This is a genomic window from Brachybacterium sp. GCM10030252 (genome assembly GCF_042666535.1).
Classification (GTDB): Bacteria; Actinomycetota; Actinomycetes; order Actinomycetales; family Dermabacteraceae; genus Brachybacterium.
This window is the reverse complement of sequence record NZ_JBHTDM010000004.1, coordinates 225,429-280,996: the sequence shown is the minus strand read 5'-3', so window position 1 is coordinate 280,996 and position 55,568 is coordinate 225,429. Positions and strand designations below refer to the sequence as shown.

Below are 55,568 nucleotides of genomic sequence, written 5' to 3'. Positions count from 1 at the left end.
GACGAGGCGCGCACCTTCGGCATGGACTCGCTGTTCCCGACGGCGAAGATCTACAACCCCGACGGGCAGAACTACCTCTCGGTCGATCGTGACCTGCTGCTGGCCTACAAGGAGTCCACCTCCGGCCAGATCAAGCACATGGGCATCAACGAGATCAGCTCCACGGCAGCCTTCACCGCCGCGGGCACCTCGTACGCCACGCACGACTTCCCGATGATCCCGCTGTACATCTTCTACTCGATGTTCGGGTTCCAGCGCACCGGCGACTTCTTCTGGGCCGCCGGGGACCAGATGGCCAAGGGCTTCGTCATCGGCGCGACGGCCGGCAAGACCACACTGGCCGGCGAGGGCCTCCAGCACATGGACGGCCACTCGCCGATCCTGGCCGCCACCAACCCCGGCGCGGTGATCTACGACCCGGCGTACGGGTACGAGCTCGGCCACATCATCCGCGACGGTCTGCAGCGCATGTACGGCGAGGACGACCGCCTGCAGGAGGTCTTCTACTACATCACCGTCTACAACGAGCCGATCGTCCAGCCCGCGGAGCCGGAGAATCTGGACGTCGAAGGCCTGCTCAAGGGCATGTACGTCGTCGAGGGCCTGCCCGAGGGCGACGGGCCCGAGGCACAGCTGCTGGCCTCCGGCGTCGGCGTGCCGTGGGCCCGCCACGCCCGCGAGCTGCTGGCCGAGGACTGGGGCGTACGCGCCAACGTCTGGTCGGTGACCTCCTGGACGGAGCTGCGCAAGGAGGCCCTGGAGGCGGAGAAGCACAACCTGCTCAGCCCCGAGGATCAGCGCATCCCGTGGATCTCGCAGCGCCTCGAGGGCGTCAGCGGCCCGTTCGTGGCGACCTCCGACTACGACTTCATGGTCCCGGACATGATCCGCGAATGGGTCCCGGGGCAGTACGGCGTGCTCGGGGCCGACGGATGGGGCTTCTCCGACACCCGCCCGGCGGCTCGCCGCCACCTGAAGATCGACGCGCACTCCATGGTCGTCAAGACCCTGCAGCTGCTGGCCCGCGAGGGCAAGATCGACGCCGCGGTGGTCCGCCAGGCCATCGACAAGTACGACCTGCTGAACGTCAACGCCGGCCAGTCCGGCTCGTTCGGCGGCGAGTCCTGATCACCGCCGGGTCATCCCTCGTGCGCGATGGATGACCCGGCGTCCGCTTCCCCTCACGGCGCCGCACCCCCGAGCGCCGCTCCCCGCATCCCCCCGTCCTGGAGGTCCTCGTGCTCGCGATCGTCTGCCCCGGCCAAGGGGCCCAGAAGCCCGGATTCCTGAGCCCGTGGCGTGAGCTGCCCGGCGTCGAGGCGATGCTCGCCTCACTGTCCGAGGCCGCCGGCGTGGACCTCCTGCGTCACGGCACCGAGTCCGACGCCGACACCATCCGCGACACGGCCATCGCTCAGCCGCTGCTGGTCGCGGCGGGCATCATCGCCGGCACCCAGCTCGGTCCCCAGGACGACGGCCCCGATCTGCCGCCGGCCGACGTCATCGCGGGCCACAGCGTCGGCGAGCTGACCGCCGCCGCCCTGGCCCACGTCCTCAGCGATGAGGATGCGATGCGTCTGGTGGCCGTCCGCTCCCAGGCGATGGCGAAGGCCGCCGCCGCGGAGCCCACGGGGATGGCCGCAGTCGTCGGCGGGGCCCGCGACGAGGTCCTGGCCGCGATCGAGCGCCACGGACTGCACGCCGCGAACATCAACTCCGCCGCGCAGGTGGTCGCCGCCGGCTCGACCGACGCTCTCGCCGCCCTGGCCGAGGATGCGCCGTCGCGGGCGCGGGTGATCCCGCTCCCGGTTGCCGGCGCGTTCCATACGCCGTACATGGCCGGAGCCCGCGATGAACTCGCCGGCTTCGTTCCCACGCTTTCCGTCGCGGACCCGTCCTCGCCGCTGATCTCCAACGCCGGCGGCGAATCGGTCTCCACCGGGTCCCGCTACCTCGAGCTGATCGTCACCCAGGTCGCCTCCCCCGTCGACTGGGAGGCGTGCATGGGCGCGCTGCGCGAGCGCGGCGTGACGGGGATGGTCGAGCTCTCGCCGGCCGGCACCCTGACAGGCCTGGCCAAGCGCGACGTCAAGGGCGTCGCGACGGTCAACCTCAACACGCCCGACGATCTCGAGGCCGCCCGCGACCTGGTGCACGAGCACGCCGGTGTCGCCGCGTCCGAAGGCCAGGAGCACTGACATGGCAGCGCGAGTCTCCCTCCAGCACCGCCCCACCGTCCCGGGATCCCAGGTCCTTGCCTACGGTGCCGCCCGCGGCGATCTCGTCGTGCCTAACGATGACCTGGTCGGCCCGATCGACTCCTCGGACGAGTGGATCCGTCAGCGCACTGGGATCATCACCCGCACCCGAGCCAGCAAGGACGTCGGCGTCAAGGACCTGTCGCTGACCGCGGCGAAGGAGGCGATCGAGAGTTCCGGGATCGACCTCGAGACGCTGGATGCGATCATCGTCTCGACCATCTCCTTCCCGTATCCCACGCCGTCGCTGGCGACGCTGCTGGCGGGCGAGCTGGGCCGCCCCGATGTCATCGCCTACGACATCTCCGCGGCCTGCGCCGGGTTCGCGTACGGCATCGGCCAGGCCGACGCCCTGATCCGCACCGGAGCGGCACGCCACGTGCTGGTCATCGGCGCCGAGAAGCTCTCCGACTTCGTCTCCCCCACCGACCGTTCGATCTCCTTCCTACTGGGCGACGGCGCCGGCGCGGCGATCGTCGGCCCCAGCGACGAGCCGAAGATCGGCCCCACCGTTTGGGGCAGCGACGGAGACAGCTGGGACACGATCCGCATGACGGGCTCGATGATCGACTTCCGCGACGGCACGGGCGACTGGCCCACGCTCGAGCAGGACGGTCGCACGGTGTTCCGCTGGGCCGTGTGGCACACCGCCCAGAAGGTCCGCGAGATGCTCGACGCCTCCGGGCTGAGTGTCGAGGACGTCGACGTGTTCGTCCCCCACCAGGCCAACATGCGCATCGTCGACGAGCTCGCCAAGCAGCTGCAGCTGCGCGAGGACGTCGTCATCGGCCGGGACATCGCGGAGACCGGGAACACCTCGGCCGCCTCGATCCCCCTGGCCACCCACCGCCTGATCCAGGAGGGAGCCGTCCGCAGCGGCGACGTCCTGGTCCAGTTCGGCTTCGGCGCGGGCCTGGCCTACGCCGGCCAGGTGCTCGTCCTCCCCTGACCGTTGCGGACACGTCGCGCCGGGGTGCTTGTCACCCGCGTCACGCCCGTGCCACTATCACGCCTCGGCTGCCGGATCCCCGGCCGCGACGCGGGTAGTCTTTGACCGCCAACATTCCATAGACCTAAGGAGAACCCATGGCACACACCGAGAACGAGATCCTCGAGGGCCTCGCCGAGATCGTCAACGAGGAGACGGGTGTCGCCACCGAGGACGTCAAGCTCGAGAAGTCCTTCACCGACGACCTCGACATCGACTCGATCTCGATGATGACCATCGTGGTCAACGCCGAGGAGAAGTTCGACGTGCGCATCCCCGACGAAGAGGTCAAGAACCTCGCCACCGTCGGCGACGCCGTCAAGTACATCGAGGGCGCGCAGTCCTGATCCCCGCTTGACGCCCGGGACGTTCCCGTCCCGGGCGTCGCCGCCTTCTCGCCCACCCGACCTGGAGGTCCGCATGTCCGCTTCCCGCTCCCGTGTCGCCGTCACCGGTCTCGGCACCGTCAACCCGCTCGGCGGTGACGTCGCCTCCACCTGGAACGCCGCGCTGGCCGGTACCTCCACCGCCCGTACGCTCGAGAACGACTGGAAGGAGCGCTACGGCCTGGCCGTGGACTTCGCCTGCCAGATCGCCATCGACCCGTTCGAGCACCTCGCCCGACCCGAGGCGAAGAAGCTGGACCCCTCGGGCCAGTACTCGATGATCGCCGCCCGCGAGGCCTGGGCCGATGCGGGAACGCCCGACGTCGATCCCACCCGGTTGGGCGTGGTCGTCGGCACCGGCATCGGCGGAGTGTGGACGATCCTGGACCAGTGGGACGTGGTGCGCGAGCGCGGCGCCCGCCGGGTCAACCCCTTCACCGTCCCGATGCTGATGGCGAACTCCTCCAGTGCGCACATCGAGATCGAGCTCGGGGCCCGCGCCGGCGCCCACACGCCGGTCTCGGCCTGCGCCTCCGGCGCCGAGGCGGTCGCCGGCGGGATGGACATGATCCGCTCGGGCCGCGCGGATGTCGTGGTCGTCGGCGGCACCGAGGCCTGCGTGCATCCCCTGCCGCTGGCCGGCTTCGCCAACATCCGCGCCCTCTCCCCCCGCGTCGACGATCCCGAGCACGCCTCCCGGCCCTACGACGTGGACCGTGACGGCTTCGTCCTCGGCGAGGGCGCAGCCATCCTCGTGCTCGAGAGCGAGGACCACGCCGCCGCCCGCGGTGCCCGCGTGTACGCCTACGCCTCGGGACGCGGCATGGCCTCGGACGCGTACCACATCTCGGCCCCCTCGCTCGAGGGGCAGTCCCGCGCGGTGCGCGAGGCGGTCACCGACGGCGACCTCGCGCCGGCCGACGTGGTCCACGTCAACGCCCACGGCACCTCGACGCCGCTCGGCGACATCAGCGAGCTCAACGCCGTCTCCGATGCGCTGGACGGGATCACCGATCAGCTGGTGGTCACCTCGACCAAGTCGATGACCGGCCACCTGCTCGGCGGCGCGGGCGCGCTGGAATCCGTCTTCTCGGTCCTCGCTTCCCACCACCGCGTCTCCCCGCCCACGATCAACATCGAAAACCTCGATCCCGAGGTCTCGCTGAACGTGGCTCAGAACAAGCCGGTGGACCTCCCCGGTGGTGACATCGCCGTGCTCAACAATGCCTTCGGCTTCGGCGGGCACGACGTCGCCGTGCTCTTCACCAGCGCCTGAGCGCCGGGTCGCGCAGCGACCACAGGATTCTCACCGCGACCACGCAGGATCTCGCCGCGACTACGCAGGATCTCGCCGCGACCACGCAGGATACAGAGAGCGCCGCATCTCCTGGCCAGATGCGGCGCTCTCGCGTCGGGCGCGGTGCCCGACCTGCCGGTGGCCCGACGAGGGCGAGGCGGGAATCAGCCGACGCGGTGCAGCCAGCGCATGGGCACGCCGTCGCCGGCGTGCCGGTAGATCTCGAGGTCCTCGTCCCAGGGCTCCCCGAGCGCGATGCCCAGCTCGCGGCGCAGCGCCGAGGGATCATCCCCCGCACGCTCCATGCATCCGCGCACGCGGTCCTCGGTGAGCACCGTGTTGCCGGCGTGGTCGGTCGCGGCGTGGTGGATGCCGAGCTCCGGGGTGCAGCTCCAGCGCGCCCCGTCCGTGGACGCGGTCGCCTCCTGCGTCACCTCGAAGCGCACCTCGTGCATGCCGCGCAGTGCGCTGACGAGCCGCGCGCCGGTGTCCTCGCGGCCCCGCCACGTCATCTCGGCGCGCACCAGGCCGCGGCCGACATGCTGCTCGTCCCAATGGATGCGCGAGGGCATGCCGAGGACTCCGCTGGCGGCCCATTCGATATGCGGTGCGAGGGCTCGCGGAGCGGAGTGCACATACAGAACGCCCTGAGTCATCTCGTTCCTTCCGGTTTCCGATGCGTCTTCCCCAACGAATCGGTACCGTCCGGACGGAAATGAGATGCAAGACCGGGTCTGTGTCCTGGCCTTACTTTAGAGGGTCTCTCTGATCTGGCGCAATGCCTTCTTCTTGACGGACCTCTCGAGCCCGTCGATGTAGAGCTCGCCATCGAGGTGTGCGACCTCGTGCTGGATCAGCCGGGCGACGATTCCTTCTCCGGCCAGCTCGATGTCATTGCCGTCGACGTCCGTGCCCACACACCGCGCATAGGCGCTGCGGGTGCGCGGGAAGAACAGACCGGGAATCGACAGGCAGCCCTCGTCGTCGTCCTGGGTCTCCTCGGAGAGCTCGACGATGGCCGGATTGAGAATGTGCCCGACGCCGTGGTCCTCGAGATTCCAGGAGAACGCGCGCAGGCTTACCCCGATCTGATTGGCCGCGACGCCGGCGCGGCCCTCGTCGTCGACGGTGTCCATGAGGTCCCGGGCAAGGTTGCGGGTGGCGTCGGTGACCGTCCTGATCGGGTCGCACGGGGTGCGCAGAACCGGGTCGCCGACGATGCGGATGGGCCGGATGGTCATCGCTCGACCTGCCCCGTCGCCTCGGCGTCCTCGCCCGTGGCAGGGAGGGAGCTCTCCGCGGATCCGTGCGCGGTCTCCGCCTCCGGGGCGGCCCCGGCTCCGCCGAGCACCTCGTGGGTGACCTCGACGCCGGGGACGATGGTGCGCTCGACCGTGCATCCGGCGGCGACGGCGCGCCCGAAGACCTTCGTGATCTCAGCGGTCTCGGCCTCGGTGAGCTGCTCCACGGGGAGCTGCACCTGCTCGGCGATCGAGTGGTACCGGTTGTCGGAGTCCTCCGAGAGACCGTGCGCCCACAGCCGCATGTCGAAGTCCTCGCCCAGACGGCGCGAGAGGTTGACGTCACTGCTCATACCGGCGCAGCCGATCACGGCGAGCTTCAGGAGCTCGCCGGGGCTGATCTCGCCCTCGCCCAGTCCGATCGGGATCTCGACGCCGCGCTGGTTGCGGCCGACGAGGGTGCGGTGGCCGGAGCGGTCGGCCCAGACGCTTCCCGGGCCGAAGTCCTCGGGGAGCTCGAAGCGATCATCGGGGACAGAGGACATCGTCCTGCTCCTTCACGAGAACCTGGTGAACGAAGAACAGCCCCGGAGTGACCCCGGGGCTGTTCTCCTCCTGTGGCTCCCGCAGTTGGACTTGAACCAACAACCCTTCGATTAACAGTCGAATGCTCTGCCGATTGAGCTATGCGGGATCGACCTGGAAGACTCTAGCAGGAGCAGCACCTGGGCGCACCTCCGAGCGGGCGTCCCGCCGGGCACTATGACGCATCTAACCACACCACCGTGGACCCGTGCCGGGGCGCGGCACGTCCTGGCTCCGGGTCGGCGCTCAACGGCCGTCGTACCGCGTGCACGCGTCACATCGCGCCAGGTCATGGGCTCGGCCCGTGGTAAGTTCGACGACGCCCTGCCCAGGGCGCACGGGCCAGTAGCTCAGCCGGTCAGAGCAGCGGACTCATAATCCGTCGGTCGCGGGTTCAAGCCCCGCCTGGCCTACCCCGACGCCGTCCGGCCGGTGCCGGTCGCAGAAGGACGTTCTCGTGGCCCGGCCGGATGAGCAGCGATGCTCGAGGGGACGAAGGAGACGATCGGTGAGTGCTGAGGACCCCCTGGCCCGCTACGTCCGGGAGCATGCCCAGCGAGCTCTGAGCGGGCTCGAGTCGATCGCGCGGGACGCCGACGTGGAGTCGGTCCACCACACGCGAACCTCCCTGCGCCGGTTGCGGGCGACGGTGCGCACCTTCGCCCGCTCCTTCCCGGAGCCCGGCGCCCTCGATGAGGATCTGCGGTTCGTCGCCCTGGCGCTCGGCCGGATCCGCGACGCCGATGTCCTCGCCGGCAGCCTGCTGCCCGAACTGGACGCGCTTCCTGAGGACCTGGTGCTCGGCCCGGCGCGCCGCGATCTCGCCGAGGCGCTCTCAGCGCGTCGGCGAGAAGGACTCGACGCACTGTCGGCGGCCTCCGAGGACCCGCGATGGGGACGTGCGACGGAACAGCTCACCGCCTGGTGCAGCGACCCGCCGGCCCTGACGGGACAGGACGTCACCAAGACCCTCAAGAAGTCCCGGCGTCGGGTCCGTCGCCGCATCCGCAGCTCCGAGGGGCACCCCGTCGCACTGCACTCGGCGCGCAAGGCCGCCAAGCGGTGGCGGTACGCAGCCGAACTGCTGGCCGACGCCGAGCCCGCGGCGGCCACGCACCTCGAGCAGGCCACCACGGCGCAGCAGGTGCTGGGAGACCTGCAGGACGCGGTCGTCGCGTGCGAGTTCCTGCGAGAGCACGCCGCGCAGGGTGCCCGCAGCGGCCACAACGCCTTCACCACCGGGCTGCTGTACGCCTCGGCGCGCGGACGGGTCGAGGATGCCACTGCCCGAGCGCTCGATCTCGTCTGAACGCGCCCGGACGCCGGTCCGCGGGGCGACGGCCGACCCGGTGCCGGTCCACCAGGAGCCGGTCCACCAGGAGCTGGGCCAGCCGTACCGCTCGACCGGGAGGAGGCGCGATGGTGGACGGCGACGGGTCTACCGGTCGTCGAGGTAGCGCAGCACGGCTTGGACACGGCGGCTGGTCTGTTCGTCGCCGGCCAGCTCGAGTTTGTCGAAGATAGCGCTGATCGCCTTCTCCACCGTGCTCAGCGAGACGAACATGCGCTCGGCGATTCCGCGGTTCGAGAGACCCTCCGCCATCGCCTCGAGCACCTCGATCTCCCGCGGCGTCAGGCGGCTGACCGCCTTCTGCTGCTCCGGCGCGCGCAGCAGGGCACGGACCACGGCCGGGTCGATCACGGTGCCTCCGTCGGCGACCCGGTGGACGGCGTCGAGGAAGCTGTCGATCTCGGTGACGCGGTCCTTGAGCAGGTACCCGATCCCGGGGGTCTCGGTGCCCAGCAGCTCGCTGGCGTACTCGCGCGCCACGTACTGGGAGAGCATCAGCACCCCGACGTCCGGGTGGTCGCGCTTGATCCGCACCGCGGCCAGAAGCCCTTCGTTGGTGTGGGTGGGCGGCATGCGCACGTCGACGATCGCCAGGCGCGGATGATGCGCGGCGACCGCGCTCAGCAGGGCGTCTCCGTCCCCCACGGAGGCGAGGACGTCGATGCCCTCGTCGACCAGCAGGCTGCGGACACCCTCACGAAGCAGCACCGCATCGTCGGCGAGGACCACGCTGAGCGGCGCGCGGGGACCCTCCCCGTCGGGCTGTTCGGGGGTCGACGGGATGTGGGGCTCAGTCACAGGGCATCTCCGCGGTGATGACGGTGGGGCCGCCGGGCGGGCTGTTCACGCTCACGCTACCGTCCAGCGCTGCGACCCGCCTGGCCAGGCCCTGCAGTCCGCCGCCTTCGGGATCGGCACCGCCGGTGCCGTCGTCGTGGACCGCCAGCCGCAGGACGCGCCGGTCGGGCTCGCCCTCAGTGGCCACGGTGATCCGGATGGTGCGGGCACCGGCATGCTTGACCACGTTGGTCACCGCTTCCCGCGCCACGAAGTAGGCGGCCGATTCGACCGCCGGAGGCAGCTCGGCCTCGATGCTGTGGTCCACGTGGACCGGCACCGGGCTGGTCGCGGCGACACCGTCCAGGGCGGCGGCCAGTCCGTGCTCGTCGAGTGTGGTCGGGTAGATCCGCCAGGCCACCTGGCGGACCTCCTCGATCAGAGCCTGGGACTGGCCGTGAGCCTGCTCCAGCAGCTGGGCGGAACGGTGGGGATCCGTGGCGCGCCGGGCCCGGGCCAGCGTCACCGACAGCGAGACCACGTTCTGCTGGACCCCGTCGTGCAGATCGCGCTCGATACGGCGGCGTTCGTCGTCGATCGCCACGACCACGCCGCGGCGCGTGGTCAGCAGGCGGCTGATGCGGGTCTCCAGCGCATCCTGGCGCGTGATCGCGGTCCAGCGGCCCAGGAGCTTCGCCTGCAACCAGACCGCGAACTCGGCGTAGAGGGCCGTGGCCAGCAGGCTGGAGGTCCCGAAGATCACCAGCACCGGCAGCGCAGGACGACTGATGGTCCACACGGCGAACTCGAGCACCACGGGACCGGCCGCCAGCAGCTGGGTGAAACTGCCCAGGACGACCGCGGCGACCAGCAGCAGCAGATCGCACATCACGTACCCGAGCACCGCCGACAACGGCCCGTGCAGCAGCGCTCGGCGTCCGCCGAGGAAGGCACCGTCCCCCGCCCCGACCTGCAGTTGGTAGAAGCGGCGCAGGCGGTACAGCTCCCAGCGGCGCACCCGACGGAAGGGGGCCCGCAGGCGCATCAACTGCAGCGGGGCTGCGAGCACGAGCAGCGGTCCGATCAGGAGTCCGAGCACGGTTCCCACGACGTGACGCACCGCGCGCCGCGCGAGCCGCGCGTACTCGCGCGGGAGCTGGTACCTCGAGAGGTCGGGCAGTCGCATGGGGGCAGCTCCGGGTGGCTGCGAGGGATCGCCTCGGCAGCATAGGGCGTGGAACGGGGCACGCCGGTCGGCGCGCTCGGGGAACGCTACCAACGCGGCGACATCGGCCTCAGGGGGCAGGCCCTAGACCGGCTTCCGGTTTTCCGGACAGAACGTGGCTCCACGGCGCGACGGCGCAGCGACCCCGTGGCTCCATGGCTCCGTGATGGCTCCACGGCTCACGGCGTTCACGGCTCCGTCCCTGCATGGCCCCGTACCCGGTGGCGTCAGCACCTCCGGATGACGCTCACTCGACGCTCTGGCGCAGTGCCCGGCGCTTCTCCTGCACCTGCGCGAGGCGGCCCAGGATCTCCTGGTATCGCTCCCCGTCCGACGGATCGGTGCGCTGGAGACGCTGCTTGAGCACGGAGTACTCCCGGGTGATCGACAGCTCGCTGAGACGAGCCAGCAGCGAGTTGGCCAGTCGCTGGAGCCCCTCCTCGTCGCGGGCGGGCAGGTCGAGATTCGCGATCTCCACGATCAGGGGACGCACGGTCTCCCCCGCGATCTCGAGGACCTGTTCGAGGTAGCGGGCGGGGTGGAGTGTCCCCTCCGTCGCATCCAGCAGTGTTCCGGCGGCCAGCATCACGTCCCACACGCTCTGCAGAGCCGGCACGTGGAAGGCGTCGTCCGGCAGGGCTGCCACCGTCTCGGTGTCCAGCAGGTGCGGGGTCTGCATCATCACCGCGAGGGACTGGGTCTCGACCTGTCCGACGGGGTCGCGGGGACCGACCGCGTCGGCGAGACGAGCGACGGGGACCGCGGGCTGCTCCCCCGCGCTCGCCGCCGGGGTACCGGGGCGTTCCGTGCTCAGCGGCTCGTCAGCATGCCTGCCGGTGCGGTCTTCGCTGCGGGAGGCGTCATGGACGGCCCGCAGCACGGTGCGCTCATCCATGCCCAGCCATCCCGACAGGCGTCGGGCATATTCGGGGCGCATCGCCCGGTCGCGGATGCGCGCGACCACGGGGGCGGCCATCCGCAGCGCACTGACCTGGCCCTCGACCGTGTCGAGGTCGACCTGGGAGATCGCCGAGCGGATGGCGAACTCGAACATGGGCTTGCGGGCCTCGATCAGGTCCACGACCGCCTGGTCCCCTCGAGCGATGCGCAGCTCGCACGGGTCCATGCCCTCGGGCTCGACGGCGACGTAGGTCTGGGCGACGAACTTCTGGTCCTCCTCGAAGGCGCGCAGCGCGGCCTTCTGTCCGGCGGCGTCGCCGTCGAAGGTGAAGACGACCTCCCCGGAGAGCCCACGGCCGTCGGCGTTCAGCTGCAGCCCCGAGGACGGGTTCGAATCCCCCATCACGCGCCGGACGATCTTGACGTGGTCTGCGCCGAACGCGGTGCCGCAGGAGGCCACGGCAGTGGTGACGCCGGCCAGGTGCGCGGCCATCACATCGGTGTACCCCTCGACCACCACTACGCGGCGCTGTCTCGAGATCTCCTTGCGCGCCAGGTCCAGGCCGTAGAGCACGTTGGATTTGTGGTAGATCGGGCTCTCGGGCGTATTGAGGTACTTCGGGCCCTTGTCCGATTCCAGCAGCCGGCGCGCCCCGAAGCCGATGGTGTTGCCGGTGATGTCGCGGATCGGCCACACCAGCCGCCCGCGGAACCTGTCGTAGACGCCCCGCTGACCCTGGGAGACGAGCCCGCTGGCCACCAGCTCCTGCTCGGTGAAGCCGCGACCGCGCAGGACGGAGGTCAGGGAGTCCCAGCCCTCCGGGGCGAAGCCGACGCCGAAGCGTTCGGCGGCCTCCCGGTCGAAGCCGCGTTCGGTCAGGAACCGGCGGCCCACCTCGGCGGCCGGACCGGCCAGCTGCTCGCAGTAGTACTCCTCGGCGATGGCGTGAGCATCCAGCAGGCGGCGACGGGTCCCGAAGTCGGGACGGTCGCCGCGCCCGCCGCCCGAGCTCGACTCCTCGTAGCGCAGCTGGATCCCGTAGCGGCCCGCCAGGAGCTCGACGGCCTCGACGAAGCTGAGGTGATTGATCTTCTGGACGAAGGAGATGACATCGCCGCCCTCGCCGCACCCGAAGCAGTGCCATTGGCCCAGCTGCGGCCGGATGTTGAACGACGGAGTCTTCTCGTCGTGGAAGGGGCACAGGCCCTTCATCGAGCCGATTCCGGCGGTGCGCAGGGTGACGTGCTCGGCGACGACCTCGTCCAGGCGCGAGCGTTCGCGCACCAGGTTGATGTCGTCGCGATTGATCAGTCCCTGGGCCACCCGATCACAGCTCCGATCCGAGCCCGGGCAGCGGGGTGTCCGCTGCGGTGACATGCGTGAGCTCCCGGTCGAACAGCACCTCGTGCAGGCGCCGGGCCGTGACGTCCGTGTAGGAGGCGATCTGATCGACGACCACGCGTCGACGGGAGTCGTCGTCGCCGGCAGCCTCCCACAGCTCGGCGAACAGCGGGCTGAGATACACCGTGCCGGTGTTCCACAGCCGCGAGTACAGGTCGCGGATGATCTCCTCCTGCGCCTCGTAGACCGGCTGCTGGGTGGCCGAGGACATCACGTAGGCAGCGGCCAGCCCCTTGAGCACGGCGATCTCGAGGTGCGTCTGCTCGGGCACCACGGCTTCCCCGCTGTAGCGGGCGATGGGCTCCTCGCCGTGGGCGGTGCGGGTGGCGGTGACCACCGAGCGGGTGAAACGCCCGATGAGCTGGCTGGTCATGTTCTTCAGGGCGGCCGCCGAGCGCATCGTGCCCGTGAACGACGGCGTCCAGTACGGCTCGGCCTCGAGGCGCTGCAGGGCGGCGTCGAGCGCGTCGATGGATTCATCGGGCATGTACCAGTCCTGGACCACGTACAGGGCCGCGGAGCGCTCCATCGGCTCCTGCAGCTTCGCGAGGTCGAGGGTGAGTCCGGTGACGGCGTCCTCGATGTCGTGGACGCAATAAGCGATGTCGTCGGCCAGATCCATGACCTGCGCCTCGAAGCACTTGCGGCCCGGGACGGCGCCCCGGCGGGCCCATTCGTAGACGTCGAGGTCGTCGGCGTACGCGCCGAACTTGGGCGAGTCCGGGTCCGGTCCCTGTCCGCGGGCCCACGGGTACTTGATCGCGGCGTCCACGCTCGCCCGGGTGAGGTTGAGCCCGTAGGGGCGCTCCTCCCCGATGACTTTCGGCTCCAGGCGGGTCAGCAGGCGCAGGGTCTGGGCGTTGCCCTCGAAACCTCCGAAATCGGCGGCGAGGTCGGCCAGCACCTTCTCGCCGTTGTGGCCGAAGGGGGGATGGCCGAGGTCGTGGGAGAGGCAGGCGGCGTCGACCACGTCGGGGTCGCAGCCCAGCTCGAGACCGATGTCCCGGCCCACCTGCGCGACCTCGAGGGAATGCGTCAGGCGCGTGCGCACGAAGTCGTTGGCGCCGGCGCCGAGGACCTGCGTCTTCGCCCCGAGCCGCCGCAGCGCCGAGGAGTGCAGCACCCGGGCGCGGTCACGCTGGAACGGCGTGCGCGCCTGGGACTTGGCGGACTCGTTCACCCAGCGTTCGAGGTCGGCCTCGGTGTATCCCGCGGGCGGGGCCGAACCGGTGGAGGTGCGTGAGGGGCCCTGCCGGGAGCGTCCGCTGCCGGGCAGGGGCGCGGCGGCGCCCGCCGGGGCGTCGTGGGGCGGCGTGGTCATCCCCTCAGCCCCCCGAGGTGTCGAGCTCGGCCTCGTGCAGCCGCTCGGCGTGGTCGGTGGTCATCGCGCGGGACTCCATCCACCCCTGGGGCACGACGGCGCGCTTGGGGCTGCCGGCCCGGCCGCGCGGGCCTTCCACGGCCTCTCCGGGGTAGGGGGAGTCCAGATCGAGCTCGGCGAGCTTCGCGTCGAGGTCGGCCAGCGACTCCATGGTGGCCAGGCGGTGGCGCATCTCGCCGCCGACGGGGTACCCCTTGAAGTACCAGGCCACGTGCTTGCGCAGGTCGCGCAGGGCGCGGCCTTCGTCCTCGAAGAACTCGACCAGCAGTTCCGCGTGCCGGCGCAGGATCCTCGCGATGTCCCCCATCGAGGGGCGGATGCGGTCCGGTCGGCCGGCGAAGGCCGCGGCGAGGTCGGCGAACAGCCAGGGCCGTCCCTGGCAGCCGCGGCCGACGACGACGCCGTCGCAGCCGGTCTGCTCCATCATCGTCAGTGCGTCCTCGGCGGACCAGATGTCGCCGTTGCCGAGCACCGGGATGCCGGTCACCAGCTCCTTGAGATCGGAGATCGCGTCCCAGCGGGCGGTCCCGGAGTAATGCTGGACGACGGTGCGGCCGTGCAGGGCGATCGCGGCCGCCCCGACCTCCTGGGCGATGAGCCCGGCGTCGCGGTACGTGACGTGCTCGTCGTCGATGCCGATGCGGGTCTTCACGGTCACGGGCACGTCGGGCCCGGCGGCCTCGACGGCGCCGCGGACGATCTGGGTGAACAGCTCCGTCTTCCACGGCAGCACGCCTCCCCCGCCGCGCCGGGTCACCTTGGGCACCGGGCAGCCGAAGTTGAGGTCGATGTGGTCGACGAGGTCGCGCTCGCGCAGCATCTCGACCGCCCGGCGGACCGTGGCGGGGTCCACGCCGTACAGCTGCACCGAGCGCGGCGTCTCCCGCTCGCCCATGGTCACCAGGCGCCACGACTCCGGGTGATCCTCCACCAGGGCGCGGGTGGTGACCATCTCCGAGACGTACAGTCCCCCGTCGTGCTCGCTGTGCAGGGCCCCGAACTCGCGGCACAGCAGGCGGAAGGCCATGTTGGTGATCCCGGCCATCGGCGCGAGCACCACCGGGGTGTCGATCGTGTGCGGTCCGATCGTCAGGGCGCGACGGGTCGGGCCATCGGCAGGCACGGTCGATGGCGTCGCAGCGGGCACGGTCACGGCATGCCCGCTCCCGGAATGCAAAGCGTCGAGGGTGGTCATCGGACTGATTGTCCCACCTGGCCGTGCCGGCGGGGAGGGCGGATGGGGGTGATGTGCATCGAACCGGGCTGGGGAGGGTCCGGGATGCGGGGGCGGCGAGGACAGTGGCGGAGGCCGACGGCAGGGGCCGCAGAGCTCCGGTTTCTGCTCTCAGCAGAGGACGCGGCGCCGAGGAGGAGTCCGGCGTAGCCTCGGGCCATGGACGGGCATCTGGAACCTCTGCTGCGCGAGCTGGTCGGCGCCGCGCTCCGCGAGGAGCGCACGCGTCAGGGCCGCACGCTCGCGCAGGTGGCCGATGCCGCCGGCATCAGCATGCAGCACCTGTCCGACGTGGAGCGGGGGCGCAAGGACCCCTCCTCCGAGATGCTCGCCGCGATCACCGGCGCCCTTGCCCTCACGGTTCCCGATCTGCTGCTGCGGGTGGCCGACGGCGCCGCGGTCACGGGCCTCGCCGCGGCGGAGCCGGTGCGGCTCGAGCTCTCCTCGCTCTCCGGTCCGGGGCGCCGGCAGATCCGGTTCGACGGCGACGGCCGGGCCGCCGGCGCCGGCCTCACCCTGCTGTCGGCCGCCTGATCAGCACCTCGTCGGCCAGTCCGTAGGCGACGGTCGCCTCCGCGTCGAGCACCTGCTCTCGTTCCAGATCCCGGCGCACCTGGTCCAGGGAGCGCCCGGAATGCTCGGCGATCAGCGCTTCGAGCGCGCGGCGTATCCGTTCGACCTCCTCGGTCGCCAGGATCAGGTCCGGCACGGCGCCGCGCCCCTGCGCCTCCAGCGGGTGCAGCACGACCCGCGTGTGCGGTAGCACCCAGCGCAGCCCCGGCGTCCCGGCGGCCAGCAGCACCACCGGCGCCGCGACCACCTGGCCGACGCAGGTCACCGCCACCCGGCTGCGCACGTAGGTCAGGGTGTCGTAGATGGCCAGCACCGCCTGCGCCTCACCGCCGCTGGAGTTGAGATAGAGGTGGATCGGTGCGTCGGCCGAGTCGTTCTCCAGATGGAGAATCTGGGCGATGACCGTGTTGGCGACGCCGTCGTCGATGGGGGTGCCCACGTAGATGATCCGGTCCGAGAGCAGGCGCGAGTACACATCGGCGCTGCGCTCGACGCCGGCACCGGTGCGCTCGACGACGCTGGGGATGGTGTAGCTGCTCATCGCGCGCCTCCTTGGGCCGGACCCTGATACGTGGAGGGGACGGCGCTGGTCAGGCCGAGCGACGGGGCGGTGCGGGCCGGGACCCCCAGCGGCAGCACGTCCTCGAGGGAGGTGACGATGCGGTCGCAGAACCCGTAGTCGACGGCGCCGGCGGCATCCCACATGCGGTCCCGCTCGGAGTCCGCCGCGATGGTCTCCTTGCTCTGTCCGGTGCGCTCCGCCGTGATGGCGATCAGCAGATCGCGGCCGCGCCGCAGATCCTCGGCCTGCAGTTCGATGTCCGCCGCGCTGCCGGCGAACCCGGCGGACCCCTGGTGCATGAGCACCCTGCCGTGGGGCAGGATCAGCCGTTTGCCCGGGGTGCCGTGGGTCAGGAGGTACTGCCCGGCGCTGTAGGCCATCCCCAGGGCGACGGTGCGCACGTCGCACGGGACGAGGTCGATGAGGTCGCCGATGGCGAGCATCGCGGGGACCAGTCCGCCCGGGGAGTTGATGAGCAGGGTGATGTCGCGCTGCGGCTCCTCGGCGGCCAGCAGCAGCAGCTGTGCGCTGAGCCGGGCGCCGTTGTCCTGATCCAGCTCACGGTCCAGCAGCAGGATCCGGTGGTGGAGGAGGCGGGTCGCGGTGAGGTCGCCCAGCCCCTGGGGCGGGGCCGGATCGGGGGTGGTCTCGAGTCGTGGAGGGGCTGCGATGGGTGTCATGGGACCAGCCTGATCCCGCCGGCGGCGGCACGAGGATGGATCCGTCGTGCGCTGATCAGCGCACAGCGGAGGGTCCGCGCCACCGGGACAGCGGTGGCTCGGTTCCGGGGCCGGGCCCCTGGTCGGGTCGGCCGCTGACGAGACAGCGTCGGGCAGCGTCGGCCTCAGCCGCCGACGAGGCGGCGCCGGGCGTCGGCGTCCACCAGCACGGTCACGTTATCGCTGATCTGCTCGGCGGTGCCGACGCCGGCCGGCAGCGCCCGCACGGCCGGATCGGTGATCGTCTCCCCGAGCAGTTCGGGGATGCCGCGCACCCCGATATGCGGGCGCTCGAAGAACGCCTCGGTCGCCGGCTGCAGCGTCGGCAGCCCGATCTCGCCCTGGGCCGCTGCGAGCAGTTCGACGGCGTCGGCCAGGGCGCCCTGGCGTGTGCGCCAGTCCCGCGCCCTCAGCACCTCGTGCACGGCGATGCGGAGCGCTCCTCCGCCCGGGAGCCCCGCGGCCGAGCGGGCGAGCCACTTCCCGTACGGCGGCCAGCGCCGGTGGAGCAGATGCGCGAGGTGGAGCATGGTGCGCACGTGGCGAGCGGCGATCACCGACGACCCGTCCTCGTCGCCCCGCAGGCCCGCGCGGCCGACGTCGGGGAACTCCTGGCCCAGACGCGACCAGTCGGCGGCCATGGCGTAGATCCAGAGATCGCGCGGATACCAGGCCAGGATCTCGCGGATCCGGGAGATGGCGCCGGTGCCGTCGTGGAAGACGGGCCCGGCGGTGACCTCGAGGACGCACTGCCCGGTCAGCGAGAGCCAGTCGAGGACGGTGAGTCCTCGCGCCGGGTCGAGACCGAGCCGGGAGCGCGCGAAGTCGGCGGCCGAGGCCACCTCGACCCGGTGACGGACCTGCGGGTCCCAGGTCGTCGCGAAACGGGTCGGAAGTCCGCGCCAGGTCCTGGGCAGCTCGCGCTCGAGCAGGGCGTCGATCGGATCGGCCCGGTCGCCCTCGACCAGCAGTGTCAGGCGAAGACCCCAGTCGTGGTCGCGGGACTGGGCATCATCGAAGCCCAGCACGTCGGAGCCCGAGCCGAGGCGGGCGGCGGCGTACCCCAGCTGAGGAGCATGACGGGTCAGAAGCGGTTGGACGAGATCCTCGAAGTACGCCTGCGAGAGCTCCGCACCGCCGCCGGCTGTCATGGGTCGCGGGGAACGCCGGGCGCCCTCAGGCGCCGATCAGCCGCGCGGCGAGGTAGGACTCCACCTGATCCAGCGCCACGCGCTCCTGGGACATGGAATCCCGCTCGCGGATCGTGACGGCCTGGTCGGTGGCGGTCTCGAAGTCGACGGTGAGGCAGAACGGGGTGCCGATCTCGTCCTGGCGACGGTACCGGCGACCGATCGCCTGCGTGACGTCCATCTCGACGTTCCAGTGCTTCCGCAGCTGGTCGGCGAGCTGGGTGGCACGCGGGACGAGGTCCTCGCTCTTGGACAGGGGCAGCACGGCGGCCTTGATCGGAGCCAGGCGCGGGTCGAGCTTGAGCACGGTGCGCTTGTCGACACCGCCCTTGGAGTTCGGGGCCTCGTCCTCGGCGTAGGCGTCGGCGAGGAAGGCCATCATCGAGCGGGTCAGACCGAAGGACGGCTCGATGACGTAGGGCGTGTAGCGCTCGTTCGACGCCTGGTCGAAGTACTGCAGCTTGGTGCCCGAGCCCTCGGTGTGGCTGGCGAGGTCGAAATCGGTGCGGTTGGCGATGCCCATGAGCTCGCCCCATTCGCTGCCGGAGAAGCCGAAGCGGTACTCGATGTCGATCGTGCCCGCGCTGTAATGGGCCCGCTCGTCCTCGGGGACGTCGAATCGGCGCAGGTTGTCCTCGGAGATCCCGAGGTCGGTGAACCAGTTCCAGCAGTCCTCGACCCAGGTCTCGAAGTGCTCGTCGGCCTCCGCGGGCGGCGTGAAGAACTCGATCTCCATCTGCTCGAACTCGCGGGTGCGGAAGATGAAGTTGCCGGGGGTGATCTCGTTGCGGAATGCCTTGCCGACCTGCCCGATCCCGAAGGGCGGCTTCTGGCGGGTGGCGCCCACGACGTTGAGGAAGTTCACGAAGATGCCCTGGGCCGTCTCCGGCCGCAGGAAGTGCAGCCCGGCCTCGCTCTGGACGGGGCCGAGGTAGGTCTTGACCAGCCCGGAGAACTGCTGGGGCTCGGTGAACTCCCCGCGGGTGCCGCAGTTGGGGCAGGGCACCTCGGCGAGGCCGCCCTCGGGCGCCCGCCCCTTCTTCGCCACGAAGGCCTCGAGCAGATGGTCCTCGCGGAACCGGTTGTGGCAGCTCTTGCACTCCACCAGCGGATCGGTGAACGTCTTGACGTGACCGGAGGCCTCCCACACGCGCTTGGGCAGGATGATCGAGGAGTCCAGGCCCACCATGTCCGCCCGCGACTGGACGAACGTGCGCCACCACTGGCGCTTGATGTTCTCCTTGATCTCCACGCCGAGCGGACCGTAGTCCCACGCGGAGCGGGTACCGCCGTAGATCTCTCCCGCCGGGAACACGAAGCCGCGCTTCTTCGCGAGTGCGATGACGTTGTCCAGCGTGCTGGCGGGGGCCTTGGCCACGGGGAGACTCCTGGTGACGGGTGAGATGGTCCGCCCCAGGATAGCCAGGTCGCGGCGTGGCCGCGCGCGGGAGGCCCTGGGGCGGCCTCAGCCGACCTGCACCGGGCCCGGTCAAGCTGTGATCGTGGGCACGAACGGGGCCGCAGGGCGTGGCGCGACTTGCCTCCCGCCCCACCGCTGGTGAGAATGATTGTCATGTTGCACAGCTCCGCCCTGCGTCCGTCCCGCCGCTCCGTCCTCGCCCTCGCCGGCCTCGGTGCGGGCGCCGGGGCTCTCGCGGCCTGCGGGGCCGGCGGCGAAGGGTCCACGGCGCCGGTGGTGGTGGCCGGGTGCTACCCCATGGAGTACCTCCTCGACCGGATCGGCGGCGAAGAGATCGACATCGTCCAGCTGGCCAAGCCCGGGGCCGATGCACACGGCATCGAGCTCTCCCCCAAGCAGGTCATCGAGATCCAGGAGGCGGCCCTCGTCGTCCAGATCCCCGGGCTGCAGACCGCACTGGACGATGCGATCAGCTCCCATGGCGACGAGAACGTGCTGGACGTCTCCACGGTCGTCTCGATGCTCTCGGCCGACGAGGGCCACGAGCATGAGCACGAGCATGAGGGGAGCGAGCACGACGAGGCAGCGGGCTCGGGCTCGAGCGACGAGGGCGGCGCCGAGGCGGGCGGTGACGGCCATGACCACGGCATCGCCGGGGACGACCCCCACCTCTGGCACGACCCCGCACGGATGGCGGACATCGCGGACGCCCTCGCCCAGCGTCTCGGGCAGATCGTTCCGGAGGCCGCCGAGACGTTCACCGCCAACGCCGAGACGGTCCGCACCGAGCTCGAGGATCTCGATGCGGAGCTCGCGGAGAGCTTCGGTGCCGCCGACGGCGAACGCACCTTCGTGACCAGCCACACGGCCTTCTCCTATCTCGCCGATCGCTACGATCTCACCCAGGTGGGGATCACGGGTATCGATCCGGAGACCGAGCCCTCGCCGCAGCGGCTGCTGGAGCTCGAGGGGGTCATCGCCGAGGCCGGCGTGACCACGATCTTCTTCGAGACCACGGCGAGCCCGAAGGTCGCTCAGACCCTTGCCGACAACGTCGGCGTCGAGGCGGAGGAGCTCGACAACCTCGCCACGCAGCTCTCCGAGGACGCCGACTATCCTCAGGTCATGCGCGAGAACAGCCGCAAGCTCGTCGAGAGCTGGTCATGACGGCCGCCACGGACTCGCCGGCACCCGCCGGCGCTCTGGACCCGGTGGTCGAGGTCCAGGGCGCGCGGGTCGCTCTCGGCGGCAACCGCGTCCTCCACGACGTCGACCTCCGCCTCGACCGGGGTGAGCTGGTCGCGCTGCTGGGTGCCAACGGCTCCGGGAAGTCGACGCTGCTGCGCGCCGTGCTCGGGGTGCTGCCGCTGGAAGCCGGCACCGTGCGCCTGTTCGGGCAGTCCGTGCGCAAGCGGGCCTCGCATGATCGTCTCGGGTACGTCCCGCAGGACAATCCGGCGGCCGGCTCCATCCCGGCCACGGCGCGCGAGACCGTCGCCACGGGCCTGCTCGGATCGCGCTCGTGGTTCCTCCGTCGCCGCGATCCGCGCATCGAGCGGGCGCTGGAGGCGGTCGGTCTGGTCGACCTCGTCGACCGGCCGATCACCCGCATGTCCGGCGGTCAGCGGCGCCGCGTGATGATCGCCCGCGCCCTGGTGCGCGACCCCGAGGTGCTGGTCCTGGACGAGCCCTTCGCCGGCATCGACGTCGGTACGCAGGATCTGATCGCGGGCCTGTTCCGGGAGCTCTCCGCCCGCGGCACCAGCATCCTGGTAGTCCTGCACGAGACCGGTGCCCTGGAGGACCAGCTGACCCGCGCCGTCGTGCTCGACCACGGGCGCGTGGTCCATGACGGGCCCGAGGCGCAGCGCCCCGAACTGGACCCCGGTCACGACCACACCGGCCCGATCGACCGGATCGACGAGTGCCTCGGACAGGAGATCCACCCCGCATGATCTCTCCGCTCGACATCCTTACCTACGACGTGCTGCGGTACCCGCTGATCATCGCGGTGCTGATCGGTCTGACCGCCCCGGTGGTGGGTACCTTCCTGGTCCAGAAGCGTCTGTCGCTGCTGGGCGATGGCCTGGGCCATGTGGCTCTGACCGGTGTCGCCGTCGGCTGGCTGGTCGGCGCGTGGGTCGCCGCCACCCCCGCCGATCTGCTGGCGATCCCCGGCGCGCTGGCCGCCTCCGTGATCGGGGCGCTGGCCATCGAGTACGTGCGGGAGTTCGGCCACACCAGTCGCGACGTCGCCCTGGCGATCCTGTTCTACGGGGGCATCGCCGGCGGCGTGGTGATCATCCAGCTCGCCGGTGGCACCTCACAGAACCTCATGGGCTACCTGTTCGGGTCCCTGTCGACCGTGACCCTGCCCGACGTCACCATCGCCGTGGCGCTGGCCGTGGTGGTCCTGGCCATCGGGCTGGGCCTGAACGGCCTGCTCTCCGCGGTCACCAGCGACGAGGAGTTCGCCCGCGCATCCGGTCTGCCGGTGCGGCTGGTGAACATTCTGGTCGCGGTCATGGCCGCTCTCACCGTGACGCTGTCGATGCGCATCGTGGGCGCCCTGATGGTCTCGGCACTGATGATCGTGCCCGTCGCGGCGGCACAGAACCTGGTGGTGGGCTTCGCCCGCACCATGCGCACCGCCATGGTGATCGCCGTCGCGTGCGCTCTGGGCGGCCTGCTGATCACCGTGAACGTGGATCTCCCGCCGGGCGGGGTGATCGTGCTGCTGACCATCGCGGTCTACGCGGTCGGCCTCGTCATCGCCGCGGCCCGCGGTACCGCCCGCTCACGGCGGAATCGCGACCTCACCGCCGCGCCGCCGGAGCCCGAGGCGATGGACGCAGCGCGCGGATGAGTCCGTCCGATCACGTCGGGATGGAGGTCCCGAACCGGATCAGGGACAATGGAGGGATGCAACGGAACACCCGCCAGCGTGCCGCGATCCTCGAGACGCTCTCGCGACAGGATGACTTCCGCAGCGCCCAGCAGATCCACGAGCAGATGAAGGCCGACGGGGAGACCGTCGGCCTGGCGACCGTGTACCGCAATCTGCAGGCGCTGAGCAAGGCCGGTAGCCTCGACGTGCTCGTCGCCGATGACGGCGAGGCGCTGTACCGCCAGTGCGCCGACAGCGGCCACCATCACCATCTGGTGTGCCGCGAATGCGGGCGCACCGTCGAGTTCCTCGCTCCCGAGCTCGAGGCCGCAATGACCTCGATCGCCGGCAGGAACGGCTTCACCGACCTCGACCACACGCTGGAGGTCTTCGGGCTGTGCACCGAGCACGCTCCCGCGGACCGGGCCGTCTCCGGATGAGGGCGACCTGATGATGGCGCAGACATCATGACGCAGCGGGCCCGATGACCCCGATGACGGAGCCGAGCAGATGATGGAGTGGATCGGATCGCTGCCGCTGCTGCCGGCGATCGCTCTGCTCTATCTGGTGATCCTTCTGCGCGCCGGCGGCACCTATGCCCTCGGCCGCGGTGCGCACCGGCTCGCGGACCGCGGTCGCGTCGCTGATCTGCTGCGCCGTCCGCGCGTGGTCCGCGCCATCGGCATCGTCAACCGCCGCGGCGCACCCGTCGTGGCGATCAGCTTCCTGACCGTCGGATTCCAGACGGCCGCCAATGCCGCCGCCGGGCTCACCGGGATGCCGCTGCGTCGCTACCTGCCCGCACTGGCCATCGGCGGGCTCGCATGGGCGGTGGTCTACGCGACCGTCGGCCTCACCGCGCTGTTCCTGTGGGTCGAGCTGTTCCTGCGCAGCCCCGGGGTCGCCGCCGTGGTGCTGCTCGCGCTCGCGGCCGGCGTCCTCGTCCTGGTACGTCGCGCGCGCGGGCGCCGGGCAGCCGATCCCGCAGAGGTGGGCGCCGACCCCGACGAGGCGGCGGTCGATACGGGCGAGGGCTCCGACGGGATGCGCTGAGCGGACCGATGGGATGCGCTGAGCAGCGGGCGAAGTCAGGACCGAGCCGGCGCGGATCCCGTCGACGTGCCATCGCCCGCCGGGAGCTCGTCGGCCGCGAGCGCATCGATCGCTCCCCCGTAACGGCGGTCGCGGCGCGCGTACTCGGTGATCGCCCGCCACAGGACCCGGCGGTCGACGTCGGGCCACAGCTCCGGGACGAACACGAGTTCCGCGTAGGCCGACTGCCACAGCAGGAAGTTCGAGGTGCGCTGCTCCCCGCTGGTGCGCAGGAACAGGTCCACGTGCGGCATCCCGGGATCGATCAGATGCTTGGTGAGGGTCTTCTCGGTGATCCCGCGCCCGCTGAGCCGGCCGGCGCGTGCCTCCTCGGCGACGGCGCGCACGGCGTCGACGATCTCGGCGCGGCCCCCGTAGTTCACGCACATGTACAGCGTCATCCGGGTGTTACCGCGCGTGAGCTGCTCGGCCTCCTGGAGTTCCCGGATCACGCTGCCCCACAGCCGCTGCGCGCGGCCGATCCACACGATCCGCACGCCCCAGGAATTCAAGGTGTCCCGCTGGCGGCGCAGCACCGAGCGCGAGAAGCCCATCAGGAAGCGGACCTCGTCGGGGGACCGCTTCCAGTTCTCCGTGGAGAAGGCATAGGCGGACAGGTGCGTGACGCCGATCTGGAGAGCGCCGGCGACGACGTCCAGAAGTGCAGCCTCGCCGGCCTCGTGACCGGCGGTGCGCGGCAGTCCGCGCTGGTTGGCCCAGCGGCCGTTGCCATCCATCACCACTGCGACATGGGCGGGGATGGTGGGTGCGGGCAGATCGGGGGGCTGCGCGCCGCTGGGGTGCTCGAACGGCTGCTCGCCTCCGCGCTCGGATGCGCCGGGCATAAGGTCTCCTCCAGGGTCTCTCGCGCGGACGCGCTCAGCGCTCGACGTAGCTCAGGGAGCGCACCGAACGCTCCAGGTGCCAGGTCACGGTGTCGCTGATCAGGCGACCGGCCTCGTGGGCCACCGTGTCCTCGGCCGGGACGACATTCTCCCAGTCCCCCGCCAGCAGGAAGATCATGTGCTCGATCGCCGACTGCCGCACCGCGATCGCCCCGGGACGGCGGCACCCGGTGCAGACCAGCCCGCCCGCGCGGACGTCCAGGGCGTGATGCGGGCCGGGAGCGCCGCAGGAGGCGCACATCCGCAGCTCGGGGGCCCACCCGGAGACGGCGAGGGTGCGCAGGAGGAAGGAGTCCAGCACCAGGGGCGGTGCGACCCGGCCCTCCCCCATCGCGCGCAGCGCACCGACCAGCATCAGGAAACCGCGCTGGCTGGGATCGACGACCTCGTCGGTGAGCCGGTCGGTGGTCTCGAGCATGGCGCTGGCGGCGGTGAAGCGGCCGTAGTCCGCGCTGATCGCCACGGCGAACGGTTCGATGATCACGACCTGGGTGACGGTGTGCAGATTCTTGCCCGCGTGCAGCTGGAGGTCGACGAGGCTGAACGGCTCCAGACGGGCACCGAAGCGGCTGCCGGTGCGGCGCACGCCCTTGGCGACCGCACGCACCTTGCCGTGGCGCCTGGTCAGCAGCGTGATGATGCGATCGGCCTCGCCCAAGGGGTGGGTGCGCAGGACGATCGCATCGTCTCGATAGAGCTTCTGCTGCATGGTGCCTCGAGCCTACGACCAGGGGCTCACGGACGGGCGCACCTGCGAGCGGTGTCGGCCAGGAGGTCCATCACGTCGGTGCTCAGGGCGACCCGCGTGATCGGTGGTCCCGGGCCATGGTGGGCGCCGAGGGCCCCGGCCCGCCGCACCGAATGGTCGGGACGTGTCGCCGTCAGCGCCCGACGACGGCATGATGGCCGCACGCGATGGGCGCCCGTCCGGGCAGCCGGAGACGAGACGAGGAGGGATTCGCCGTGGGCATCCTCGGAATGCTGCGCCGTGACCGCAGGACCACCAGCACGGCACGTCAGGCGCTGAAGGAGGCCCGCAGAGGTCCTCGCGCCGAGAGCGAGCCGGCCGCCGCGGACGCGAGCGGTGGAGCGCTCCAGCGCCTGGTCGAGACGTTCCGCGACATCGGACTGGACGGCAAGCTCAGCTACTCCTCGGCGCAGGACATCGCCCGGTGGGCGCAGCGCGGCCGGGGGCGGAAGCGCCCGGAGGTCGCGATCCGCCGCATCGTGCGTCGCCATCGCCGCGGCGTGACCGTGGCGGGCTTCCTCACCGGTCTCGGCGGCATCTTCACGCTCCCCATCCTGCTGCCGACCAACGTGGTCGAGTTCTACGTCCAGTCCACCCGCATGGTCGGCGCCATCGCCGTGGTGCGCGGGTACGACGTCGACGACGAGGACGTCCGGGTCCGCGTCCTGGCAGCGCTGATGGGCGAGGAATCCGGGGACGTGCTCAAGAACGTCGGGCTCGGTCCGGTCGCCGGAGTCGCCACGCGCACCGTCGCCAAGCGCCTGCCGACCAGTCCTCAGTCCGCCGTCGCCGGCGCCATCGGCGGGCGGATCCTGCGCAAGTTCGGCCTGCGCTCGGTGCGTCTGTTCGGCAAGGCGATCCCCGGCCTCGGCGGCGTGCTGGGGGCCATCGGAGACCGTGCTCAGCTGGCACGGATCGCGAAGGCGGCCAGGGAGAGCTTCCCGCCGGCCGCATGATGCGGGTCTTCGTCTCGATCCGGCCCTCACCGGATGCCCTGGACCATCTCGCCTCCGCACTGGACGAGGTGCGGTCGCGGACGGGACTCTCCTTGCGCTGGGGAGACGCCGCCCAGTGGCATCTGACTCTCGCCTTCCGTCCCCACCTGCCCGACGGGGCGGTCGATGGGGCCCTGGCCTCGCTCGCCGAGGTGGCCGCGCGGCACGAGCCGATGGATCTGCAGCTCTCCGGGGCGGGGACGTTCAGCAGCCGCACGCTGTGGATCGGGGTCGGCGGGGAGGTCGATCGTCTCGGCGCCCTGATGAGCGAACAGCTGCTGGGCGAGGAGGATGGTGAGCGCCGGCGGGCCCACCTCACGGTCGCACGGGTCTCCGCCCGGGCACCGCGAGCGCGCCGCCGTCGTTCGCGCTGGGACCCGCCGCAGCCGGATCCGACGCAGGTGATGCTCGCCGACGCCGTCCATGCGCTCTCCGTCTACCGCGGGCCGATGTGGCGGACCGACGAGATCCAGCTGGTCACCTCCCGCCTCGGGCAGGGCCGTTCCGGGGGTCCGCTGCACGAGGTGCTGGGCGCCGTCCCGCTGGGAGGGTGAGGCCGGCCCACGGACGATGACCGGATCGGGACCGGAGTTCTCGCGATGCCGCGCGCAGAGTCGCCCTGGTGTTCTCGATGCCCTCTTCAGCTCGTCCGGATCGTGGAGCTCACCGTGACGCGGGGCTGGACGAGGGAGACGTCCTCCGCGGGCTCCGTCCAGCCACCGGCGAGAGACGGCTCGAAGATCGTCTCGCGCACCGTCAGCTCGGCGCCGGCGGCGAGCGAGAACTCGATGGTGATCGTCTGCCCCGCGCGCACCCCGACGATGCGGACCTCACCCAGGCCGCCCTCGGCACGGACGGGGGTCCCGTCGACCGTGACGTCGGTCAGCGTCCCCTCCTCCGGCACGAGCAGGAACTCGGAGGCGTCCCGTGGCGCGGTGATGGTCAGCTCCGCGTCCGTCCTCCCGTCGGCCGTGTCGGCCCGCAGGTCGTACGTCAGCGGCTCCAGCTCGGTGGTCGCGGTCGTCCCGTCCAGCTGCTCACCCCAGTCGGTGGTGCCGGTGGCCTCCCAGGTCGTCTGCCCGCTCGACCCGTCCACATGTGCGGTGACGCGCTCCTGGATCGGCTCCGGAGAGGCGAGGGTGACGGCGGAGGCTCCGAGGGTCAGTCCGATCGCGAGCACCGCCGGGAGGACGGGGATCAGCACGCGGTGCGGGCGCCGAGCTCGGTGGTGCGCCCGCACCTGACGACCCAGGAACAGTGGCGCGGCGGCCGCCACGGTCAGGATCGTGGTCCCGGCCAGCCCACCGGCCGAGGAGGCGATGCCGAACTCCATCAGCGCCGAGATCTGCGCGCCGAGCGTCCAGCCGACGACCACCAGCGCCACCGCCCGCACCACCAGTCCCACAGCGGGCGGGAGGAGCACCGCGGCCAGCGCCCCGATCGCGGCGACTGCGGCCGGCAGGATCATGGCCATCCCGAGACCGGGAAGGAGCAGGCCGAGAGAGGTCAGCAGAAGCAGCATCGTGATCGCCGCGCCATGGAGGAGTGCCTGGCGCGTGATCAGGATCCGTGCCAGCACCCACGCGCCCGCCACCACGGCCGCAGCGGCCATCAGCTCGGCGACGAAGAACAGCTCGGCGCGGACGGGCTCGCCCGTCGTCTGCGAGAGCATCTCGGGGCTCGCTGCGGCGGCCGCCTCCCACAGCAGCGCCCCGGCTCCGGCGCCGAACATCACCGCCCCCAGGCCCGCGAGCACGCCGCCCAGGACGCCGGGAAGGGTGAGCTCGCCGCGCCGGCGCCGCACCAGCACGGCCGCCAGCAGCGCCATGGGGGCGAGCACGCTGATCACGCCCACCGCGGCCGGTGGCAGCGCGATGATCCCCCACGGAGCGGTGGTCTGGACCGGTTGCTCCCCGGCCCGTTCCTCGAGCGCGCCGAGATCCCGCTGCGCCAGGTCCCGGGTCAGCGCCAGGGTCATGTCGCCGTAGTGCTGGAGGGTGCCCCGGTCCAGATGGGCGGCGTCGTCCTGGGGGCTGTGATACGCCCACGAGTCGTCCGTGATCGCCATGTCCATGCCCCACCAGCCCGCCTCGCGGTACACGGTGAAGTCGGTGTCGTTGGGGATGAACTCGAACAGGGCGCCGGTGAGGGACTCGAACTCGGGATGCGGCATGGCGCCGTACACCGGGTGCATGGGCCCGTTCGATCGCGTCACCGTGGGGCGACCGGAGACGCCGCGGGCTTCGTGGTTCAGGACCACGACAGGTTCGGTGAGGTCGCCGGCGTGCGCGTCGACGAAGGCCTGCGAGCCGAGCAGGCCGGGCTCCTCGCCGTCGACCAGGAGGATCACGAGGTCGTTGCGCTGCGCCTCGGGTCCCAGGGCGCGGACGGTCTCGAGGATCACGGCGAGCCCGACCCCGGCATCGGCCGCCCCCGGCGCATTGGGCACCGAATCGATGTGCGTTCCCAGCACGATGGTGCCCGTGGGATCGGTGCCGGGTCGGGTCGCGACCAGGTTGCGGGTGTAGCCCGCCGAGCCGAAGCCGGCGCCCGTGTCGGTATCGGCACCGGAGACCGTCCGGGCGCCGATCGACTCCTGCGTGGTGGTCTCGAAGCCGAGCTCGGCCAGACGGTCCGAGAGCAGGGCGTGGGCCTCGGCATCGGCATCGGAGCCGACGGGCCGAGGCTCCGCGACCGCGGGCGCGGCGGCCTCGCTCGCCCGCGCAGCGCTGAAGACGTCCGAACTCGCATCGGCGCCGACCGGGGTGCTCACGCCCCGGGAGGAGAATCCGATCGTGGCGGCGGCCAGGAGCACCACGAGCAGTGCCAGGCCCTGCCATCGGCCGAGCAGCGTGCCGCCTCCCTCGCCGTGCGCATGACCCGGTGCTCCGGCCTGAGTGTCGCCATGCTGAGGGTCGGTGTGAGCGCCGGGCTCGGGTTCGGAGCTCGTACTGTGCGGAAGCGGGGCCTCGTCCTCCGAGTGCGTCGTCATGGCACCTGTCTACCCGGACCCCCACGGCCCTGTCTGTCGTTCTCCCGAACGAGATGTGACCTGCGCGCCCGCGAAGTGGACCGGCCGGGCCCGGTCGGGCACAGTGGAGTCGTGAAGACACCTGGTTACTCCGCCGGCCCCGCACCGTCCGGACCCGCTCCGTCCGGACCCGCTCCGGCCGACGGCACATCGAGTGGCCGGGCGCAGGCCGGTCCGGCCCCGGCGGGCACCGCCGGCACTGCGGCGGACGGCACGGTCGCTGCGGGCCCGCCGGTGGTGCCCATCCTGTTCATCCTGGGCTCGTGCTTCTCGGTCCAGTTCGGGGCGGCCCTGGCGACCCATCTCTTCCCCGCGCTCGGCTCCTGGGGGACCACGGCGCTGCGTCTGGGCCTGGCGGCCGTGCTGCTGATGGTGATCGTCCGCCCGAAGTTCCACCGCTTCACCCATCAGCAGTGGATCGCGGTGGTGGCCTTCGGAGTCATCGTCGGCGCCATGAACGGCAGCTTCTACAGCGCGATCGACCGCATCCCCCTGGGCACGGCGGTCGCGATCGAGTTCCTCGGACCGCTGACGGTCTCGGCGGTGCTCTCGACGCGTCGCACCGATCTGCTGTGGGTGGCGCTCGCCCTCGCCGGAGTCAGCCTGTTCGGTCTCGAATCCTTCACCGGCGCGGGGGTCCTGGACGGGATCGGGGTGCTGTTCGCTCTGTTCGCGGCCGCCTGCTGGGGCCTGTACGTGCTCGCCAGCGCCAGGGTGGGCAAGCTGGTGCCCGGCCAGGGTGGGCTCGCGGTCGCCATGGCGATCGGGGCGCTGGTGGTGCTGCCCCTCGGCGCCCCGGGAGCGCTGATCGGACTCATGGACCCGCAGCTCCTCGCTCTGGCCGCCGGCACCGCCGTGCTGGGGTCCGTGCTGCCCTACAGCCTCGAACTCGCTGCTCTCCGGCGCCTTCCCCGCCACGTGTTCGGGATCCTGCTCAGCCTCGGACCGGTGGTCGCGCTGATCGCGGGCGTGGTGATGATCGGGCAGGAGGCCACCTTGCTGCGGGTCGCCGCGGCGGTCTTCGTCGTCGGCGCGAGCATCGGCGTCACCGTGACCAGCCACCGGGCGGCGCACCAGGCACGCAGTGGCTCCGAGTCCGAGGCACCGGGCGCGGCTGACGGCGATCCAGCGGCGGACTGGGAGCTGCCGGCGCCCACCCAGTCCACCCTCACCGGCGAGATGCCCGTGATTCCTGACCCGGACGCCCGGGTCGACGACACGCCGACGGCGGCCCGAGCGCCGGGCGAGGACGGCCGCTCCGGCTCCGAGACGCTCTGAGCCTGCGGCGCGCTCAGGGCCCGGAAGGCGCTCAGAGCCGCGCGCGGTGCTCGCGGTTCAGGGCGGAGATGATCGCCTCGAGGGATGCCCGGGTGATGGATCCGTCGATGCCGACGCCCCAGAAGATCCGGTCCCCGATCTCGCACTCGATGTACGACGCCGCCAGGGAGTCGTCGCCCTCGGTCAGGGCGTGCTCGGCGTAGTCGAGGATCCGCACGTCGATCTTGCGCTCGGCGAGGGCCTTGACGAAGGCATCGAGCGGACCGTTGCCGATCCCGGTGATCTCGTGCTCCTGCCCGTCGATGACGAGCTGGACGGTGATGCGGTCGGCGCCCTCGCCGGTGGATTCCTGGGTCATGCTGCGCACGCTGAAGCGTCCCCACCGGCGGGCCTCCTCGTGGGAGGGCAGGTACTCGTCGGTGAACGCGTCCCAGAGCTGCTCGGCGGAGACCTCACCGCCGTCCGAGTCGGTCTTGTCCTGGACGATGCCGGAGAACTCGATCTGCAGGCGTCGCGGGAGGTCGAGGCCGTGCTCGGTGCGCAGGAGGTAGGCCATCCCGCCCTTGCCGGACTGCGAGTTCACGCGGATGACCGCTTCGTAGGAGCGTCCCAGGTCCTTGGGGTCGACCGGCAGATACGGGACCCGCCAGACGGCGTCGGCGACGTCCTTCCCGGCAGCCTCGGCGTCGCTCTGCATCCGCTCCAGGCCCTTCTTGATGGCGTCCTGGTGGGAGCCGGAGAACGCCGTGAAGACGAGGTCGCCGCCGTAGGGGTTGCGCTCGGGCACCGGCATCTGGTTGCAGTGCTCGACCGTGCGGCGCACCTCGTCGAGATCGGAGAAGTCGATCTGCGGGTCGATCCCCTGGGTGAACAGGTTCAGGCCGAGGGTCACCAGATCGACGTTGCCGGTGCGCTCGCCGTTGCCGAACAGGCAGCCCTCGATGCGGTCGGCCCCGGCGAGGTAGCCCAGCTCGGCGGCGGCGACCCCGGTGCCGCGGTCGTTGTGGGGGTGCAGGGACAGCACGAGGGAATCCCGGCGGTCGAGGTGGCGGTGCATCCACTCGATCGAATCGGCGTAGACGTTCGGGGTGGCCATCTCCACGGTCGCCGGCAGGTTGATGATCATCTTGTCGCTCGGCGTCGGCTTCACGACGTCGATCACCGCATTGCACACGCGCAGGGCGTACTCGAGCTCGGTGCCCGTGTAGGACTCCGGGGAGTACTGATAGGTGATCGCCGTCTCCGGGATCGTCTCGGCGTACTTGGTGCACAGCAGCGCGCCCTGGACGGCGATGTCCAGGACCGCGTCCTCGTCGGCCCGGAAGACGACGTCGCGCTGGACGACGGAGGTCGAGTTGTACAGGTGCACGACCGCCCGCTTCGCGCCCGCGATCGCCTGGTACGTGCGTTCGATGAGGTGCTCGCGGCACTGGGTGAGGACCTGGATGGACACATCCTCGGGGATCCGGTCCTCCTCGATGAGGGTGCGCACGAAGTCGAAGTCGGTGCGGGAGGCGGCCGGGAACCCGACCTCGATCTCCTTGTATCCCATCGCGACCAGGAGCTCGAACATGCGCAGCTTGCGCTCGGAGTTCATGGGGTCGATGAGGGCCTGGTTCCCGTCGCGCAGGTCGACGGCGCACCAGCGGGGGGCGCGGGTGACGCGCCGGGTCGGCCAGGTGCGGTCCGGCAGCTCGACGCGGATCTGCTCGTGGAAGGGCAGATACCGGTGGGTGGGCATGCCCGAGGGCTGCTGCGGTGTATCGCCCGTGGAGCCGAGGACGGGAGCCGACGGATCGCCGACGGCGGCGATCTCCGGCGCGGACGGCGCAGCGGACGAGGTGGCGGCGGACGAGGTGGTGGTCTCGTTCATGAGGGAATCCTTCTCGCTGGGGTACCGGTCGCCGGACAGCACGTCAGCCGCGGCGGGGTCCCGGCGTTCAGGTCCCGACGCGGCGGCTAAGCAGCAGAAGCGATCCACTCACGCTGGTCACGGTAGCACCGCGCGAGCGGACGTCGATCGACGCTCGCGATCCGAGACAGCGCACGTCAGAAGCCCAGGCGACCGAGCTGCTTGGGATCGCGCTGCCAGTCCTTGGCGATCTTCACCCGCAGGTCTAGGTGCACCTTGCGCCCCAGCAGCTCGTTGATCTCCGTGCGGGCACGGGAGCCGACGTCCTTGAGCCGGGACCCGCCCCTGCCGATGATGATGCCCTTCTGGCTGTCGCGCTCGACGAACAGCGTCGCACGCACCACCAGGCGTCCCGCGCCCGGTGCGACCTCTGCGAAGGGGTCCCCGTCGGGGTCTGTCTCGACGACCTCTTCGACCACCACGGCGATCGAGTGCGGGAGCTCGTCGCGCACGCCCTCGAGCGCCGCCTCCCGGATCAGTTCGGAGATGCGGTCATCGCGGGTCTCCTCGGTGAGCTGGTCGTCGGGGTAGAGCTGCGGGCTCTCGGGCAGGTGCGTGGCGACCACGTCCAGGAGCACGTCGACCTGCTCGCCGGTGACGGCGGAGATCGGCACGATCTCGTCGAAGTCGATGAGCTGGTCCACGGCCATGAGGTGCTCGGCCAGCCGGTCGCGGGCCACAAGATCCGTCTTGGTCACGATCGCGATCAGGCGGGGGCCGCGCCGGCCGCTGCGCATCTCGGCGAGATCCTGGGCGATGAAGCGGTCACCGGGACCGATCTTCTGGTCCGCGGGCAGACAGAAGCCCACCACATCGACCTCGCTGAGGGTCTCGCGCACCAGGTCGTTCAGACGCTCCCCCAGCAGCGTGCGGGGCCGGTGCATACCGGGGGTGTCGACCAGGATGATCTGGGACTCGGGCCCGGTGACGATGCCGCGGATCGCACGCCGGGTGGTCTGGGGCTTGGTGGAGGTGATCGCGACCTTCTCCCCCACCAGAGCGTTGGTCAGGGTGGACTTGCCGACGTTGGGCCGGCCCACCAGGGCGACGAAGCCCGCGCGATGGACGGGCGATTCCTGCTCGGTGTTCATGCTCGGGCTCTGTTCGTCATTGCTGTCCTGGTGATCAGTCATCTTCGTCCTCCTGGTCGGTCTCCGCCGCTGGGTCCTCGGGCGGCTGCGCCCGCGAGACGATCACGGTGGAGAGTCGGCGGCGTCGCCCTGCGGTCTGCTCCGCTTCCAGGGCGAGTCCGTAGGCCTCGGCGCGGGACCCGACGATGGGCACGTGGCCGGTCACCTTGCCCAGCAGCCCGCCGACGCTGTCGATGTCGTCGTCCTCGATCTCGAGGTCGAAGAGCTCGCCGACCTCCGAGAGCCCGGCCCGTGCGGGCACACGGTAGCGGCCGTCCCCGAGGTCCTCGATCTCGGGTTCGGCAGGGTCGTGCTCGTCGGCGATCTCGCCCACGATCTCCTCGAGGATGTCCTCGATCGTGACGATGCCGGAGACGCCGCCGTACTCGTCGACCACCACGGTGATGTGGACGTGGCTGGTCTGCATCTGCCGCAGCACCTCGTCGGCAACGACGAACTCGGGCACGAACCGGGCGGGACGCATGATCTCCGCGACAGGACGGTCCGGGCTCGGATCCCACGGTGAATGGATCGCCTTGAGCACGTCTTTGACGTAGAGCATGCCGCGCAGATCGTCGGCGCTCTCGCCGATCACCGGGATGCGGGAGAAGCCCGAGCGCACGAACAGGCGGACAGCCTCCTGCGCCGGGGCGTCCTCGGCGATCGCCACCATGTCGGTCCGGGGGACCATCAGCTCCCGCACCATGGTGCCGCGCAGGTCGAAGACTCCCTGGATCATGTCCCGCTCGCCGTCGGCGACGTGCTCGTCCTCCAGGGCGCGGTCGACGGTGCGACGGGCGTTCTCGGCACCGTCCTCGCCGCCTTCCTGCCCACCGGACCACGCTGCGCGGTTCTGCCCGACCCGTGCCAGCGCGCCGGCGGGCAGCCACAGCAACCCGCGGGCCGCGGCCACCAGCAGGCGGTTGGCGATGAGGACCGACTCGGGTCGGCGGCGGCCGATGGCTCGCGGGGAGATCGCGAGGACCGTCAGCAGCAGCGTCCCGGCGATCACCACGGTGACCAGGGCGGGCAGTGCCCATCCCGCTGCGCCGGGGACGTCCAGGGCGGTGTAGGCGATGCCCGCGACCGAGACGACGGCGAGGGTCTCTGCCAGCACGCGACCGAGCGCGACCGAGGCGAGGGTGCGTGCGGCATCGGCGTGCTGGGCCAGGACACGGTGCCGGACCGGGGCCGGCCGGTCCCCGACGGCCTTCTCCAGGGTCCCGCGGGAGACGACCAGATGCGCGGAGTCGACGGCGCCGAGCAGGGCAGCGATCACGAGTGCCGCCAGCGCCAGCGGGGTCAGGATGAGGAGGGCACCGGTCAGCATGTGCGTGGTCCGTCCCGCGGGATGGGACGCGGCGCGGGGTCGGCGGTCACCTCTCGCGCCGGGACGCGAGGAACGTCAGCAGCAGCTTGCGCTGGAGGTCGAACATGACGCGGCGCTCGTCCTCCTCCATGTGGTCGTATCCCAGCAGGTGGAGGATGGAGTGACAGGTCAGCAGCATCATCTCCTCGACGGCGCTGTGGCCGGCCGTGGCGGCCTGCTTCGCCGCGACGCTGGGGCACAGGACGACGTCGCCGAGCAGACCCTCCGGCGCCGGATGCTCGGGAGTGCCCGGAGTCAGCTCGTCCATGGGGAAGCTCAGCACATCGGTGGGCCCGGGCTCGTCCATCCACTGCACGTGGAGCTTCTCCATCGCCTCCTCGTCGACGAAGAGGATCGACATCTCGGTGGCCGGATTCAGGTGCATCGTCTCGAACACGAAGCGGGCGAGTTCGACGAACTCGCGCTCGTCGATGCTGGTGGTGGTCTCGTTGCGGATCTCGATGGTCATGATCCATTGCCCTTCGTGGCGCGGCGTCGGGATTCGCGGTTGCCGCCGGGGCCGACCTCCCAGCGTCCGTAGGCCTCGACGATGTCGGTGACGAGCCGATGGCGGACCACGTCGCGCGGGGACAGCCGGCAGAACGAGATGTCGCCGACGCCGGAGAGGACCTGCTCGACCACTCGCAGTCCGCTCTTCTGGGAGCCGGGCAGGTCGACCTGGGTGACGTCGCCGGTGACGACCATGGTGGAGTTGAAGCCGAGGCGGGTCAGGAACATCTTCATCTGCTCGGGCGTGGTGTTCTGCGCTTCGTCGAGGATGACGAAGGCGTCGTTCAGGGTGCGCCCGCGCATGTAGGCCAGCGGTGCGACCTCGATGGTCCCGGCGGCCATCAGCCGCGGAATCGACTCGGGATCGAGCATGTCGTGCAGCGCGTCGTAGAGCGGCCGCAGGTAGGGATCGATCTTCTCGTTCAGCGAGCCCGGGAGGAAACCCAGCCGCTCCCCCGCCTCCACCGCGGGCCGCGTGAGGATGATCCGGTTGACCTCCTTGTTCAGCAGCTGCTGAACCGCCATGGCGACGGCGAGGTAGGTCTTGCCGGTGCCGGCGGGGCCGATGCCGAAGGTGATGGTCGAGGTTTCGATCGCCTCGATGTACTTCTGCTGTCCGAGGGTCTTGGGGCGGATGCTGCGCCCGCGGGAGGAGAGGATCGTGCGTGAGAGCACCTGTTCGAGCTGCTCGCCCTGGGCACGCTCGTCGCCGTACAGGTTCGCCGCGCGCTGGACGGCCTCGGCGGTGACGGCCTGACCGCTGCCGGCGAGTCCGATGAGACTGCGCATGATGTGCTCGCTGCGGCGCAGGGCGTCCTCGGTGCCGCGCAGGGTGACCTGGTGGCCGCGCACGTGGACATCGGTGTCGGGGACGGCGTCCTCGAGGGCGGCCAGGGCCTGATCGTTCTCGCCGAGCACCTGGAACGGGCTGAGGTGATCGGGGATCGCCAGCCTCCGTTCATGCACCTCGGGGGTGCGGCCCGGGGGCGGGTTCACAGCATCAGTCAAAGTCGGTCACATCTCTTCTTCTGCGAGCGATCCGCCCGCGAGGACGTGCGCGTGCACATGGAATACGGTCTGCCCGGCGCTGGCGCCGGTGTTGAAGATCAGACGGAAATCGCCATCGCCCAGGTCCGAGGCGACCTTCGAGGCGACGGAGGCGGTGCGGGCGAGCAGTTCGGGCTGCTCGGCCAGCTCCCGAACGTCGCGCCGGTGCCGGCGCGGGACCACGAGAACGTGCAGGGGCGCCTTCGGATGCAGATCCCGGAAGGCGATCACCTGATCGTCCTCGTACACGCGGTCCGAGGGGATCTCCTCGGCCACGATCTTGCAGAAGATGCAGTCGGGGTCGCGGTCGTCGGCGGCGGTGTTTCCCATGCCCGAAGTCTACGGGAGCGGTACCGGCCGGGAGCGAGTCATCGCACACGCGGCGCGTACCAGCTGGCCATACCCCGGCCGATGTATGAGAACGTTCAATCATCATGACTACGCTCGGAATCATCATCGCCAGTGCCCGCCCCAACCGTGTCGGGGAGCACGTCGCCCAGTGGGTCGCCGAGACCGTCGGCGACCGCTTCGACGTGGACCTCATCGACCTGCGCGAGGTCGCACTCCCCGCCTTCGACGAGCCCGTCGCCCCTCGGGCCGGTGGGGACAAGACGACCGCTCACGGCCGCAGCTGGGCGCAGCGCATCGCCGCGCTGGATGCCACCGTCATCCTCACCCCGCAGTACAACGGCTCCTACCCCGGCGCCCTGAAGAACGCGATCGACTTCCTCTACGCCGAGTGGAACGACCTGCCCACCCTGCTGATCGGTTACGGCTGGCGGGATGCGAACGAGGTGCTGCCGGTGCTGGAGGCGCTGATGACGCGCGTCGGCGCAGACGTGGTGGACACCATCGGGCTGGGCTTCGGCGAGGACCTCTCGGCCGAGGGCGAGCTGTCGGTCCGCGAGGAGAAGGTCGCTCAGCTGCACGAGGCCGCCGAGGCCCTGGCCGCCGAGGTTCCCGCGCACGCGGGCTGATCGAGGCTCCCGCGCGAGGTTCTCGCGCACCCTGGCTGGTCGACTCCCGCCGCAGGCTCAGCCCCAGCGCCCCACCAGGCTGCTGAGAACCGCGAGTGCCGCGGGACCGGCGGTCGAGGAGCGCAGCACCTCGGGACCGAGCAGGACGGAGCGGGCGCCCGCCGCATGCAGGGCGTCCAGCTCCTCCGGGGAGATGCCGCCCTCGGGCCCGACCACCACCATGATCTCCTCGGTGCCGTCCTCGCTCGCCCGGCGCAGCTGATCGGCGAGGTCCATCAGGCCCACCGATTCCTGCTCATGCAGGACCAGCACCAGCGAGCCGCCCTCGGTGCGCGACCTGACGTCGGCGACGAGCTCCTTGGTCGTCACCGGCTCGTCGACCGCGGGGATCCCCGCACGGCGGCACTGCTTCACGGCCGCTCGCACGGTCCCGGCCCAGCGCTGCCTGCCTTTGCGCAGCTTCTCCCCGCGCCAGACGGAGACGGAGCGCTGCGCGATCCACGGCACGATCCGATCCGCGCCCAGCTCGGTCGCGGACTCGATCGCCTGCTCATCGCGGCCACCGGTGGCCAGTGCCTGGACGAGGCTGAGCAGGGGCAGCCGCTGCACGGCCGGCGTCGGATCGGCCAGCAGCTCCAGCTCCAGGGCGTCCTTGTGCGCGACGGTCACCTCGGCGAGGACCTGCCGGCCGGGGGCGTCGGTGAGCAGCACCTGCTCGCCCACGCCGATGCGGGCCACCTTTGCCGCGTGCCGGCCCTCGTCGCCGTCGAGCGTGAGCGCCTCACCCGCGCGGGCGGCGGCAAGGGCATCATCGAGGACCAGGAAGCCGGGCGGGGTCGTCGGCATGGGCGCTCACCTCTCCCGTCGGCGCCGGCTCAGAACTCGCGCAGGCGGTCGCGGAGCTTGGCGAAGGGGCCGTGGCCGCGGCGGCGGGTGCTCTCGTCTCCCCGCATCGCGGCGAACTGCTCGAGCAGCTCCCGCTCCTCGTCGCTCAGCGAGGTCGGCACGGAGACGTCCAGGACGACGCGGATGTCGCCGCGGCGCTCACGGCGCAGCGGAGTCACCCCGAGGCCCTTGAGGGTGATCTCCTCGCCGGGCTGGGAGCCGGGCTTGACGTCGATCTCCTCGGTGCCGTCGAAGGTCTCCAGCGGGATCGTCGCGCCCAGGGCGGCAGAGGTCATGGGCACGGACATGGTCACCACGAGATCGTCGCCGTCGCGCTCGAACATCTCGTGCTCGTTGACCGCGAGCTCGACGAACAGGTCGCCGGCAGGACCGCCGGCCTCACCGGTCTCGCCCTCGCCGCGCAGCTGGATGCGGGTGCCGTTCTCGACGCCGGAGGGGATGCGCACGGTCACGCTGCGCTCAGCGGGCGTGCGTCCGTGGCCCGAGCAGGCGGTGCAGGGGGATTCGATGACGTCGCCGTGGCCCTCGCAGGTCGGGCACGGTGCCATGGTCACCATCTGGCCCAGCAGCGACTGGGCGACGCGCTGGACGTGGCCGCTGCCGTTGCAGGCGGTGCAGCGGGTGGGGCTGGTGCCGGGCTCGCAGCAGGAGCCGTCGCAGCGCTCACAGCGCACTGCGGTGCGGAAGGTGACCTCCTCCTCGGTGCCGAAGACGACGTCGCGCAGGTCGATCTTGACCCGGCGCAGGACATCGCCTCCGCGGCGCTGACGGGGCACCGGACCCTGGCCGCGGCCGCGCATGCCGGCGGCGCCGGCGAACATGTCGAAGATGTCGTTGAAGTCGAATCCGGCGCCACCGCCGCCGGGGAACCCGCCGCCCATACCCGGGCCGCCGCCCATGTCGTACTGGCGGCGCTTGTCGGGGTTCGAGAGCGTCTCGTAGGCCTGGGAGACCTTCTTGAACCGCTCGGAGGCCTCGGGATCGGGGTTCACGTCCGGGTGGAGGGTGCGGGCGAGCTTCCGGTACGCCTTCTTGATCTCCTCGGTGGAGGCGTCGCGGGAGACGCCGAGGAGCTCGTAGTAGTCATCGTTCACGGTGAAGGATCCTTACCGGGGAGTCGGGGCGTCCGGGGGTCGCGGCGTGCGGCGAGCGGGCGCGGGGCGGTGGTTGCTTGCGGTCGGGAACGCGGTGCGAGGCGTGCGCGCACGCGCGGGTCATTCGAGATAGCGGGAGACGTACCGGGCGATGGCCTGGACGGTGGAGATGCCGCTGACGTAGTCCATACGACTGGGGCCGAGGATCGCCAGGTGCGAGCCGGCACCGTACCCGGCGCCCACCACGGCCGCCTGCTGGAGGACCTGGTCCTCCAGCTCCGAGCCGATGCGCACCTCGACGGACCCCGGCGAGGCGTGCATCTCGGTGAACAGCCGCAGCAGCACCAGCTGCTCCTCGAGCACGTCCAGCAACGGCTCCACATCCCGCGCGAAGTCCTCGGCGGAGCGGGCGATGTTGGCGGTCCCGGCGAGCATGATGCGGTCCTCGGCGCGGGTGGCGGCGAGGGCCGACAGCGCCTCGGTCACCTCCGCGACGGAGGCCTTGTCCGCGTGCGGGGTGACCTCCAGCAGGTCTGCCACGGGCCGCTCGAGGTCGGTGACCTCGCGGCCGGCGATGTAGCGGTTCAGCTGGTCGCGCAGATCCACGTAGAACTCGGCAGGCCGGGCGGCCAGCACCGGGACGGTGCGCTGATCGACGCGGCCGGACTCGGTGATCAGCACGATCAGCAGCAGGGACTCGGCGACCTTGACCAGCTCGACATGACGGATCCGGGCCTGGCGGCGCGCCGGGTACTGGACCATCGCCACCTGCTGGGTGAGCTGAGCCATCAGCCGCACCGTGCGACCGAGCAGCTCCTCGACGTCACCGGCGTCCTCGAGCAGGGTCTGGATGGCCCGGCGCTCAGGGGCCGAGAGCGGTTTGACCGTCGCCACGTGGTCGACGAAGGCGCGGTAGCCCTTGTCCGTGGGAACCCGGCCGGCCGAGGTGTGGGGCTGATGGATCAGCCCCTCCTCCTCCAGCACCGACATGTCGTTGCGCACGGTGGCGGCGGAGACCTCGAGCTCGTGCCGCTCCAGGAGGGACTTGGAGCCCACGGGCTCACGCGTGGAGACGTAGTCCTCGACGATCGCGCCGAGGATCTGCAGCTTCCGGGCGTCCGTGTCCCTCACCTCCTGCTCTGCGTACGGACATCTCGATCTCGATGTCGGCTTCCGGCCGGTGCTCGAGCCGCTCGCGGGCCGACGGGCTCCTGGACGCCGACGGATCACCGGGAACGAGGCTGGCACCTACCGTTGCCGAGTGCCAATCCTACGCGTCCCCGGCGGGGCTCGCAGGGAGGTGTTCGCCACCGGTGTACGGTGTCGCGCGTGCCTGCAGCATCCGATCGCTTCCCTGACCGGTACGGCTCCGACGTGCTCTCCTCCGGTCCGCCCGCTCATCATCGCCGCCGCCCCGTGGCCCGTGAGGTCGCCGCGCAGCGCGACCTCGTCGTCGAGGAGGCCTCGACGGGCTTCACCGGGGCCATCACCCGCGTCGAGAAGATCGCCGGTGAGCTGATCGTCGAGCTGGAGGACGGCCGCGGCAAGCGCCGCACCTTCCCGCTGGGCCCCGGCTTCATGATCGACGGCAAGCCGGTCGTGCTCACCCGTCCCGCGCCGCGCAGCCAGGCCCCGGTGCGCAAGCGCTCCGCGAGCGGCTCGGTCTATGTCGAGGGGGCGAAGGCCCGCACCGCGCGTGCGTCGCGGATCTGGGTCGAGGGCACCCACGACGCCGAGCTGATCCAGAAGGTGTGGGGCCATGACCTGCGCATCGAGGGCATCGTCGTGGAGCAGCTCGAAGGCGCCGACAACCTCGTCGAGCGGGTCCAGGACTTCGGGCCGTCTGCCGGCCGCAGGCTCGGGATCCTCGTGGACCATCTGGTGCCCGGCTCCAAGGAATCGCGGATCGCCGCCGAGGTGATGAGGCTTCCCGGTGCGCGGGGCAACGTCTCCGTGCTCGGGCATCCCTACGTCGATGTGTGGCAGGCGGTGCGACCTGCTCGGGTGGGCCTGACGACGTGGCCCCACATCCCCAAGGGCACCGACATCAAGGTCGGCACGCTCGCCGCGCTCGGCTGGCCCCACGCGGACAAGGCAGACGTCGGCCAGGGCTGGCAGCGGATCCTGGCGACCGTGCGCTCGTATGCAGATGTCGAGCCCTCCCTGTCCGGACGCATCGAGGAGCTCATCGACTTCGTGACGGTCGACCCCAGCTGATTTAGCGGGGGAAATCCCCCACCGGACCCGGCGGTTCGCCCTGGAGACCTGGGCCACTGCGCTCGTTAGGCTGGTCGTGTCAGCCCGACGCCGGCCCGAGGGGCCGGCCCGTCCTCGAAGAGGGAATCATGAGCCAGACTCCGCATCCACACGATCCGTTCGGCACCGAGCCCGCCACTCCGGCACCCGGCTCCGATCCCGCTCCGGCCGACAGCAGCTCGCACGAGGAGACCGGTCAGTCCGTGCCCGGCGCGGGCCCTGCCGAGGCCTCGCAGTCCGCGGCCGCTGACGAGCCCGGCGCCGGGCAGACCGAGGCGTCGCCTCGCGGTCCCGCCGGCGACGACGAGGTGGGCAGCCCCACCTCGGATCCGGCCCTGCACCCGCACGACCCGTACGCGTACGACGCCGGCTCCCAGTCCGCGGCCACCTCGCCCGGCGGAACCGCCTCGGTGCCGCCCGCCCAGGACCCTTCGGCCTCCGGACCGGCAGGCGCACAGGATCCGTACGGGGTGCCCGCTTCACCCGCTGCCCAGGATCCGTACGAGGTCCCGCCGTCGGCTGATGGCCAGCCCCACTACGCCGCGCCGGCTTCCGGTGCCGGCGCCGGTGCCGGACAGGGTGGCTACCCCGGCGGTGCCCCCGGCCGCAGCGGCCCGCAGAACCCGTACGGCGCGCAGGGTCAGCCCGGCGGTCAGCACCAGTACGGTGCCCAGGGTCAGTACGGGCAGCAGAGCCACGGCGCTCAGGGCGGAGCGCCCGGAGCGGCCGACCTCAACACGCCGCCCCCGGGAATCAAGGGCGTGCACGACGGCCCGCTGAGCGGTCAGCCGATGCAGGATTCTGATGCCAGGACGTGGGCTCTCGTGGTCCACCTCGCCGCCCTGCTGCAGTTCGCGATCCCGTTCTTCGGTGGCCTTGTCGCGCAGATCGTCCTGTTCGTGATCTTCAAGGATCGGAACCGGTTCGTGCGCTACAACGGCGCCGAGGCGCTGAACGGCACGATCGCCGCCATGATCACGTCCTTCGTCCTGGGGATCGCCTTCGCGATCATCACGGTCATCACCCTGGGGATCGGGTCGTTCCTGTTCGGTCTGCTGTTCATCCCCCAGGTGGTCCAGGCGATCTTCGCCATCATCGGCGCGGTGAAGGCGTACCAGGGCGAATGGTGGAACTACCCGGTGAACCTGCGTCTGGTGAAGTGACGTCCCGGCCCGGTCCGCGGACCGGGCCGGCCGTGACCGTCAGCGGGACGTGGATCGCATCTGCCGCCCTATACACCGGGCACCCTCGATTCACGTCCCGTCGGTGGTCACCAGCTACGACGAACGCGGCGCACACAGCAGAACGAGCAGCATGACGTCACTCCAGGCGCTGGCATCACGGTGCTCGCGAAAGCGGCATCGCGTCGTTCCCGGCGCCGGCGCGCTGCAACCGTCGGCTCAGGACACGAGGTCGCGGATCACCGCGTCGGCGAGCAGACGACCCTGACGAGTCAGCACGGCACGTCCCTCGGTCAGCGCTTCGGGCTCGAGATGGCCCCGGTCGCGGTGGACGGCGAGCATCGCCCTGGTCTGCTCCGGAACGGCCTCCACGGCCAGCCCGTCGGCGATCCGCAGTTCGAGCATGATCCGCTCCACGGCGCGGTCCTCGTCGGGCACCTGCTCCGAGTCGGCGACCGGGAGGGAGCCCTCGGCCAGGGTGGCCGCGTACCGGCTGGGATGCTTGAGGTTCCAGGAGCGCAGCCCGTCGCGATGACGGTGCGCACCGGGGCCGATCCCCCACCAGTCCCCGCCCCGCCAATAGGCGAGGTTGTGCCGCGAGCGCTGCTCGGGGGTGCGCGCCCAGTTCGAGACCTCGTACCAGTCGAGCCCCGCCGCGACGGCGAGGTCGTCGACCAGCTCGTACTTGTCGGCCATGTCGTCGGGATCCGGGGCCTGGAGCTCGCCGCGGCGCAGTTGACGGGCCATCGCCGTATTGCCCTCGATGATCAGCGAGTACGCGGAGAGATGGTCGATGTCGCAGGCCAGGGCGGCCTTCACGGATGTCTCGACGTCGGCGAGGGTCTCCCCCGGTGTGCCGTAGATCAGATCCAGGCTGACGTCGAGCCCGGCTTCGCGGGCCCAGGCCACCGCCTGCGGGACGCGCTCGGGGTCATGCGTGCGGTTCAGGGTGGCCAGCACCGAGCGCACGGCGGACTGCATCCCGAAGGAGACGCGGGTGATGCCGCCCTCGGCGAGTCGGGCTAGGGACTCCCGGGTCACGGAGTCGGGGTTGGCCTCGGTGGTCACCTCGGCGTCCTCGGCCAGCGGGATGAGGCCGCGGAGGTGATCGAGCATCGCGACGAGATCGTCGGCCGGCAGCAGTGTCGGCGTGCCGCCGCCGAAGAACACCGTGGAGACCCTGTCGTAGGTGTACCCGGCGGCCGCGTCCTCGGCGAGGGTCAGATCCATCTCGGCCATGGCATTGGCGGGGTACTCCGCCTGCGAGCCGCCGCCGCCCAGCTCGGTCGCCGTGTACGTGTTGAAGTCGCAGTAGCCGCAGCGGACGGCGCAGAACGGCACATGGATGTAGACCGACAGCTCGCGCCCGGGGCGCGGTGAGGAGGTGGCAGTGCGCGCCGGGGCGGTGCGGGCCCCGGCCGTGGCGGCGCCGGTGTCCAGGACTGTCATGCCGGGGCCGGTGCCAGACGTTCCACCCGCCGCTGCAGCTCGCGGTGCAGGGCGATGCCGGAGCTGCGTGACCAGTCCGCCAGGCGACGGGCCTGGTCCCGGTCCCGCGCTCCGCGGTAGATGCCGGCGACCGTGATGCCGTGGCCCGGGGTCTCGTCGACGACCATCGCGTCGCCGGCCGTGATGGCGCCCGGCCTGAGCACCCGAAAATACACGCCCGTACGGCCCCGCTCATGGTACATGGCGCGGAAATCCTCTCGGCCGATCCACCGGGCGAACGTCGCGCACGGGGTGCGCGGCGCGGTCACCTCCAGCAGAGCGGTCCCGACCCGGACCCGCGCCCCGAGCTCGAGATCATCCACGGCAAGGCCGCCGACGTGCAGGTTCTCGCCGAGGGAACCGGCAGGGACCTCGCGGCCCAGCACCTCGGCCCAGTGCGCGGATTCCGCGGCGTCGAGAGCGTAGACGGCCTGGTCGGCGCCACCGTGGTGCTTGCGATCGGCCTGGACGTCGCCGTATATGCCCAGCTCGGCGACCGGCACCGGCCCGTCGACGGGGCGCTTGTCGATGCCCGTGGTGCCCACGCTGCCCGAATCGGGCCGTAGCTGGGAGACGACGCACACGGCCTCGATGGTCCCGGCGGAACCGGCCGGCAGAGTCGGGGACCCCGCGATATCGGTGACGAGGGAGGTGGTGGCGAGGGAGGTATCGGGAAGGGTCACTTCTTCTTGCCGTCCTTGGCCTTGCCATCGCCGCCGCTGGCGCCGTCGGAGGACAGGGCCGCGATGAAGGCTTCCTGCGGAACCTCGACGGATCCGATGTTCTTCATGCGCTTCTTGCCCTCCTTCTGCTTCTCCAGGAGCTTGCGCTTGCGGGAGATGTCACCGCCGTAGCATTTGGACAGCACGTCCTTGCGCATCGCGCGGATGTTCTCGCGGGCGATGATCCGGGCGCCGACGGCCGCCTGGATGGGCACCTCGAACTGCTGGCGCGGGATGAGGTTCTTCAGCTTTCCTGCCATCTCGACGCCGTAGCCGTAGGCCTGGTCCCGGTGCACGATGGCGCTGAACGCGTCCACGGGTTCGCCCTGGAGGAGCATGTCGACCTTGACGAGGTCGGCGGTCTGGGAACCGGCCACGTCGTAATCGAGGGAGGCGTAGCCGCGGGTGCGCGACTTCAGCTGGTCGAAGAAGTCGAAGACGATCTCCGCCAGAGGCAGGGTGTAGCGCAGCTCGACGCGATCCTCGCTGAGGTAGTCCATGCCGCCGAGGTTGCCGCGCTTGGACTGGCACAGCTCCATCACGGCCCCGATGAATTCGCTGGGCACGAGGATGGTGGCCTTGGTGATCGGTTCGCTGATCTCGCGGATCTTGCCGCTGGGGAAGTCCGAGGGGTTCATGACCTCGACCTCGGTGCCGTCCTCCATCACCACCTGGTACACGACCGACGGGGCGGTGGAGATGAGGTCGAGGTCGAACTCCCGCTCCAAGCGCTCCCGGATGATCTCCAGGTGCAGCAGTCCCAGGAAGCCGACGCGGAAGCCGAAGCCCAGCGCCGTGGACGTCTCGGGTTCGTAGTTCAGGGCGGCGTCGTTCAGCTTCAGCTTGTCCAGGGCATCCCGCAGCACGGGGTAGTCCGAGCCGTCGATCGGGAACAGCCCGGAGTAGACCATCGGCTTGGGCTCGGAGTAGCCGGCCAGGGGGTCGGTCGCGCCGCGCACGGAGCTGGTGACGGTGTCACCGACCTTGGACTGGCGCACGTCCTTCACCCCGGTGATCAGGTACCCGACCTCTCCCGGGCCGATGCCCTGCGTGGGCTGGGGCTCCGGGGAGCTGACGCCGATCTCCAGCAGTTCGTGCTGCGCCCGGGTCGACATCATGGTGATGCGCTGGCGGGACGTCAGGGACCCGTCGAAGACGCGGATGTAGGTCACCACGCCGCGATAGGTGTCATAGACGGAGTCGAAGATCATCGCGCGGCAGGGGCCGTCCGCGTCCCCCGTCGGCGGCGGAAGCGTCTTGACGAGATGATCCAGGAGGTCCTCGACCCCGAGCCCGGTCTTGCCGGAGACGCGCAGGACGTCCGCGGGATCGACGCCGACGAGCTGGCCGATCTCGGCCGCGTACCGCTCGGGGTCCGCGGAGGGAAGGTCGACCTTGTTCAGCACGGGGATGATGGTGAGGTCGTGCTCCATGGCGAGGTACAGGTTCGCCAGCGTCTGGGCCTCGATGCCCTGGGCCGCGTCCACCAGCAGGATCGCGCCCTCGCAGGCGGCCAGCGACCGGGAGACCTCGTAGGTGAAGTCGACGTGGCCGGGGGTGTCGATCATGTTCAGCGCATAGTTGACGCCGTCGACCTGCCACGGCATGCGCACGGCCTGGCTCTTCACGGTGATGCCGCGCTCGCGCTCGATGTCCATCCGGTCGAGGTACTGGGCGCGCATGGCGCGCTCCTCGACCACGCCGGTCATCTGCAGCATGCGGTCGGCCAGCGTCGACTTCCCGTGGTCGATGTGCGCGATGATGCAGAAGTTGCGCAGGCGCTCCTGGGGTGTCGACGCGGGAAGGATGTCCCGGGCCTCGTCGGCCGCGATCCTCGGGGTCACCGGCTTACGTCCTCTCCTCGTTCGTGGTCCCCCGCACAGTCACGGGGCATCGGTTCATCGTCTCATGAAGGGCCGCGGCCTTCCCGCCCCATCCCCGGTCACAGGTGGACGTCACATGCCCGGGCAGCGCCCGGGCGGCCCGTCATCCGGCGTCGACGACCTCGCCGTTCCGGGGCAGCCCCGCGGGGCAGACGGCCGGCGGGAAGCTGAAGGGAACGGGACCGGCGGCCGACGGGTCGGCGGCGTCCATCGCCTGGAGATGCAGGTGCGGTTCGGTGCTGTTGCCGGAGTTTCCGCACCGTCCGATCTGTTCACCGGCCCCCACGGTCTGCCCGGGGCGCACGGTGACGCTGCCGCGCCGCAGATGGCACAGCGCCACGAACACCGCGGGGCCGGGACGCTCTGCCTGCAGGATCACGTGGTTCCCGGCCAGTGCGGGCCATCCCTCTGCTGCTCGACGCGCCTGGCTCAGGGCGTATCCGATCGAGGGGATGCCGCGGTGTGCCGCATGGTCCTCCGCGGCGTCATGGATCGCGTGGACGGTCCCTGCCAGCGGTGCCAGCACCGGCCTGCCGAAGCCGGGGAACTCCGCCGGCGCCTGGGGCCGGAGCAAGGACATGACCGTCAGGGGAGCGGTCCGGTCGCGAGCACCGACCGGGACCAGGTCGATCGAGTGCGCGAGGGCGAACAGCTCGGTGCCGTGACTGGGCACCCGGTTCGCCGGGCTGTTCTGCGTGAGCCAGCGCCCCCGGACGGGCAGGGAGAGCACGAGCCGTGCCGACGGTGGCGTCACGACGACTCGCTCAGTTGGCCGGATGGAAGTAGGTCGTCCCCAGCGCGCGGGTGACGGCACCGGTGACCATCTGCAGCTGCTCCATCTCGTCCTCGAAATCCGCCACGATGTCATCCAGCGACCGGAAGCGCAGGCTCGCCGCTGCGCGGCCGACGATGCGGCGGCCCGGTTCGGACGTGCCCATGCGGTCGAAGGAGTTCCCGTGCAGCTTGGCCAGGGTCTCGAGGGCTTCGTCCACCTCCAGCAGGCAATGAGCCGCCGAGCGCGGGAAGATCGAATCCAGCAGCAGGAACTCGATGGCATGGGAGGCTCGCACGCGCCCGCGGTAAGAGCGGATGTAGGCCTCATGGGCGCTGCAGCTGCGCAGCAGCATCACCGTCGCGGCATCGGAGGAATCCTCCAGGTCATGGGCTTGAAGGATGCGCGCCGACATGTCCACGCGCTCCAGGAGCTGGCCGATGCGCAGGAACAGCCAGGCCTCGTCACGGGTCATCGAGGCATCCACCAGGCCGTTGACCACCGCGCAGCGGTCCTTGGCGAACTGGAAGGCGCCGTGCATGCGGGAGGGCCGGACCCCGCGGGGCATCCCCAGCGAGGTCGTGTTCAGCGATTCCCACACCTCTGTCGAGAGCACTTCGCGGGCGCCCCGGGCGTTCTCGCGCGCGGTCTGGAGGGCCCCGGCGACCGACGAGGGATTCTGCCGGTCGGTCACCAGACGGTCGAGCACGCGCTGGACCGTGAGATCGCTCTGCTCGATGTCCTGGACCCCGAAGATCTCGTAGACACGGTCGCAGGCGAGGGGGGCCTCGTGGGTCGCGTCCTCGGTGATCGACTGCAGCTTCACGTCGAGGATCCGGGCCGTCTGATCGGCGCGCTCGACGTAGCGGCCGATCCAGAACATCGAGTCAGCGATCCTGCTGAGCATCGTCGGCCCCCTTCTCGCTCTGGCGCTGGTCGGTGGCGGCGGACGGCTTCGCCCCGTCAGGATCACTGCCACCGGGCGGCTGCAGCCCGTCCGCCTCGCCGGGGCCCGCCGGCTGCGAGCCGTCTCCCGCGGGCTCGGTGGTGACGATGCCCGGAAGATCCTCGGCAGCAATGCTCTGCCCCTGGACTCCGTCCGCTCCGGCGAGCTCCGACTCCGGGGCGTCCTCCGCATCGATGATGGGGATGGCCGACGTGACGGGGTCCGGTTCGCGCCGCTGCTCCTCGGAGGCTTCCTCCCGGGGCGGGTCGTCGAACTCCTCGTAGTTCTCATCCAGCGGATCCTCGATGGGCTCCTCCTCTCTCGCCAGGGCGCGGGCCTCCGGGGCGGCCGGGGAGGGCACGGGCCGCTCGGCGGCGAGCACCCAGGTGTCCTTCGAGCCGCCGCCGCGCGAGGAGTTCACGATCATCTCCCCGCGCGGAAGAGCCACGCGGGTCAGTCCTCCGGGCAGGACCCACACGTCGTCCCCGCCGTTGTTCAGGGCGAAGGGTCGCAGGTCGACGTGGCGCGAAGCGGGTCCCTCGTCCACCAGCGTGGGGATGGTGGACAGCTGGACCACGGGCTGGGCGATCCAGCCGCGCGGATCGGTCTGGAGCCGTTCGCGCAAGGTGTCCAGTTCCGTCCGGGACGCGGCGGGACCGATCACGATGCCCTTGCCGCCCGAGCCGTCGACAGGTTTGAGGACCAGTTCGTCCAGACGGTCGAGAACCTCGGCGCGGGAGTCAGGCTCCTCGAGGCGCCAGGTGTCGACGTTGGGGATGATCGGCTCCTCGCCCAGGTAGTAGCGGATCAGCGCCGGAACATAGGTGTAGGTGAGCTTGTCGTCGCCGATGCCGTTGCCGATCGCGTTGGCGACGACGACGTTGCCGGCGAGGATCGAGCGGACCAGTCCCGGCACGCCAAGCACGGAATCGGGACGGAACACCTCGGGATCCAGGAAGTCGTCGTCCGTGCGCTTGTAGATCACATCCACCCGGCGCAGGCCGGCGGTGGTGCGCATGTAGACCCGGTCGTTGCGCTCGACGAGATCGTCGGCCTCGACGAGGTCCACCCCCATCGTGCGCGCCAGCAGCGAGTGCTCGAAGTAGGCGCTGTTGTAGCGGCCCGGGGTGAGGACGACGACGGTGGGCTCCTCCCCCGCCGTATCCGGCGCCGCCGCCTGCAGCGCGCCGAGCAGGCGGCCCGGGTACTCGCCCACCCGGCGCACGGGACGGTGGGCGAAGAGTTCCGGGAAGGTCTGGGCCATGGCCCGACGGTTGGACAGGACGTAGCTGACGCCGCTGGGAGTGCGCACGTTGTCCTCCAGCACGCGGAACTCTCCGTCGCCGTCGCGGACCAGATCGATGCCCGAAATGTGAATGCGCACGCCGTTGGGCGGGCGATAGCCCCGCATCGGCTCGGCGATGTACGTCGAGGAGGACACCAGCTTCTCGGGGATCACCCCGTCGCTGATCGCCCGTCGATCCGTGTACAGGTCGTCCAGGAAACGCTCGAGGGCACGCACGCGCTGCGCGATGCCGCGAGAGACACGGGCCCATTCCTCGGCGGCGATGACCCGCGGGATCGCGTCGATCGGGAAGGGTCTCTCCTCCCCGGCGTAGTCGAAGGTGATGCCCTGGTCGAGGTAGCTGCGGGCCAGCGACTCCGAGCGCGCGCGGAACTCCTCCAGGCCCAGCCCGGCCAGAGCCGAGTGCAGCGCGCTGTACGTAGGGCGCACCGAGCCGTCGGACGCGAACATCTCGTCCCCGCCCGAACTGGTCTCGACATGCTGGAACAGAGAGGTGGCCGACATGCCTACCATCTAACACCGTCACCTCTTCCGACGCGGGCACCCCTCGCCCGGGAATCGAGAACCATGTCTTTGGCCTCCCGCTTGTCCTCGGTGCTGCGCATCGCCGCCCGCTCCCCCGCCGTCCGCCGCGGCGCACGCAACCTGGGGCGTTCTGCGATGCGCGCGGTCCAGGATCGCCGCGGAGGCTCCGCCGGTCCGTCGGCCTCGAGAGCCCCTGCGTCCGCGGGCGGCTCGCCCGCCTCCGCGCCCGGCGGTGAGAGCTCGCTCGCTCTCGCCGACCGGGACGCCTCCCAGCCGATGTCCTTCTCGTATGCGCCGCGCCCCGATGATCGCCCGGATCCCGGGGAGATCGTCTGGGCATGGGTGCCGTTCGAGGAGGACAGCAGTCAGGGCAAGGATCGTCCGGTGCTGGTCCTCGCCCGGGAAGAGGCATCCGCGGGAGGACGTGACGGATCGGGTGAGGTGCTGATCGCGCTGATGCTCACCTCTCGCGATCGCGCCGCCTCCGGTGGTGTGAGCACCGACGAGTACGGCTCGACCTGGGTGGACATCGGCTCCGGGGACTGGGACAGCCAGGATCGCGATTCGGAGGTACGGGCCGATCGGCTGTTGCGCCTGGACCCGGATTCCGTGCGCCGCGACGGCGGGCGCCTGGATCGCTCCCGCTTCGAACGGGTCGCCGCCGTGGTGCGGGAGGTCCACGGCTGGCGCGGATGAGCCCGCAGGCTGGAGTGAGCATCACCGGGGACGGTGAGCATCACCGGGGACGGTGAGCATCACCGGTGCCAGCGCCGTCACCGCGTGTTCGACGGCATGACCTGGAGCGACACGCAGGAGACACGGCGCACACCCGATTCGTGCAAAGGGGCGGCTCTGGTAAGGTCGTGACCCGTATGTGTGACATACCGTTCGGTGTGCGCACGCCGTCGTCTTCTCCGTGTCGGAGTTCGGCGGTTCGTGCGACCCGGGCGAGTACCCGGGGCAGCGACCCGGTACCGGCGTCTCCAGGCGAATCCCCACCGCCGTCCCCGCCGGTCCCGTTCCTCGGCCGCCCCGGATGATCCAGCACAAGAGCAGCACAAGAGAAGAGTCTTCGTGGCAAACATCAAGTCCCAGATCAAGCGGAACAAGACCAACGAGAAGGCGCGTCTGCGCAATCGGGCCGTGAAGTCCGAGCTGAAGACGTACACCCGCAAGGTGAAGAACGCCGTCTCCACCGGTGACGCGGATGCCGCCGGCGAGGCCCTCAAGACGGCCTCCCGCAAGCTCGACAAGGCCGTTTCCAAGGGCGTCATCCACCGCAACCAGGCCGCGAACCGCAAGTCCGGTCTCGCCAAGCTGGTCGCCGACGTCCAGAGCTGACGCCCCGCGATCAGCTGATCGAAGAGCCCCACATGCCTGGCATGTGGGGCTCTTCTGTGTCGATGGGTCTTTGTCGATGGGTCTTTGTCTACGACCTCGTCGTCCAGGAAGTGCCTGCCGACAACTGACGCTCTGGTGACAAGCCGCCGGCCGGCTGCTCGACGGAGTCTGGATCGGCGCCCGCCTCGAGTAGAGCCGTCAGATTCGGGTCCACTGAGGATCCGTCCGCGTACCGGTGGACCAGTGTGCAATCGTCCAGCCACCGGCCCCGACGGCCGAGCACCGCTTCCCGCTGGGTGCCCTCCAGCCGGTACCCGTTCTTGCGCAGCACCCGGAGGCTCGCGGTGTTCTCCGCGAAGACCATCGCGATGATGCGCCGGATGCCCAGGTCCTCGTGGAGAAACCGGGTGAACTCGCCGACGGCAGTCGCCGCGATCCCCTCACCATGGTGGTCGGGATGGACGGCGTACCCGAGCTCCATGTCCCATACGGGCGCCTCCCGGCCCAGCGCATGAGGGCGTCGGATCCGCCCGCCGATGTCACCGACGCCCTTGCCCTCGCGCTCGATGACGCACAGTAGAACGTCCTCCCGCGCCAGTCGGGAGGCGAGATCTGCGCGGGTCTCGGCCCATGTCGCCATGGAGCGGTCGGTGTACTCCTGGGTGACTGGGAGTCGCCAGTACTCATGCAGTACTTCGGTGTCCTCGAGCCTCGCCGGCCGGATGCGCAGCGCACCGGCGGTCAGCGGCCAGGCCGCGTCCTCGAGACCGTGCAGCGGCGAGTCGCCGCCCGCAACGAGCGGCGGGGTGCCCGCAGAGACCGGTGCGGACGGGTGAGACTGCGCTGCCTGCGCCTGATGGGTCCGCTCAGCGGGCGCGGCGGGCACGGCAGATCTCCATCACCATGCGCTGGACCGACCACCGCGGGTCGCGGCCTGCGCCCTTGACCTCGTGATCCGCGCGAGCGACGGCCTCGAGGGCACGCGCCAGTGAGCGATTCGTCCATGAGCGTGCCTCACGGGTGAGGTTGCGCAGCATCCAATCCGGCATACCGAGGGTGCGGGCGTTGGCACCGGGGGCGGTCACCTTTGCCAGCGAGCGCATCTTCGAGGCGATCGCGGCGACGATCGGAACGGGATCGGCGCCGGCGAGCTGTGCCTGCTGCAGCAGCTGCAGGGCCTCCTGCTCCCGCCCGGAGATGGCGGCGTCCGCGACGGCGAACGCGGTGGATTCGACCCTGCCGGCGGTCAGCGCGTGCACGTCCTGGACGCTCACTGCGGGAGCCGGAGCGCCCTCCTCCGGAGTGGTGTCCTCGACGAGCTGGCGGCTGATCGCGGCGAGTTCGGCGAGGTCCGTGCCGAAGGCGTCGACCAGGGCACCGATCGCGTCGGACTGGATGCGCCGCTCGGCGCGTGCGAACTCGGCCGCGACGAAGGCCTGTTTGTCGCCGTAGCGCTTGACCGGGCTCGCATCGACCCGGGGCACCCCCGACTTCTTGAGAGCGTCCAGCAGCTTCTTGCCGCGGTTGCCCCCGCGGTGGACCAGCACCACGTTCACGTCGGGCTCGGGGCTCTTGACGTAGTCCAGGATCTCGGCCACCAGCGCGTCAGGGGCCGCCTGCACATCGGGCACGAGCACCAGCCGCGGCTCGCCGAACAGCGACGGGCTGGCAACCTGGGTGAGGGCCCCGGCGGTGGCGGCCTCTCCGGAGAGGTCGTGGACCGCGACCGAGGGATCGGCCTCCTTGGCCAGGCCGCGCAGGCGCTGCACGGCGCGGTCCGCGATCAGGGTCTCGGTGCCGTGGACGAGCACCACCGGTGCGAGGGCGACACTGTGCCACTCGACATCGCTCACGGGAGCTCCTCACTGCTCGGGGACCTGGTCGATCCTAACGGGCCGGGCCGACGGACCGCGGCGCGGCCGGGTCCTCGGTGGGCAGGATGACGGTGCCGTCCTCGTCCGTGCGGACCACGCGGGTGTCGGAGGCCGCCAGCAGATCCAGCAGGGTCGGGGTGGGGTGGCCGAAGGTGTTCTCGGCACCCACGGTGATCAGGGCGAGATCCGCGTCGAGATGCTCGTACAGCTGCGGGGACTGACGGCGCGAGCCGTGGTGGGCGACCTTCACGATGTCCGCCGGGCCCGGGTCCAGGCCGGCGAGCTCCTGCTGGGCGGCCGGCTCGAGGTCGCCGAGGGACACCAGGCGGGTGCCGCCGGCCCAGGTGGCCGAGAGGGCGATCGAGCAGTCGTTGGCGTTGTCTCCCTCGCCCGCCCCGGACTCGCGGGCGGAGGCGGAGATCGCACCGTCGGCGGAGACGGGCCACAGCACCTCGAGGACGAGCCCGTGCTGCTGCCACGTGTCCCCGGTGGTGGCCACGCCGGTGGGCACATCGGGAACCACGTCGTCGGTCGCCTCCGGGATGGGACATATCCATTGCCCGGCCGGCGCCCGGGCACCGGTGAGGGCGCCGAGGCCCCCCGTGTGATCCGCATGGGGGTGGGTCAGGACGAGCAGATCGATGCGGGTGATCTCCAGCCGGTCCAGGCAGCGGCGCAGCGGGGCGGGCTCGGGGCCGGTGTCGATGAGCACGGTGGCGGTCCCGGACGGCGTGTGCGAGCGCAGCAGGACGGCGTCCCCCTGGCCGACGGCGCATACGGCGACGAGCCAGGGCGGCGACGATCCGATCGGCGCGATGCGCCCGATGCTCGGGGCGAGGGCGACGACGAGCAGCGCGGCCGAGATCCATCGCACCGCGGGCGAGCGCCGAGCGGCTATCGCCGCCGCCACCCCGGCCACCACCGCGAGAGCGAGCACAGCCCCCGTCGCTCCCTCGGGCACGGCGATCCGTGACCCGGGCAGGGAATCGGCTGCCCGGGCGATCAGCAGCACCAGGTGGGCGCCGCCTGCCGCCGCCGTGTTCAGCGCGACGGCCGCGGCGGGCCAGATCGTGCCGATCACGAGCGCCATCAGTCCGAGCACGGTGGTGGGGGCGACGAGCGGACCCACGAGGATGTTCACCGGGACCGCCCACAGTGAGATCTCCGGGGTCAGCAGCACCAGCAGGGGTGTGCAGATCAGCTGCGCCACCAGCGGGACGGCGACCACCAGCGTGAGGGGACGGCCGAGGCGGCCGCCGCTGGCATCGGTGATCACCGTGGCCAGCGGCGGGGCGGCCACCAGTATCGCTGCGGTGGCCAGCGCCGAGAGCAGGAACCCCACGGACGCGGCGGTGACCGGATCGAGCACCGACCACAGGGCCACGGTCAGTGCCAGGGACGCCACCGCTGAGGCGCGGACCCCGGCGAAACGAGCCACCAGCAGCGGGGTCGCCATGGTCGCGGCCCGCTGCACGCTGGGTTCGTCGCCCACCAGCCAGACGTATCCGGCCAGGACGGCGCCGGCGACCAGCAGACGCGGTCGGCGTCTCACTCCGCACAGCAGCAGCACCCCCAGGACAGCGGCGAGTACGAGGGCGATGTTGGCACCGGAGACGGCGACCAGATGCGAGATCCCGGCCCGCCGCATGGTCTCCTCGGTCGCCTCCCCCATCCCGGTGGTGTCCCCACTGGTCATGCCGCGCACCAGCGCGGCCTCGTCGGCCGGGAGGTGAGAGGTGGCCGCTCGGGCCTGGTGGCGCAGCTGCTGGCGAGCGGCCTGCATGGCCCCGGAGACTCCGGCGGTGGCCACCGGAACGGCTTCGCTCGCGGTGAGGACGGTCAGGTTCCCGCTGCCGCTCAGCACACCGCGGACCCGGATCGTGTCGCCGTCGCGCGCCTGGGAG

53 protein-coding genes and 2 tRNA genes (2 of these 55 cut by a window edge) are annotated in these 55,568 nt (G+C 71.0%); 21 read left to right on the top strand and 34 right to left on the bottom strand.

The genetic code is table 11. From position 1 onward, the window contains the following. The 5 genes from aceE to ACFQRJ_RS02970 all read left to right on the top strand — a co-directional run. Positions 1–1,128, top strand: the 3' portion of a protein-coding gene (gene aceE / locus ACFQRJ_RS02990; RefSeq protein ID WP_377016885.1) for a pyruvate dehydrogenase (acetyl-transferring), homodimeric type. 1,617 nt of this gene lie to the left of the window's left edge; 1,128 of the gene's 2,745 nt are visible here — the last part of the coding sequence; the start codon falls outside the window, past its left edge; the stop codon is at positions 1,126–1,128. 110 nt (positions 1,129–1,238) lie between these two features. Further along, positions 1,239–2,198 (top strand): ACP S-malonyltransferase, encoded by a 960-nt coding sequence (locus ACFQRJ_RS02985; RefSeq protein ID WP_377016883.1) that lies wholly within the window; start codon positions 1,239–1,241, stop codon positions 2,196–2,198. A gap of 1 nt (position 2,199) precedes the next feature. Next, positions 2,200–3,207: a beta-ketoacyl-ACP synthase III gene (locus ACFQRJ_RS02980; RefSeq protein ID WP_377016881.1), complete on the top strand. Its 1,008-nt coding sequence runs from the start codon at positions 2,200–2,202 to the stop codon at positions 3,205–3,207. A 137-nt stretch (positions 3,208–3,344) separates the two neighbouring features. After that, positions 3,345–3,593 (top strand): acyl carrier protein, encoded by a 249-nt coding sequence (locus ACFQRJ_RS02975; protein WP_377016879.1) that lies wholly within the window; start codon positions 3,345–3,347, stop codon positions 3,591–3,593. 73 nt (positions 3,594–3,666) lie between these two features. Further along, on the top strand, positions 3,667–4,908 hold the full coding sequence (locus ACFQRJ_RS02970) for a beta-ketoacyl-[acyl-carrier-protein] synthase family protein (RefSeq protein ID WP_377016877.1): 1,242 nt from the start codon (positions 3,667–3,669) through the stop codon (positions 4,906–4,908). Between the two features lie 185 nt (positions 4,909–5,093). On the opposite strand, the gene ACFQRJ_RS02965 is transcribed toward ACFQRJ_RS02970, so the two are convergent. From ACFQRJ_RS02965 to ACFQRJ_RS02950, 4 genes are all read right to left on the bottom strand, one after another. Further along, a complete protein-coding gene (locus tag ACFQRJ_RS02965; protein WP_377016875.1) occupies positions 5,094–5,585 on the bottom strand; it encodes a DUF3145 domain-containing protein in 492 nt (163 codons plus the stop codon). Between the two features lie 96 nt (positions 5,586–5,681). Then, positions 5,682–6,170, bottom strand: coding sequence for a peptide deformylase (locus ACFQRJ_RS02960; protein ID WP_377016873.1), 489 nt, complete (start codon positions 6,168–6,170; stop codon positions 5,682–5,684). Next, a complete protein-coding gene (locus tag ACFQRJ_RS02955; RefSeq protein ID WP_377016871.1) occupies positions 6,167–6,715 on the bottom strand; it encodes an OsmC family protein in 549 nt (182 codons plus the stop codon). The genes ACFQRJ_RS02960 and ACFQRJ_RS02955 overlap by 4 nt, the downstream gene beginning before the upstream one ends. A 73-nt stretch (positions 6,716–6,788) precedes the next feature. Continuing rightward, a tRNA-Asn gene (locus tag ACFQRJ_RS02950) sits at positions 6,789–6,864 on the bottom strand. A 230-nt stretch (positions 6,865–7,094) separates the two neighbouring features. Here ACFQRJ_RS02950 and ACFQRJ_RS02945 point away from each other — a divergent pair. Next, a tRNA-Ile gene (locus ACFQRJ_RS02945) sits at positions 7,095–7,168 on the top strand. A gap of 95 nt (positions 7,169–7,263) precedes the next feature. Continuing rightward, positions 7,264–8,064, top strand: coding sequence for a CHAD domain-containing protein (locus ACFQRJ_RS02940; protein WP_377016869.1), 801 nt, complete (start codon positions 7,264–7,266; stop codon positions 8,062–8,064). 129 nt (positions 8,065–8,193) lie between these two features. Here ACFQRJ_RS02940 and ACFQRJ_RS02935 read toward each other — a convergent pair whose 3' ends face one another. The 5 genes from ACFQRJ_RS02935 to dusB all read right to left on the bottom strand — a co-directional run bounded on the left by ACFQRJ_RS02935 (position 8,194) and on the right by dusB (position 14,986). Continuing rightward, positions 8,194–8,904, bottom strand: a complete 711-nt coding sequence (locus tag ACFQRJ_RS02935) for a LuxR C-terminal-related transcriptional regulator (protein ID WP_377016866.1) — start codon at positions 8,902–8,904, stop codon at positions 8,194–8,196. Next, complete coding sequence (locus ACFQRJ_RS02930) at positions 8,897–10,069, bottom strand: sensor histidine kinase (RefSeq protein WP_377016864.1); 1,173 nt, start codon at positions 10,067–10,069, stop codon at positions 8,897–8,899. The genes ACFQRJ_RS02935 and ACFQRJ_RS02930 overlap by 8 nt, the downstream gene beginning before the upstream one ends. A gap of 286 nt (positions 10,070–10,355) precedes the next feature. Next, a complete protein-coding gene (gene dnaG, locus ACFQRJ_RS02925) occupies positions 10,356–12,332 on the bottom strand; it encodes a DNA primase (protein WP_377016862.1) in 1,977 nt (658 codons plus the stop codon). A gap of 4 nt (positions 12,333–12,336) precedes the next feature. Then, on the bottom strand, positions 12,337–13,731 hold the full coding sequence (locus ACFQRJ_RS02920; RefSeq protein WP_377016859.1) for a deoxyguanosinetriphosphate triphosphohydrolase: 1,395 nt from the start codon (positions 13,729–13,731) through the stop codon (positions 12,337–12,339). 4 nt (positions 13,732–13,735) lie between these two features. After that, positions 13,736–14,986 (bottom strand): tRNA dihydrouridine synthase DusB, encoded by a 1,251-nt coding sequence (gene dusB / locus ACFQRJ_RS02915; protein WP_377016857.1) that lies wholly within the window; start codon positions 14,984–14,986, stop codon positions 13,736–13,738. 198 nt (positions 14,987–15,184) lie between these two features. On the opposite strand from dusB, the gene ACFQRJ_RS02910 reads away from it, so the two are divergent. After that, positions 15,185–15,559 carry a helix-turn-helix domain-containing protein gene (locus ACFQRJ_RS02910; RefSeq protein ID WP_377016855.1) on the top strand — a complete coding sequence of 125 codons (375 nt, stop codon included), beginning with the start codon at positions 15,185–15,187 and terminating at the stop codon, positions 15,557–15,559. Here ACFQRJ_RS02910 and ACFQRJ_RS02905 read toward each other — a convergent pair. From ACFQRJ_RS02905 to ACFQRJ_RS02890, 4 genes are all read right to left on the bottom strand, one after another. Then, complete coding sequence (locus ACFQRJ_RS02905) at positions 15,537–16,139, bottom strand: ClpP family protease (protein WP_377016853.1); 603 nt, start codon at positions 16,137–16,139, stop codon at positions 15,537–15,539. The genes ACFQRJ_RS02910 and ACFQRJ_RS02905 overlap by 23 nt on opposite strands. After that, positions 16,136–16,840: a ClpP family protease gene (locus tag ACFQRJ_RS02900; RefSeq protein WP_377016851.1), complete on the bottom strand. Its 705-nt coding sequence runs from the start codon at positions 16,838–16,840 to the stop codon at positions 16,136–16,138. Before ACFQRJ_RS02900 ends, ACFQRJ_RS02905 begins: the two co-directional genes overlap by 4 nt. Positions 16,841–17,004: 164 nt before the next feature. Beyond that, complete coding sequence (locus ACFQRJ_RS02895) at positions 17,005–18,030, bottom strand: DUF4037 domain-containing protein (RefSeq protein ID WP_377016849.1); 1,026 nt, start codon at positions 18,028–18,030, stop codon at positions 17,005–17,007. 25 nt (positions 18,031–18,055) lie between these two features. After that, positions 18,056–19,447, bottom strand: coding sequence for a glycine--tRNA ligase (locus tag ACFQRJ_RS02890; RefSeq protein WP_377016847.1), 1,392 nt, complete (start codon positions 19,445–19,447; stop codon positions 18,056–18,058). Positions 19,448–19,642: 195 nt separating this feature from the next. Between ACFQRJ_RS02890 and ACFQRJ_RS02885 the strand changes: the two genes are divergently transcribed. The 5 genes from ACFQRJ_RS02885 to ACFQRJ_RS02865 all read left to right on the top strand — a co-directional run bounded on the left by ACFQRJ_RS02885 (position 19,643) and on the right by ACFQRJ_RS02865 (position 23,429). Next, on the top strand, positions 19,643–20,656 hold the full coding sequence (locus ACFQRJ_RS02885) for a metal ABC transporter substrate-binding protein (RefSeq protein ID WP_377016845.1): 1,014 nt from the start codon (positions 19,643–19,645) through the stop codon (positions 20,654–20,656). Beyond that, positions 20,653–21,444: a metal ABC transporter ATP-binding protein gene (locus tag ACFQRJ_RS02880; RefSeq protein ID WP_377016843.1), complete on the top strand. Its 792-nt coding sequence runs from the start codon at positions 20,653–20,655 to the stop codon at positions 21,442–21,444. The genes ACFQRJ_RS02885 and ACFQRJ_RS02880 overlap by 4 nt, the downstream gene beginning before the upstream one ends. Further along, positions 21,441–22,355, top strand: coding sequence for a metal ABC transporter permease (locus tag ACFQRJ_RS02875; protein WP_377016841.1), 915 nt, complete (start codon positions 21,441–21,443; stop codon positions 22,353–22,355). Before ACFQRJ_RS02880 ends, ACFQRJ_RS02875 begins: the two co-directional genes overlap by 4 nt. 56 nt (positions 22,356–22,411) lie before the next feature. Further along, on the top strand, positions 22,412–22,816 hold the full coding sequence (locus ACFQRJ_RS02870; protein ID WP_377016839.1) for a Fur family transcriptional regulator: 405 nt from the start codon (positions 22,412–22,414) through the stop codon (positions 22,814–22,816). A gap of 73 nt (positions 22,817–22,889) precedes the next feature. Beyond that, a complete protein-coding gene (locus ACFQRJ_RS02865) occupies positions 22,890–23,429 on the top strand; it encodes a DedA family protein (RefSeq protein WP_377016836.1) in 540 nt (179 codons plus the stop codon). Positions 23,430–23,464: 35 nt separating this feature from the next. Here ACFQRJ_RS02865 and ACFQRJ_RS02860 read toward each other — a convergent pair whose 3' ends face one another. Both ACFQRJ_RS02860 and recO read right to left on the bottom strand, forming a co-directional pair. Continuing rightward, complete coding sequence (locus ACFQRJ_RS02860; RefSeq protein ID WP_377016834.1) at positions 23,465–24,313, bottom strand: isoprenyl transferase; 849 nt, start codon at positions 24,311–24,313, stop codon at positions 23,465–23,467. A 34-nt stretch (positions 24,314–24,347) separates the two neighbouring features. Beyond that, positions 24,348–25,082: a DNA repair protein RecO gene (gene recO, locus ACFQRJ_RS02855; RefSeq protein WP_377016832.1), complete on the bottom strand. Its 735-nt coding sequence runs from the start codon at positions 25,080–25,082 to the stop codon at positions 24,348–24,350. Between the two features lie 254 nt (positions 25,083–25,336). On the opposite strand from recO, the gene ACFQRJ_RS02850 reads away from it, so the two are divergent. Continuing rightward, positions 25,337–26,077 (top strand): EcsC family protein, encoded by a 741-nt coding sequence (locus ACFQRJ_RS02850; protein ID WP_377016830.1) that lies wholly within the window; start codon positions 25,337–25,339, stop codon positions 26,075–26,077. Continuing rightward, positions 26,074–26,670, top strand: coding sequence for a 2'-5' RNA ligase family protein (locus tag ACFQRJ_RS02845; RefSeq protein WP_377016828.1), 597 nt, complete (start codon positions 26,074–26,076; stop codon positions 26,668–26,670). The genes ACFQRJ_RS02850 and ACFQRJ_RS02845 overlap by 4 nt, the downstream gene beginning before the upstream one ends. Positions 26,671–26,756: 86 nt before the next feature. On the opposite strand, the gene ACFQRJ_RS02840 is transcribed toward ACFQRJ_RS02845, so the two are convergent. Continuing rightward, positions 26,757–29,108: a M28 family peptidase gene (locus ACFQRJ_RS02840; protein ID WP_377016826.1), complete on the bottom strand. Its 2,352-nt coding sequence runs from the start codon at positions 29,106–29,108 to the stop codon at positions 26,757–26,759. A 111-nt stretch (positions 29,109–29,219) separates the two neighbouring features. Between ACFQRJ_RS02840 and ACFQRJ_RS02835 the strand changes: the two genes are divergently transcribed. Continuing rightward, positions 29,220–30,425, top strand: coding sequence for a DMT family transporter (locus ACFQRJ_RS02835; protein WP_377016824.1), 1,206 nt, complete (start codon positions 29,220–29,222; stop codon positions 30,423–30,425). Between the two features lie 31 nt (positions 30,426–30,456). On the opposite strand, the gene leuA is transcribed toward ACFQRJ_RS02835, so the two are convergent. The 6 genes from leuA to ACFQRJ_RS02805 form a co-directional block, all read right to left on the bottom strand. Next, the gene (leuA, locus tag ACFQRJ_RS02830) at positions 30,457–32,166 is read right to left on the bottom strand and encodes a 2-isopropylmalate synthase (protein WP_377017266.1); all 1,710 of its coding nucleotides are present in this window, start codon (positions 32,164–32,166) and stop codon (positions 30,457–30,459) included. 308 nt (positions 32,167–32,474) lie between these two features. Further along, entirely contained in the window at positions 32,475–33,428 is a 954-nt protein-coding gene (gene era / locus ACFQRJ_RS02825) for a GTPase Era (protein WP_377017264.1), read from the bottom strand. A gap of 34 nt (positions 33,429–33,462) precedes the next feature. Then, a complete protein-coding gene (locus tag ACFQRJ_RS02820) occupies positions 33,463–34,797 on the bottom strand; it encodes a hemolysin family protein (RefSeq protein ID WP_377016822.1) in 1,335 nt (444 codons plus the stop codon). Between the two features lie 46 nt (positions 34,798–34,843). Next, on the bottom strand, positions 34,844–35,305 hold the full coding sequence (ybeY, locus tag ACFQRJ_RS02815; RefSeq protein ID WP_377016820.1) for an rRNA maturation RNase YbeY: 462 nt from the start codon (positions 35,303–35,305) through the stop codon (positions 34,844–34,846). Further along, positions 35,302–36,354, bottom strand: coding sequence for a PhoH family protein (locus tag ACFQRJ_RS02810; RefSeq protein WP_377016817.1), 1,053 nt, complete (start codon positions 36,352–36,354; stop codon positions 35,302–35,304). The genes ybeY and ACFQRJ_RS02810 overlap by 4 nt, the downstream gene beginning before the upstream one ends. Positions 36,355–36,360: 6 nt before the next feature. After that, a complete protein-coding gene (locus ACFQRJ_RS02805) occupies positions 36,361–36,723 on the bottom strand; it encodes a histidine triad nucleotide-binding protein (protein ID WP_377016815.1) in 363 nt (120 codons plus the stop codon). Between the two features lie 104 nt (positions 36,724–36,827). Here ACFQRJ_RS02805 and ACFQRJ_RS02800 point away from each other — a divergent pair, with 104 nt between their 5' ends. Then, positions 36,828–37,370, top strand: a complete 543-nt coding sequence (locus tag ACFQRJ_RS02800) for an NADPH-dependent FMN reductase (protein WP_377016813.1) — start codon at positions 36,828–36,830, stop codon at positions 37,368–37,370. 57 nt (positions 37,371–37,427) lie between these two features. Here ACFQRJ_RS02800 and ACFQRJ_RS02795 read toward each other — a convergent pair whose 3' ends face one another. The 3 genes from ACFQRJ_RS02795 to hrcA all read right to left on the bottom strand — a co-directional run bounded on the left by ACFQRJ_RS02795 (position 37,428) and on the right by hrcA (position 40,501). After that, the gene (locus ACFQRJ_RS02795; RefSeq protein ID WP_377016811.1) at positions 37,428–38,216 is read right to left on the bottom strand and encodes a 16S rRNA (uracil(1498)-N(3))-methyltransferase; all 789 of its coding nucleotides are present in this window, start codon (positions 38,214–38,216) and stop codon (positions 37,428–37,430) included. 29 nt (positions 38,217–38,245) lie between these two features. Continuing rightward, positions 38,246–39,370: a molecular chaperone DnaJ gene (gene dnaJ, locus ACFQRJ_RS02790; protein ID WP_377016809.1), complete on the bottom strand. Its 1,125-nt coding sequence runs from the start codon at positions 39,368–39,370 to the stop codon at positions 38,246–38,248. Positions 39,371–39,490: 120 nt separating this feature from the next. After that, complete coding sequence (hrcA, locus tag ACFQRJ_RS02785; RefSeq protein WP_377016807.1) at positions 39,491–40,501, bottom strand: heat-inducible transcriptional repressor HrcA; 1,011 nt, start codon at positions 40,499–40,501, stop codon at positions 39,491–39,493. 189 nt (positions 40,502–40,690) lie between these two features. Here hrcA and ACFQRJ_RS02780 point away from each other — a divergent pair, with 189 nt between their 5' ends. Both ACFQRJ_RS02780 and ACFQRJ_RS02775 read left to right on the top strand, forming a co-directional pair. Then, entirely contained in the window at positions 40,691–41,587 is an 897-nt protein-coding gene (locus ACFQRJ_RS02780) for a DUF3097 domain-containing protein (protein WP_377016805.1), read from the top strand. Between the two features lie 128 nt (positions 41,588–41,715). Then, the gene (locus tag ACFQRJ_RS02775) at positions 41,716–42,789 is read left to right on the top strand and encodes a DUF4870 domain-containing protein (RefSeq protein WP_377016803.1); all 1,074 of its coding nucleotides are present in this window, start codon (positions 41,716–41,718) and stop codon (positions 42,787–42,789) included. 237 nt (positions 42,790–43,026) lie between these two features. Here ACFQRJ_RS02775 and hemW read toward each other — a convergent pair whose 3' ends face one another. From hemW to ACFQRJ_RS02745, 6 genes are all read right to left on the bottom strand, one after another. Then, positions 43,027–44,256, bottom strand: a complete 1,230-nt coding sequence (hemW, locus tag ACFQRJ_RS02770) for a radical SAM family heme chaperone HemW (protein ID WP_377016801.1) — start codon at positions 44,254–44,256, stop codon at positions 43,027–43,029. After that, on the bottom strand, positions 44,253–44,978 hold the full coding sequence (locus tag ACFQRJ_RS02765) for an MOSC domain-containing protein (protein WP_377016799.1): 726 nt from the start codon (positions 44,976–44,978) through the stop codon (positions 44,253–44,255). Before ACFQRJ_RS02765 ends, hemW begins: the two co-directional genes overlap by 4 nt. Beyond that, the gene (gene lepA / locus ACFQRJ_RS02760; protein WP_377016797.1) at positions 44,975–46,861 is read right to left on the bottom strand and encodes a translation elongation factor 4; all 1,887 of its coding nucleotides are present in this window, start codon (positions 46,859–46,861) and stop codon (positions 44,975–44,977) included. The genes ACFQRJ_RS02765 and lepA overlap by 4 nt, the downstream gene beginning before the upstream one ends. A gap of 142 nt (positions 46,862–47,003) precedes the next feature. Next, positions 47,004–47,654, bottom strand: coding sequence for a M23 family metallopeptidase (locus tag ACFQRJ_RS02755; RefSeq protein WP_377016795.1), 651 nt, complete (start codon positions 47,652–47,654; stop codon positions 47,004–47,006). Between the two features lie 10 nt (positions 47,655–47,664). Then, on the bottom strand, positions 47,665–48,579 hold the full coding sequence (locus tag ACFQRJ_RS02750; RefSeq protein ID WP_377016793.1) for an alpha-E domain-containing protein: 915 nt from the start codon (positions 48,577–48,579) through the stop codon (positions 47,665–47,667). Further along, positions 48,560–50,428 carry a circularly permuted type 2 ATP-grasp protein gene (locus tag ACFQRJ_RS02745; protein ID WP_377016791.1) on the bottom strand — a complete coding sequence of 623 codons (1,869 nt, stop codon included), beginning with the start codon at positions 50,426–50,428 and terminating at the stop codon, positions 48,560–48,562. The genes ACFQRJ_RS02750 and ACFQRJ_RS02745 overlap by 20 nt, the downstream gene beginning before the upstream one ends. Before the next feature lie 63 nt (positions 50,429–50,491). On the opposite strand from ACFQRJ_RS02745, the gene ACFQRJ_RS02740 reads away from it, so the two are divergent. Together ACFQRJ_RS02740 and rpsT are read left to right on the top strand one after the other, a co-directional pair. After that, on the top strand, positions 50,492–51,145 hold the full coding sequence (locus tag ACFQRJ_RS02740; protein WP_377016789.1) for a type II toxin-antitoxin system PemK/MazF family toxin: 654 nt from the start codon (positions 50,492–50,494) through the stop codon (positions 51,143–51,145). A 378-nt stretch (positions 51,146–51,523) separates the two neighbouring features. Further along, positions 51,524–51,790, top strand: coding sequence for a 30S ribosomal protein S20 (rpsT, locus tag ACFQRJ_RS02735; protein ID WP_377016787.1), 267 nt, complete (start codon positions 51,524–51,526; stop codon positions 51,788–51,790). Between the two features lie 88 nt (positions 51,791–51,878). Here rpsT and ACFQRJ_RS02730 read toward each other — a convergent pair whose 3' ends face one another. The 3 genes in view from ACFQRJ_RS02730 to ACFQRJ_RS02720 are tightly spaced (at most 34 nt apart) and all read right to left on the bottom strand, a layout consistent with a single transcriptional unit that may run on beyond the window. Beyond that, positions 51,879–52,676, bottom strand: coding sequence for a GNAT family N-acetyltransferase (locus tag ACFQRJ_RS02730; protein ID WP_377016785.1), 798 nt, complete (start codon positions 52,674–52,676; stop codon positions 51,879–51,881). After that, a complete protein-coding gene (gene holA / locus ACFQRJ_RS02725) occupies positions 52,657–53,643 on the bottom strand; it encodes a DNA polymerase III subunit delta (protein WP_377016783.1) in 987 nt (328 codons plus the stop codon). The genes ACFQRJ_RS02730 and holA overlap by 20 nt, the downstream gene beginning before the upstream one ends. Before the next feature lie 34 nt (positions 53,644–53,677). Then, a protein-coding gene (locus ACFQRJ_RS02720) for a ComEC/Rec2 family competence protein (RefSeq protein WP_377016781.1) crosses the window boundary here: on the bottom strand, positions 53,678–55,568 show its 3' portion. It continues 470 nt past the right edge of the window; 1,891 of the gene's 2,361 nt are visible here — the last part of the coding sequence; its start codon lies beyond the right edge, outside the window; the stop codon is at positions 53,678–53,680.

What these genes read in the sequence shown, in the direction of transcription:
- recO (WP_377016832.1), bottom strand. Translation starts at nt 25,082, where the DNA reads ATGCAGCAGAAGCTCTATCGAGACGATGCGATCGTCCTGCGCACCCAC.
- ACFQRJ_RS02745 (WP_377016791.1), bottom strand. Translation starts at nt 50,428, where the DNA reads ATGTCGGCCACCTCTCTGTTCCAGCATGTCGAGACCAGTTCGGGCGGG.
- ACFQRJ_RS02970 (WP_377016877.1), top strand. Translation starts at nt 3,667, where the DNA reads ATGTCCGCTTCCCGCTCCCGTGTCGCCGTCACCGGTCTCGGCACCGTC.
- ACFQRJ_RS02975 (WP_377016879.1), top strand. Translation starts at nt 3,345, where the DNA reads ATGGCACACACCGAGAACGAGATCCTCGAGGGCCTCGCCGAGATCGTC.
- ACFQRJ_RS02870 (WP_377016839.1), top strand. Translation starts at nt 22,412, where the DNA reads ATGCAACGGAACACCCGCCAGCGTGCCGCGATCCTCGAGACGCTCTCG.
- ACFQRJ_RS02800 (WP_377016813.1), top strand. Translation starts at nt 36,828, where the DNA reads ATGACTACGCTCGGAATCATCATCGCCAGTGCCCGCCCCAACCGTGTC.
- ACFQRJ_RS02860 (WP_377016834.1), bottom strand. Translation starts at nt 24,313, where the DNA reads ATGCCCGGCGCATCCGAGCGCGGAGGCGAGCAGCCGTTCGAGCACCCC.
- ACFQRJ_RS02805 (WP_377016815.1), bottom strand. Translation starts at nt 36,723, where the DNA reads ATGGGAAACACCGCCGCCGACGACCGCGACCCCGACTGCATCTTCTGC.
- ACFQRJ_RS02960 (WP_377016873.1), bottom strand. Translation starts at nt 6,170, where the DNA reads ATGACCATCCGGCCCATCCGCATCGTCGGCGACCCGGTTCTGCGCACC.
- ACFQRJ_RS02880 (WP_377016843.1), top strand. Translation starts at nt 20,653, where the DNA reads ATGACGGCCGCCACGGACTCGCCGGCACCCGCCGGCGCTCTGGACCCG.
- ACFQRJ_RS02930 (WP_377016864.1), bottom strand. Translation starts at nt 10,069, where the DNA reads ATGCGACTGCCCGACCTCTCGAGGTACCAGCTCCCGCGCGAGTACGCG.
- ACFQRJ_RS02905 (WP_377016853.1), bottom strand. Translation starts at nt 16,139, where the DNA reads ATGAGCAGCTACACCATCCCCAGCGTCGTCGAGCGCACCGGTGCCGGC.
- ACFQRJ_RS02920 (WP_377016859.1), bottom strand. Translation starts at nt 13,731, where the DNA reads ATGACCACGCCGCCCCACGACGCCCCGGCGGGCGCCGCCGCGCCCCTG.
- ACFQRJ_RS02795 (WP_377016811.1), bottom strand. Translation starts at nt 38,216, where the DNA reads ATGCCGACGACCCCGCCCGGCTTCCTGGTCCTCGATGATGCCCTTGCC.
- ACFQRJ_RS02740 (WP_377016789.1), top strand. Translation starts at nt 50,492, where the DNA reads ATGTCTTTGGCCTCCCGCTTGTCCTCGGTGCTGCGCATCGCCGCCCGC.
- ACFQRJ_RS02910 (WP_377016855.1), top strand. Translation starts at nt 15,185, where the DNA reads ATGGACGGGCATCTGGAACCTCTGCTGCGCGAGCTGGTCGGCGCCGCG.
- hemW (WP_377016801.1), bottom strand. Translation starts at nt 44,256, where the DNA reads ATGACAGTCCTGGACACCGGCGCCGCCACGGCCGGGGCCCGCACCGCC.
- ACFQRJ_RS02980 (WP_377016881.1), top strand. Translation starts at nt 2,200, where the DNA reads ATGGCAGCGCGAGTCTCCCTCCAGCACCGCCCCACCGTCCCGGGATCC.
- era (WP_377017264.1), bottom strand. Translation starts at nt 33,428, where the DNA reads ATGAACACCGAGCAGGAATCGCCCGTCCATCGCGCGGGCTTCGTCGCC.
- ACFQRJ_RS02775 (WP_377016803.1), top strand. Translation starts at nt 41,716, where the DNA reads ATGAGCCAGACTCCGCATCCACACGATCCGTTCGGCACCGAGCCCGCC.
- ACFQRJ_RS02845 (WP_377016828.1), top strand. Translation starts at nt 26,074, where the DNA reads ATGATGCGGGTCTTCGTCTCGATCCGGCCCTCACCGGATGCCCTGGAC.
- ACFQRJ_RS02885 (WP_377016845.1), top strand. Translation starts at nt 19,643, where the DNA reads ATGTTGCACAGCTCCGCCCTGCGTCCGTCCCGCCGCTCCGTCCTCGCC.
- ACFQRJ_RS02895 (WP_377016849.1), bottom strand. Translation starts at nt 18,030, where the DNA reads ATGACAGCCGGCGGCGGTGCGGAGCTCTCGCAGGCGTACTTCGAGGAT.
- dusB (WP_377016857.1), bottom strand. Translation starts at nt 14,986, where the DNA reads ATGACCACCCTCGACGCTTTGCATTCCGGGAGCGGGCATGCCGTGACC.
- ACFQRJ_RS02820 (WP_377016822.1), bottom strand. Translation starts at nt 34,797, where the DNA reads ATGCTGACCGGTGCCCTCCTCATCCTGACCCCGCTGGCGCTGGCGGCA.
- leuA (WP_377017266.1), bottom strand. Translation starts at nt 32,166, where the DNA reads ATGCCCACCCACCGGTATCTGCCCTTCCACGAGCAGATCCGCGTCGAG.
- ACFQRJ_RS02875 (WP_377016841.1), top strand. Translation starts at nt 21,441, where the DNA reads ATGATCTCTCCGCTCGACATCCTTACCTACGACGTGCTGCGGTACCCG.
- ACFQRJ_RS02840 (WP_377016826.1), bottom strand. Translation starts at nt 29,108, where the DNA reads ATGACGACGCACTCGGAGGACGAGGCCCCGCTTCCGCACAGTACGAGC.
- ACFQRJ_RS02750 (WP_377016793.1), bottom strand. Translation starts at nt 48,579, where the DNA reads ATGCTCAGCAGGATCGCTGACTCGATGTTCTGGATCGGCCGCTACGTC.
- ACFQRJ_RS02955 (WP_377016871.1), bottom strand. Translation starts at nt 6,715, where the DNA reads ATGTCCTCTGTCCCCGATGATCGCTTCGAGCTCCCCGAGGACTTCGGC.
- ACFQRJ_RS02900 (WP_377016851.1), bottom strand. Translation starts at nt 16,840, where the DNA reads ATGACACCCATCGCAGCCCCTCCACGACTCGAGACCACCCCCGATCCG.
- ybeY (WP_377016820.1), bottom strand. Translation starts at nt 35,305, where the DNA reads ATGACCATCGAGATCCGCAACGAGACCACCACCAGCATCGACGAGCGC.
- ACFQRJ_RS02865 (WP_377016836.1), top strand. Translation starts at nt 22,890, where the DNA reads ATGGAGTGGATCGGATCGCTGCCGCTGCTGCCGGCGATCGCTCTGCTC.
- ACFQRJ_RS02965 (WP_377016875.1), bottom strand. Translation starts at nt 5,585, where the DNA reads ATGACTCAGGGCGTTCTGTATGTGCACTCCGCTCCGCGAGCCCTCGCA.